At 41.2% G+C, this 57,671-nt stretch carries 48 protein-coding genes and 1 pseudogene; 24 read left to right on the forward strand and 25 right to left on the reverse strand.

All coding sequences use genetic code 11. The features are described from left to right. Nucleotides 1-248 precede the first annotated feature (248 nt). Both mutM and KHS79_RS25830 read left to right on the forward strand, forming a co-directional pair. The gene (gene mutM, locus KHS79_RS08185) at nucleotides 249-1,064 is read left to right on the forward strand and encodes a bifunctional DNA-formamidopyrimidine glycosylase/DNA-(apurinic or apyrimidinic site) lyase (protein WP_212718216.1); all 816 of its coding nucleotides are present in this window, start codon (nucleotides 249-251) and stop codon (nucleotides 1,062-1,064) included. Between the two features lie 396 nt (nucleotides 1,065-1,460). Further along, nucleotides 1,461-1,898, forward strand: a complete 438-nt coding sequence (locus tag KHS79_RS25830) for a hypothetical protein (protein WP_230400430.1) — start codon at nucleotides 1,461-1,463, stop codon at nucleotides 1,896-1,898. Nucleotides 1,899-2,095: 197 nt separating this feature from the next. On the opposite strand, the gene KHS79_RS08195 is transcribed toward KHS79_RS25830, so the two are convergent. From KHS79_RS08195 to KHS79_RS08235, 9 genes are all read right to left on the reverse strand, one after another. Next, nucleotides 2,096-2,347 carry a YfhL family 4Fe-4S dicluster ferredoxin gene (locus tag KHS79_RS08195; protein WP_027709199.1) on the reverse strand — a complete coding sequence of 84 codons (252 nt, stop codon included), beginning with the start codon at nucleotides 2,345-2,347 and terminating at the stop codon, nucleotides 2,096-2,098. A 72-nt stretch (nucleotides 2,348-2,419) separates the two neighbouring features. Further along, nucleotides 2,420-2,905 carry a pantetheine-phosphate adenylyltransferase gene (coaD, locus tag KHS79_RS08200; RefSeq protein WP_027709200.1) on the reverse strand — a complete coding sequence of 162 codons (486 nt, stop codon included), beginning with the start codon at nucleotides 2,903-2,905 and terminating at the stop codon, nucleotides 2,420-2,422. 249 nt (nucleotides 2,906-3,154) lie between these two features. Further along, nucleotides 3,155-4,810 (reverse strand): GMC family oxidoreductase, encoded by a 1,656-nt coding sequence (locus KHS79_RS08205; RefSeq protein ID WP_212718218.1) that lies wholly within the window; start codon nucleotides 4,808-4,810, stop codon nucleotides 3,155-3,157. 50 nt (nucleotides 4,811-4,860) lie between these two features. After that, nucleotides 4,861-5,421, reverse strand: coding sequence for a hypothetical protein (locus tag KHS79_RS08210; RefSeq protein ID WP_212718220.1), 561 nt, complete (start codon nucleotides 5,419-5,421; stop codon nucleotides 4,861-4,863). 24 nt (nucleotides 5,422-5,445) lie between these two features. Next, nucleotides 5,446-6,885 (reverse strand): coniferyl aldehyde dehydrogenase, encoded by a 1,440-nt coding sequence (locus KHS79_RS08215; RefSeq protein ID WP_212718222.1) that lies wholly within the window; start codon nucleotides 6,883-6,885, stop codon nucleotides 5,446-5,448. A 129-nt stretch (nucleotides 6,886-7,014) separates the two neighbouring features. Beyond that, nucleotides 7,015-7,380, reverse strand: a complete 366-nt coding sequence (locus KHS79_RS08220; RefSeq protein ID WP_038291761.1) for a DUF5362 domain-containing protein — start codon at nucleotides 7,378-7,380, stop codon at nucleotides 7,015-7,017. Between the two features lie 344 nt (nucleotides 7,381-7,724). Next, nucleotides 7,725-8,351 (reverse strand): 16S rRNA (guanine(966)-N(2))-methyltransferase RsmD, encoded by a 627-nt coding sequence (gene rsmD, locus KHS79_RS08225; RefSeq protein WP_212718224.1) that lies wholly within the window; start codon nucleotides 8,349-8,351, stop codon nucleotides 7,725-7,727. Further along, complete coding sequence (locus KHS79_RS08230; RefSeq protein WP_212718227.1) at nucleotides 8,320-9,870, reverse strand: M16 family metallopeptidase; 1,551 nt, start codon at nucleotides 9,868-9,870, stop codon at nucleotides 8,320-8,322. Before KHS79_RS08230 ends, rsmD begins: the two co-directional genes overlap by 32 nt. 2 nt (nucleotides 9,871-9,872) lie before the next feature. After that, on the reverse strand, nucleotides 9,873-11,264 hold the full coding sequence (locus tag KHS79_RS08235) for a M16 family metallopeptidase (RefSeq protein WP_212718229.1): 1,392 nt from the start codon (nucleotides 11,262-11,264) through the stop codon (nucleotides 9,873-9,875). Between the two features lie 242 nt (nucleotides 11,265-11,506). Here KHS79_RS08235 and ftsY point away from each other — a divergent pair, with 242 nt between their 5' ends. From ftsY to KHS79_RS08295, 12 genes are all read left to right on the forward strand, one after another. Next, nucleotides 11,507-12,913 carry a signal recognition particle-docking protein FtsY gene (gene ftsY / locus KHS79_RS08240; protein WP_212718231.1) on the forward strand — a complete coding sequence of 469 codons (1,407 nt, stop codon included), beginning with the start codon at nucleotides 11,507-11,509 and terminating at the stop codon, nucleotides 12,911-12,913. A 58-nt stretch (nucleotides 12,914-12,971) separates the two neighbouring features. Next, the gene (gene ftsE, locus KHS79_RS08245; RefSeq protein WP_212718232.1) at nucleotides 12,972-13,658 is read left to right on the forward strand and encodes a cell division ATP-binding protein FtsE; all 687 of its coding nucleotides are present in this window, start codon (nucleotides 12,972-12,974) and stop codon (nucleotides 13,656-13,658) included. After that, nucleotides 13,655-14,710, forward strand: coding sequence for a permease-like cell division protein FtsX (gene ftsX / locus KHS79_RS08250; protein ID WP_212718233.1), 1,056 nt, complete (start codon nucleotides 13,655-13,657; stop codon nucleotides 14,708-14,710). The genes ftsE and ftsX overlap by 4 nt, the downstream gene beginning before the upstream one ends. Nucleotides 14,711-14,887: 177 nt before the next feature. Then, nucleotides 14,888-15,742 (forward strand): RNA polymerase sigma factor RpoH, encoded by an 855-nt coding sequence (rpoH, locus tag KHS79_RS08255; RefSeq protein ID WP_027709208.1) that lies wholly within the window; start codon nucleotides 14,888-14,890, stop codon nucleotides 15,740-15,742. 282 nt (nucleotides 15,743-16,024) lie between these two features. Beyond that, entirely contained in the window at nucleotides 16,025-16,243 is a 219-nt protein-coding gene (locus KHS79_RS08260) for a hypothetical protein (RefSeq protein ID WP_212718234.1), read from the forward strand. A gap of 588 nt (nucleotides 16,244-16,831) precedes the next feature. Continuing rightward, nucleotides 16,832-18,340 carry a DUF3360 family protein gene (locus tag KHS79_RS08265; protein ID WP_027710166.1) on the forward strand — a complete coding sequence of 503 codons (1,509 nt, stop codon included), beginning with the start codon at nucleotides 16,832-16,834 and terminating at the stop codon, nucleotides 18,338-18,340. A 65-nt stretch (nucleotides 18,341-18,405) separates the two neighbouring features. After that, nucleotides 18,406-18,915 (forward strand): glycine cleavage system protein R, encoded by a 510-nt coding sequence (locus KHS79_RS08270; RefSeq protein ID WP_027710167.1) that lies wholly within the window; start codon nucleotides 18,406-18,408, stop codon nucleotides 18,913-18,915. 646 nt (nucleotides 18,916-19,561) lie between these two features. Next, a complete protein-coding gene (locus tag KHS79_RS08275; RefSeq protein WP_027710168.1) occupies nucleotides 19,562-20,170 on the forward strand; it encodes a PEP-CTERM sorting domain-containing protein in 609 nt (202 codons plus the stop codon). Between the two features lie 426 nt (nucleotides 20,171-20,596). Further along, nucleotides 20,597-20,989 carry a DUF423 domain-containing protein gene (locus tag KHS79_RS08280; protein WP_212718235.1) on the forward strand — a complete coding sequence of 131 codons (393 nt, stop codon included), beginning with the start codon at nucleotides 20,597-20,599 and terminating at the stop codon, nucleotides 20,987-20,989. 277 nt (nucleotides 20,990-21,266) lie between these two features. Further along, nucleotides 21,267-21,971, forward strand: a complete 705-nt coding sequence (gene trmB / locus KHS79_RS08285) for a tRNA (guanosine(46)-N7)-methyltransferase TrmB (protein WP_212718236.1) — start codon at nucleotides 21,267-21,269, stop codon at nucleotides 21,969-21,971. A 460-nt stretch (nucleotides 21,972-22,431) separates the two neighbouring features. Continuing rightward, nucleotides 22,432-25,281, forward strand: a complete 2,850-nt coding sequence (locus tag KHS79_RS08290) for a DUF2339 domain-containing protein (protein ID WP_212718237.1) — start codon at nucleotides 22,432-22,434, stop codon at nucleotides 25,279-25,281. 676 nt (nucleotides 25,282-25,957) lie between these two features. Beyond that, the gene (locus KHS79_RS08295) at nucleotides 25,958-26,233 is read left to right on the forward strand and encodes a hypothetical protein (RefSeq protein WP_212718239.1); all 276 of its coding nucleotides are present in this window, start codon (nucleotides 25,958-25,960) and stop codon (nucleotides 26,231-26,233) included. A gap of 183 nt (nucleotides 26,234-26,416) precedes the next feature. On the opposite strand, the gene KHS79_RS08300 is transcribed toward KHS79_RS08295, so the two are convergent. Together KHS79_RS08300 and KHS79_RS08305 are read right to left on the reverse strand one after the other, a co-directional pair. Beyond that, entirely contained in the window at nucleotides 26,417-27,004 is a 588-nt protein-coding gene (locus KHS79_RS08300) for a YceI family protein (protein WP_212718240.1), read from the reverse strand. A 33-nt stretch (nucleotides 27,005-27,037) separates the two neighbouring features. Further along, on the reverse strand, nucleotides 27,038-27,601 hold the full coding sequence (locus tag KHS79_RS08305; RefSeq protein ID WP_212718241.1) for a cytochrome b: 564 nt from the start codon (nucleotides 27,599-27,601) through the stop codon (nucleotides 27,038-27,040). A 454-nt stretch (nucleotides 27,602-28,055) separates the two neighbouring features. Between KHS79_RS08305 and KHS79_RS08310 the strand changes: the two genes are divergently transcribed. Continuing rightward, complete coding sequence (locus KHS79_RS08310) at nucleotides 28,056-28,700, forward strand: CatB-related O-acetyltransferase (RefSeq protein ID WP_212718242.1); 645 nt, start codon at nucleotides 28,056-28,058, stop codon at nucleotides 28,698-28,700. Between the two features lie 389 nt (nucleotides 28,701-29,089). Next, on the forward strand, nucleotides 29,090-29,539 hold the full coding sequence (locus tag KHS79_RS08315) for a hypothetical protein (RefSeq protein ID WP_212718243.1): 450 nt from the start codon (nucleotides 29,090-29,092) through the stop codon (nucleotides 29,537-29,539). Between the two features lie 44 nt (nucleotides 29,540-29,583). On the opposite strand, the gene KHS79_RS08320 is transcribed toward KHS79_RS08315, so the two are convergent. Together KHS79_RS08320 and KHS79_RS26345 are read right to left on the reverse strand one after the other, a co-directional pair. Then, entirely contained in the window at nucleotides 29,584-31,179 is a 1,596-nt protein-coding gene (locus KHS79_RS08320) for a hypothetical protein (protein WP_212718244.1), read from the reverse strand. A 581-nt stretch (nucleotides 31,180-31,760) separates the two neighbouring features. Then, nucleotides 31,761-32,147 (reverse strand): annotated as a pseudogene (locus KHS79_RS26345) (DUF2269 family protein). A 228-nt stretch (nucleotides 32,148-32,375) separates the two neighbouring features. On the opposite strand from KHS79_RS26345, the gene KHS79_RS08335 reads away from it, so the two are divergent. Then, a complete protein-coding gene (locus KHS79_RS08335) occupies nucleotides 32,376-33,074 on the forward strand; it encodes a DUF3592 domain-containing protein (RefSeq protein ID WP_212718247.1) in 699 nt (232 codons plus the stop codon). A 244-nt stretch (nucleotides 33,075-33,318) separates the two neighbouring features. Here KHS79_RS08335 and KHS79_RS08340 read toward each other — a convergent pair whose 3' ends face one another. Beyond that, on the reverse strand, nucleotides 33,319-33,720 hold the full coding sequence (locus tag KHS79_RS08340; protein WP_094785723.1) for a hypothetical protein: 402 nt from the start codon (nucleotides 33,718-33,720) through the stop codon (nucleotides 33,319-33,321). Nucleotides 33,721-34,061: 341 nt separating this feature from the next. Between KHS79_RS08340 and aroB the strand changes: the two genes are divergently transcribed. From aroB to KHS79_RS08360, 4 genes are all read left to right on the forward strand, one after another. Further along, on the forward strand, nucleotides 34,062-35,135 hold the full coding sequence (gene aroB, locus KHS79_RS08345; protein WP_212718248.1) for a 3-dehydroquinate synthase: 1,074 nt from the start codon (nucleotides 34,062-34,064) through the stop codon (nucleotides 35,133-35,135). A gap of 295 nt (nucleotides 35,136-35,430) precedes the next feature. Then, the gene (locus tag KHS79_RS08350) at nucleotides 35,431-37,182 is read left to right on the forward strand and encodes an AAA family ATPase (protein WP_212718249.1); all 1,752 of its coding nucleotides are present in this window, start codon (nucleotides 35,431-35,433) and stop codon (nucleotides 37,180-37,182) included. Between the two features lie 217 nt (nucleotides 37,183-37,399). Further along, a complete protein-coding gene (gltB, locus tag KHS79_RS08355; protein WP_212718250.1) occupies nucleotides 37,400-41,848 on the forward strand; it encodes a glutamate synthase large subunit in 4,449 nt (1,482 codons plus the stop codon). A gap of 20 nt (nucleotides 41,849-41,868) precedes the next feature. Then, entirely contained in the window at nucleotides 41,869-43,287 is a 1,419-nt protein-coding gene (locus KHS79_RS08360; RefSeq protein ID WP_212718251.1) for an FAD-dependent oxidoreductase, read from the forward strand. 70 nt (nucleotides 43,288-43,357) lie between these two features. Here KHS79_RS08360 and KHS79_RS08365 read toward each other — a convergent pair whose 3' ends face one another. After that, nucleotides 43,358-44,101 carry a sporulation protein gene (locus KHS79_RS08365; protein ID WP_094785728.1) on the reverse strand — a complete coding sequence of 248 codons (744 nt, stop codon included), beginning with the start codon at nucleotides 44,099-44,101 and terminating at the stop codon, nucleotides 43,358-43,360. Between the two features lie 137 nt (nucleotides 44,102-44,238). Here KHS79_RS08365 and hemE point away from each other — a divergent pair, with 137 nt between their 5' ends. Continuing rightward, nucleotides 44,239-45,309 carry a uroporphyrinogen decarboxylase gene (hemE, locus tag KHS79_RS08370; protein ID WP_212718252.1) on the forward strand — a complete coding sequence of 357 codons (1,071 nt, stop codon included), beginning with the start codon at nucleotides 44,239-44,241 and terminating at the stop codon, nucleotides 45,307-45,309. Nucleotides 45,310-45,414: 105 nt separating this feature from the next. Here hemE and KHS79_RS08375 read toward each other — a convergent pair whose 3' ends face one another. Beyond that, nucleotides 45,415-46,323, reverse strand: coding sequence for a DUF1194 domain-containing protein (locus KHS79_RS08375; RefSeq protein ID WP_212718254.1), 909 nt, complete (start codon nucleotides 46,321-46,323; stop codon nucleotides 45,415-45,417). Nucleotides 46,324-46,534: 211 nt separating this feature from the next. Here KHS79_RS08375 and KHS79_RS08380 point away from each other — a divergent pair, with 211 nt between their 5' ends. Next, entirely contained in the window at nucleotides 46,535-47,104 is a 570-nt protein-coding gene (locus tag KHS79_RS08380; RefSeq protein WP_212718256.1) for a hypothetical protein, read from the forward strand. Between the two features lie 136 nt (nucleotides 47,105-47,240). Here KHS79_RS08380 and KHS79_RS08385 read toward each other — a convergent pair whose 3' ends face one another. The 6 genes from KHS79_RS08385 to KHS79_RS08410 all read right to left on the reverse strand — a co-directional run bounded on the left by KHS79_RS08385 (nucleotide 47,241) and on the right by KHS79_RS08410 (nucleotide 51,649). Further along, entirely contained in the window at nucleotides 47,241-47,645 is a 405-nt protein-coding gene (locus KHS79_RS08385) for a tunnelling fold family protein (protein WP_212718257.1), read from the reverse strand. Nucleotides 47,646-47,805: 160 nt separating this feature from the next. Beyond that, on the reverse strand, nucleotides 47,806-49,152 hold the full coding sequence (locus KHS79_RS08390) for an ATP-binding protein (protein ID WP_212718258.1): 1,347 nt from the start codon (nucleotides 49,150-49,152) through the stop codon (nucleotides 47,806-47,808). Continuing rightward, complete coding sequence (locus KHS79_RS08395; RefSeq protein WP_212718259.1) at nucleotides 49,149-49,814, reverse strand: response regulator transcription factor; 666 nt, start codon at nucleotides 49,812-49,814, stop codon at nucleotides 49,149-49,151. The genes KHS79_RS08390 and KHS79_RS08395 overlap by 4 nt, the downstream gene beginning before the upstream one ends. A 2-nt stretch (nucleotides 49,815-49,816) precedes the next feature. Further along, on the reverse strand, nucleotides 49,817-50,134 hold the full coding sequence (locus KHS79_RS08400; protein ID WP_212718260.1) for a PepSY domain-containing protein: 318 nt from the start codon (nucleotides 50,132-50,134) through the stop codon (nucleotides 49,817-49,819). A 157-nt stretch (nucleotides 50,135-50,291) separates the two neighbouring features. Continuing rightward, nucleotides 50,292-50,594, reverse strand: coding sequence for a PepSY domain-containing protein (locus KHS79_RS08405; protein ID WP_212718261.1), 303 nt, complete (start codon nucleotides 50,592-50,594; stop codon nucleotides 50,292-50,294). A 185-nt stretch (nucleotides 50,595-50,779) separates the two neighbouring features. Next, entirely contained in the window at nucleotides 50,780-51,649 is an 870-nt protein-coding gene (locus KHS79_RS08410) for a nuclease-related domain-containing protein (protein ID WP_212718262.1), read from the reverse strand. A 388-nt stretch (nucleotides 51,650-52,037) separates the two neighbouring features. Between KHS79_RS08410 and KHS79_RS08415 the strand changes: the two genes are divergently transcribed. Continuing rightward, a complete protein-coding gene (locus KHS79_RS08415; protein ID WP_212718263.1) occupies nucleotides 52,038-55,238 on the forward strand; it encodes a coiled-coil domain-containing protein in 3,201 nt (1,066 codons plus the stop codon). Between the two features lie 12 nt (nucleotides 55,239-55,250). Here the strand turns inward: KHS79_RS08415 and KHS79_RS08420 are convergent, their stop codons facing one another. The 3 genes from KHS79_RS08420 to KHS79_RS08430 form a co-directional block, all read right to left on the reverse strand. Continuing rightward, complete coding sequence (locus KHS79_RS08420; protein WP_212718265.1) at nucleotides 55,251-56,090, reverse strand: 23S rRNA (adenine(2030)-N(6))-methyltransferase RlmJ; 840 nt, start codon at nucleotides 56,088-56,090, stop codon at nucleotides 55,251-55,253. Between the two features lie 189 nt (nucleotides 56,091-56,279). After that, nucleotides 56,280-56,708 carry a hypothetical protein gene (locus tag KHS79_RS08425; protein ID WP_094785763.1) on the reverse strand — a complete coding sequence of 143 codons (429 nt, stop codon included), beginning with the start codon at nucleotides 56,706-56,708 and terminating at the stop codon, nucleotides 56,280-56,282. Nucleotides 56,709-56,880: 172 nt separating this feature from the next. Next, nucleotides 56,881-57,369, reverse strand: a complete 489-nt coding sequence (locus KHS79_RS08430; RefSeq protein WP_027707820.1) for a hypothetical protein — start codon at nucleotides 57,367-57,369, stop codon at nucleotides 56,881-56,883. Nucleotides 57,370-57,671: the final 302 nt, after the last annotated feature.

The following is a 57,671-nucleotide window of genomic DNA, read 5'->3' on the forward strand; positions in this document are numbered from 1 at the left end:
AGTGATAGCTAATGGATGGTTATGTATACCCGCAGCAAACCCAAAATGATTTGTGAAGGGTATATTAATTATAGGGAGTGCTACCAGAAGACATCCATGAATAATAGATGGCATAATGACGAAGCTAAAATGAAATATAATTGATTGCTGATAGAGTATTGTTTATTTAATAGACTGCGCTATGAGTAAAAATATTCTCTGCGCAGGGGATGCATCGAATTTTTTATCTAGGGGCAGATTAATAAGTTATGCCCGAGTTACCAGAAGTTGAAACCACTTGTCGTGGTATAGCGCCTCATATCATAGGGCATACATTTCAGAATGTTATTATTCGTCAAGCCAAGCTGCGTTGGGCAATTCCTGAGGAACTATCGCAAGTACTACCTGGGATGGCTGTTAACAGTGTATCACGGCGGGGTAAATATATTTTGCTGGCAACAGATCATGGTTCAGTGATTATTCATTTAGGTATGTCTGGAAGCCTTCGAGTACTGCTTGCTTCTGTAGCGGCGGGAACCCATGATCACGTTGACTTTGTTTTTAGTGATGGCAAAGTTTTGCGTTATACCGATCCTAGGCGTTTTGGTGCAGTATTGTGGACAACATTAGCGCCTGAGCAGCATAAGCTATTAAAGTCTCTGGGGCCTGAACCACTGGCTGATGCTTTTGATACCGCTTATTTGTTTGAACGTTCTCGTACCAAGCAGTTAGCGGTGAAAAACTTTATCATGGATAGTCATGTTGTTGTCGGAGTTGGCAATATTTACGCGAATGAAGCCTTGTTTAAAGCGGGTATTCACCCCAATCGCGCGGCAAATAAAATAAGCAAGGTGCGTTATCAGCGTTTAGTTGATGAAATAAAACATACGTTAACCGCAGCTATTGACCAAGGTGGAACGACGCTAAAAGACTTTGTGGGTGGCGATGGAAAGCCTGGCTACTTCAAACAGGAGCTTATGGTTTATGGGCGAGCAGGCAAAAGTTGTGTTATATGTGGCACAGTGTTGCAGGAAATTCGTTTAGCTCAGCGAAGTACAGTGTATTGTAAACACTGTCAGCGTTAATTTTTGAGTTTACTTGGCGCATCGACCCTTTATCGTTGATTCTTGTTTGTAGTCGATAGTCTGATGAAGGAAAACAGTAGGTGTGCTTCACAGATATTAAATGTTGTTTAAGTTCTTTGTGGCATTTAATAAGCCTGGCATTTTACGATTCATGCTTTATACATAACATAACCAGGGGACAGTATTAGTGTATTTGGTATAACTAATACAGTATTCGTGGTTTTGTTGGAGTATTCATTCTGTAATTAGGGTTTCGCACGAAGTGGTCTGGTCAGCTATCTTATAAAAAGTACTGTCTGGCAAAGAACAGTGCTGACAGATTGGTGCGAACTGTTATAGTAAAAATATTATTGGCTTATTATATCTTATATCTGGCCAGCGATAAGGATAAGGTTTATGAAGTACACATTATATCGACTATTTGGGGTGGTCGCTTCTATCGCTGTCACTATGATGCCTGTAACCAGTCAAGCAAATGGTGATAGTCACGAAGCTGATGTCTATGGTGAGCAGCCTGTTTATCAACAGCAACCTGTTTCTCCAAGTTATCAACAACAGGCTTATTCACAGCAACAGCCTATGGATGATCAGCAGGTTAGAGCATCACGCCAGGCGCTAATGGAAGACCCAAGTGGGTTTGCGATGGCGGGTGATTTGCTAATAGCGCGTCCGCTGTTGTTAGGTGCAACTGTCCTAGGAACTGCCTTTTATGTTGTGAGTCTGCCTTTCTCATTACCTGGCGGTAATGCGGATCAAGCGGCTGAAACGCTGATTGGTATTCCTGCTCGTGCAACGTTTAAGCGCTGTTTGGGTTGTACCGTTTCAGGTGAGTAAGCCTGGTAGCTGTTTTAACCAATACCAAATGCTGGTAAATGTGTTTGTGCCTTACTAAGCAAGCCGGTTGAGTAAGTTCGGCCGGCGGGTATTGTGACTCTTAGCTTAGTATTATCACTGGAAGGAACAGCCTTTCAGGGTTTGCTGTGCCCTGAAAATAACCTAAGGCAGTATTTGTATGTAGTTTGGGATGCAGCTTATGCTGCACCGGTAATAATTTCATACTTGCGCATTAGCTCTTCTTTTGATTCCTCATGGTTGGGATCTTTCGGAATACAGTCCACAGGGCAAACTTGCTGACATTGTGGTTCATCGTAGTGACCTACACACTCCGTACAGAGCATTGGGTCTATTTCATAGATTTCCTCACCAGGAGAAATTGCGTTATTTGGGCACTCTGGCTCACAAACATCGCAGTTGATGCATTCATCAGTTATATATAATGCCATTGCAGTTACACCTCATGCAGGCTTATTGGCGCCGTTAACAGACGCTAAGCCTGCAAAGTACAGGTTATGACGCTAACTATTTGAGTTAAAATAATCTGTTAGTGCTGTTGCCACACTAGGGTGAACAAATTTGCTCACATCTCCACCTAAGGAAGCAATTTCTCTCACCAGTGTGGATGATATGTATGAGTATTGCTCAGCTGGCGTTAAGAATAAACTCTCAACTTGTGGGGCTAAAATGCGGTTCATATTGGCAAGTTGAAACTCGTACTCAAAGTCAGAGACGGCCCTGAGTCCACGAAGGATGATATTCCCTTTTTGTTGAATGACAAACTCAGCAAGTAAGTTGTCAAAGCCACATACAGTCACGTTTTTTATATGTGCTACTGACTCTTCAGCAAGCTTTACTCGAGTTTCCTGGTCGAATAGAGGCTTTTTCTGTGGGCTTTTAGCTACCGCTATAATAATGTGATCAAACAGACGAGCGGCTCTTTCCACAAGATCTGTATGGCCTTTCGTAATGGGATCAAACGTACCCGGATAAATCACGGTATTCATTCGGTTTCATCGCTTATCGGTGACTTTAACTGACACGCAAAGGAAACTGTCAGGAGACTGGATAGCATATTACAGTGTAAGACATTGATGACAGGGTGTTAGATGATTCCCTGTTAACCTTAAATCAACTTGAAAAATATGCTGATGAAGTGATGCAGTTTGCCAGAATATCCTTTGCTTTGGGGGCACTAATGGTAACGGAAAGGGACTGGCTCTACAAATTACTTTCAATCCGCTGAAATATTCCTGTTAAATACTTTGAGTTAGCGCAAAACCTTGTCTTTCTGACGCTTGAGTGGTCTTGTCATTGTCTATTAACGTTATGGGTTTACCTAGTTTCGCGCTCAAATGCGTCGCTTGCCTACAAGCCAGAGCATAAATTGAAAGTTGTGGGTTCGCGCCAATGCTGGTAGGAAAACAAGAACCATCGATAACGGATAGATTCTCCAGAAAGAAATGCTCTCCCCAGTGATTGACAACACCAGATTCAGGCTTGGCACTCATCCCACAGCCGCCCATAACATGAGCACTGCCTAATAGTGCTTGATGTGGTTGCCAATTTAGTTGATTGAGTTGTTGCAATGTGGCCTGCAGGCTTTTCTTAAGTTGGGCTCGGCTATGGGAGGGAATAACACTGCGAGCACCCGCGGCAAACTGGATACTGGCCATTGTGGTTAAGCTTTGTTTTACGCCATCCCATAGATATTGTGTAGTTGGATAATTGAGAACTGGGCTGCCATCAGCGTGCAGTTTGACCTGGCCTCCAGGGCTTTGTGGGTGAAAACCGTCACGATGGAGCGCAATGGTGCATTGCAAATAAGGGAGTTGTTGCATGAGTTGGCGATGCTGTTGCCCAAAGCCTTTTAGTAGACCTGTTGCCAGCATCGGCTGTAAAGGGGGAACCTCTAATTTGTAGCCAATTTGCTGATCTGCAGGCCATTGAAAATGATCTGAGTAAATGGACTGTGGTGCCCCATAGAAGCCTTCAACAGCTTCCTCAAAAAGTGCAAAGCTAGCACTTACTGGGTGTAGAAAAGTGCGCCGACCTATGCGTTGATGGGGGTCTGGAATGCTAGACCTTAGCAAAATAGCGGGTGAGCCGATAGCGCCTGCAGCAAGGACGACATGACGAGCGTGTAACTTAAAGCGGGATGATTGATGATCTCCATTAGCAGGGTGACATTCAACGCCTGTCACCTGATCGTCTTGCCATAAAATCTTATGCGCTTCACAGTTATAAATTAAGGAGGCGCCTCGCTCCAGTGCTTGTGGCAAGGTACTGACCAGCATAGACTGCTTAGCATTCGTCGGACAGCCTGTTCCACAGAAACCTAAGTTCCAGCAGCCGCGCACATTACGCGCAATGATATTTGATGAGTACCCAAGTCGTTGGCAGCCTGACTGCAAAATAGCATTATTACGGTTGGGCTGGCCTTGCCATGGTAAAATACCGAGGCGCTGCTCTACATAGTCAAACCAGGAATTCATTGTGGCGCTGTCTAATTCAGCTAAGCCAAACTGATCTTGCCAGTAGGTGAGGGTTTGTGGTGGTGTGCGAAAGCAAGATGTCCAATTAATGACGGTTGTACCACCTACAGCACGCCCCTGTAAAACGCTAATGGCGCCATCTTCAGTAGTGCGTGAGCCTCCTTCCTGATACAACGACTGGTAGGCTTGCTGCTCATTCATATTAAAGTCATTGGAAGACTGCAGTGGCCCGCTTTCAATAAGTGCAACACTTAGTCCTGCTTTACTTAAAATATCAGCCGTAAAGCCACCACCAGCGCCAGTACCAATAATAATGACATCAAAATCACGATTTTTAGGAGATGTTTTTAGTGCATCAAAAATAGCCCACTGCTTGGCCGCATCTGTTGTATAAATATCTTTAATCACACTACTCATACTCAAGCCTTATACATTATTATGCGATTTTCTTAGCTGCTGATGGGTTATTAAAAATTATTGGGGCGGGTAACAAGCTGTTCGGTAAATAATGGACCTGGGTAGTTTATGGCAGGCCAGTGTTCAGCAAGACTATACCAAACAATAAGCACAAGCTGGGAAATCGCGCTACTTGCTTGTTGTAATACAGACCAGCGACTGGTCTGCCAATTCCCCCAGAGCTGCTCTACATTTTCATAGTCAAATGTTTGCCAATTACCGTTAAATTTTCCAGTAAGTAATCCCTTGGTTGCAGGTGCAGTAAAAAGATCGATGACTTGTTGCAGTTGATGTTTAATACTATCTGTCAAATAGCCAAGCTTATCATCTAATGCTTTGAAAAAAGTCTCCATATCAGAATATGGCTGATATTTCCCTAAGCCAACAATAACCGGTGTTATACAAAGAAAAAAATCAATATCATGAGCGCGCAGTACTTTATAGTTGGGGGCAGGATTCGCCAGTTGTCTGCTAAAAAAAGGAATTAACGTACCTGCGGTTGCTAGGGTAAACGAGCCAATAATACCCAGTTTTAAAAAGTGGCGTCTTCCTTGATTGCTTTTATTCATCATTGTGGCTAATTAATACGACTATTTTCAACGTAGCAATAATTTGTATAACCAGTTTATCGCTTTATTTTTATAAGGAGGATAAATAAATTGAGTGCTATTGATACGCCCTTTTTTTAATATGCTTTTAGCTTGAGAAAAAGTTTGAAAACCTTCCTGGCCATGGTAATGCCCCATACCTGAGGGGCCAACACCACCAAAGGGTAAATCATCAACGGCGACATGTAATAGTGTTTCATTCAGACACACACCACCTGAATGCGTGTTGACTAATACTTTGTCATGCAAGTCCTGTTCATGGCTAAATAAATATAGCGCTAAAGGACGTGGTTGTTGGTTTACAAAGCTGATAGCCTGTTCAATCGTTGAGTAAGTTATGAGTGGCAAAATAGGCCCAAAAATTTCTTCCTGACAAATAAGCATACTTTCATTGGTATGGGTAACCAGGTGGATAGGGAAACGCCTTGTTGTTGCATCAGGGGCAAAATCACTGACATTAATTATTTTGGCACCTTTTTGCTGAGCATCCACCAGCCCTTGCTGTAAACGCTGGAACTGTCGGTCATTAATAATATGACTATAAGATGAGTTGTATGCAAAGTCGGGATACATTTGCTGAAAATGAGCCGTAAATGCATCAATAAATAAATTTAGCTGATTTTCGGGAAGTAGAATATAGTCAGGAGCTACACAAGTTTGTCCTGCATTGAGGGACTTACCAAAACAAATTCTTTTGGCGGCTTCATTAATTGGGTAGTCTGGTGCAATAATCGTAGGTGATTTGCCACCTAACTCCAACGTTACAGGTGTTAGGTTGTTGGCAGCGGCCTGCATTACTTTTTTACCTGTTTGTGTAGAGCCGGTAAAGAGTAAATGGTCAAAAGGCAGTTGAGAGAATTGAATGGCTATATCAGCGTTGCCAGTAATAACACTTATTAAATCTTCTGGAAAATTATCAGTAATAAGTTGTTTAAATAATTCTGCTGTATGAGGAGTATATTCAGACATCTTCACCATGGCCCGATTACCAGCAGATAAAGCGGCGACTAGCGGGCTGACAGCTAAAAAAAGTGGATAATTCCAAGGCACCATAATACCTGCCACACCAAGCGGCTGGTAGAGGATTTTGCAAGAAGCGGGTTGAAGCTGCCAGCTAACATGTCGGCGTTTGGGTTTCATCCAGCGTGGTAAACGCTTTAAGGTGTAATGGATAGCTTGCAGGCTGGGAATTATTTCTGCAATACGACTTTCATCAGATGAACGTAAACCAAAGTCATTATTTATCGCATCAATAATATTTTGTTGGTGATTAACTAGAAGGCGATGCAGTAATTGTAAAGTATGCTTTCTTTCAGTAAGAGAGGGATAAGGTGTTATTTGAAAAGCACTTTTTTGTAAGGAAAATACCTCAGTAAGCGTATTTTCCTGGGTCTCAGCTGTTACTGACAGAGAAGCTTGGCTGGTCATAATGTATTACCCTGCTTTTGCAGCATAAGTGTCAAACAATTGTTTGAGACTAGAGCTAAAGAGGATTCAGTGTCAAGCGTGGACTATGACCAGTAAGCCTTATATGCAGTATGTTTTATTAATAAATGATTACATTCCTTGCATTTGTGCCATATTCATAAAAATGCCCAGACCGCCAAAGACAACCGCTAGTGCCACAAATATTAGCCAAATCAGCATGAGTACGCCCATGATGATAAAATATACCTTAATTTTGTTTAGCGACTTTAACAGAGCTTCTTTGCTTTCATTGTGTTTGGCTTCTTCTATAGCTGAAGCGCTTTGATATAAAAGAACACCTTGCCAAATTGGTAACCACGCAATCACAATTCCAACGATACTCAGTGCGGTAACAACACCACCGACAATTGATAAAATCCCAATCAGCTTGAGCCAGCCCTTACATTGAAAAATAGGTAGGGTCATTTCACCTACTAGGGCTTTTTCATTATCCATTAGCATCCTCTCCTAAATGTTTACAAAAGTTTGTTGTGGTTGATGTGAAGTGTTCTGATTTTCCAAAGCCTGCCGTGCTGTGCTAATGGGGTATGACACATAGGTATAGCTTGTGTATTTTCTTACATATTATTCAATACAAATAATAGTAAGTGTCGAAGTGCCAGAAATACGGCGTTCCCGGGGCTACAGCGTAATCTTGTATGAAGTGTAGTTGATGCTTTACGTTAATTCATTGCCTGTATGGTAAATCTACGTGAACTTTTATTAATAACCTGCTTATGCTTAAGGAGAATTTAAAGGCTCTACTGAGAATTTTCGCTGTAGTTAAATATTATTTATTGTTAAGGCAGTTGGTAGAGACAGTACTGTACATTACCTGTCGTTTTGCTTTTGAGTAAAGACCAGTGCTGTACATCTTCATGTGCAGTATTAATAAGTTGGTCAAGGTCACAAGGTTCTGACTCAATATAAATAAGTGCACCAGATTTTAACCAAGGTTGAGTGAGTAGGGCTTGAATTGTTTTGGGAATCAAACCCTGATTAAAGGGCGGGTCTAAAAAGACTAAGTCATAGGTATGAGTGGGTGGTTTGGCTAACCACTGTAAACAGTCAACAGCATGGGTTTGTGCATTTTTACACTGTAATGTGGCTAAGTTAGTGGTGAGTAATTGATTAGCTTGTGGGGCAATCTCTAATAAATCAGCCCACGCGGCACCACGAGATAGTGCTTCAAAAGTTAGGGCACCCGTTCCACTAAAACAGTCCAGGCATGTTGCGCCATCAATATAAGGCGCAAGCCAGTTAAACACAGTTTCCCTTATCCGGTCAGTGGTGGGACGAAGCCCAGGTAAATCGGCAATGGGTAGTTTTCTGCTCCGCCACTGTCCGCCAATAATACGGAGCTGGCTGTGACAGTGGATAGAGCGTGCTTGCGGTTTACTGGTTGGCTTGCGTGAGCGGTGCTTCATGCTGGGGCTGTTTCTCTTGAGCTTTTTCTGTGTTATCCGGTTTAGCCTGTTGGCCAACAGTTATGGTTAACAATGGCTGTTTTTGAAAGTGTTGAGCAAAGGCTCGTTGTACATCTTCTCGGGTGACTGCCTGTACATCTTCCAAAAACTGTTGCATATGATCAAGTGGTAAATGGTAAAAGCCAATAGCACCTAATTGGCTGACGATATCCGCATTACTGGCTGTGGATAAAGGGTAACGACCAACAAGTTTTTGCTTAGCTTGATCAAGCTCCTGCTGTGAAGGGCCTTCAGCAATAAACTTCTGAAGTATTTCTTGGCTGAGTGATAGGGCCTCACTAGCTTGTGATTGTTTGGTTTGTAAGTTAATAAAAAAAGGCCCTGCTGCCTGCATTGGTATAAAAGCACTGCCTACCCCATAAACTAAGCCTCGATCTTCTCTAATTTCCTTCATTAGCCTGGAACCGAATCCGCCTCCTCCTAGAATTTCATTGCCGATATACAAAGCTGGGTAATCCTTGGCATCGCGAGAAACACCCAGTGTCCCCATTAAGATATGCGTTTGGCTGGAAGGAAACTCTATATGTTTCTGCTGAGTTTCCACGAGTGGTGTTGGTCTTGGTGTTTTAGGCGCTGCTTTGCCTTCTGGTAGCTTGTTTGCAAGCTGTTCAGCAATAGCCTTTGCTTGGGTTTGATCAATCGCTCCTACCATCGCAATCACGAGGTTTTTCGCAACATAGTACTGTTGATAAAAGCGTTGAATATCATCAGTAGTGAGCGTTTTAAGCGATGTTTGTGTGCCATGTTCTGGAATTCCATAAGGATGCTTGGCATACAATGCTTGGTAAAATGCCTGGCTTGCCTGTTTTCCTGGTTGTTGCTTGATGTATTGGAGGTTCGCCATCATCTGGTTTTTGATACGAACAAATGCATCTTCAGGAAAAGCAGGTGTTGCTATGACTTCACTGAATAAGTCAATGGCAGGTGTCAGCAAGCTGTCTTTAGTGAGTGTACGCAAAGAGGCTGTTGCCATATCTCGGTAACTGCCATTACTAAATTGTGCGCCAAGCTTTTCGAACCCTGCGGCAATTTGGGCTGCATTTTTATTGGTGGTGCCTTCTGCAAGCAAGCCATTGGTGATTTGGGCAAGTCCTGGCAGCTTTTCATCCCGTGAAGCCCCCGCTGCAAATACCAGCCTGATATCTAACATAGGCAAGGCATCGGTTTGCATGAAATAAACGCGGGCTCCATTTACAGTTTGCCATTGCTGAATAGCTAATTCACGACTTGCTGAATGGCTTTTTTTCTCAAGTTCAGCAATAGAACTAAAGCGCTTATTGAGTGGTGGTAATTCAACTGAGGCTGATTCATCTGCTGGGTGAGCAGACTGGGTAACACTTGACTGACTGTATTGTTTTGGTGCTGGACCCGTTTTGTATAACAGCGCAATGATGATGGGTAAAATGATTATGACCCCCCACCAAAATTTACGTTTATCCACAGTAAATGAAGTCGACATAATTAATCCTCAGTTGCAGAAGCGGACTGTTTTGAATTGAGGTGATGTTGAGGATCTAAAACAGCTACAGTTAAGCGGTCATAGGTGAAGTATTTTTGGGCTACAGCTTGAATTTGCTCTGGTGTGACAGCTTCCAGCTTGGTGATGTCTTTTTCTGCTAGCTTCCAGCTCAAGCCAATACTTTCCAATGAACCAATTAAGTTCGCTTGGGCAACGATAGAATCTTGTTGATAGACCAGGGTAGAGATAAGTTGAGCTTTTATTCGATCTAACTCTTCCGCTGAGGGTGGAGTCGATTTCAGTTTATCGAGTTGTTGCCATAATGCTTTTTCAAGAGAGCCTACAGTGTGTTTTTTTTGCAGGTTAGGCACTCCACTTAATGTGAATAATGTGTCGCCTCGGGTGAAGGCATTATAAGATGCACCTGCATAAGCGGCGATCTCACTGCCTCGGACCAACTCTGACTCAATACGTGCGCTATAGCCACCATCCAGCACTCCAGCAAGCATTCTTAGTGCGTAAGGCTCCCACTCTTCCTGGGCTGTAATAACAGCAGGTACATTAAACCCCATAATCAGTGTCGGCAGCTGTGCTGGTAGTTTGACCGTTAAGCGGCGCTCACCTGGTTCGTTAATTTCGCGTAAAGGGCGGGCCTCAGGCATGTTTTCCTGAGCTTTAACTGGACCAAAATACTGTTGTGCCAGTTTGCGTACTTGCTCGGGATCGACATCGCCGACAACGACAACGATAGCATTATTTGGACTGTACCAGCGGTTGTACCAGGTTTTCAGGTCATCAACGGTAATGTGCTTGAGATCATCTGGCCAGCCTATGACAGGGTTACCATAATTGCTTGCTTGATGTGCTATGGCTTTAAATCTTTCGTACATGAGGGCATTAGGTTTGTCGTCAGTGCGCAAGCGACGTTCTTCCATAACGACTTTGAGTTCTTTGGTAAACTCATCTTTATCAAGGAGCAAGTTTTGCATTCGCTCAGCTTCAAGCTCAAAGCTTAAGGCTAAACGGTCAGCACTCATTACTTGGTGATATGCGGTTGCCTCATAATTGGTAAATGCATTTTCTTCAGCGCCGAAACGCGCCATGATGTTTGAAAACTCTCCTGGCTTAAGGTTTTTAGTACCTTTAAACATCATGTGTTCCAAAACATGGGAGACACCTGTTTTACCACTATGCTCATAACTGCTACCTATTTTGTACCAAACCATCGAAACAACAACAGGAGCTCGGTGATCTTCTCGTACTATCAGTTTTAAGCCATTTGGCAGTGTGTATTCACTGGTTACAGGGGCGGGTGATGCGCCTACAGCAAAGTGGGTTAACAGTAGTAAGCTGCAACCTAAAATGATTCTTTGCCAGGGTTTATTGTTAATCATTCAGGTTTCCTTCATGTTATATCTTCACAGCAAGGCAACATTTCATACACCAAGCGGGCGAGAAGTGATAGGATAATACTTTATTTATAATGGGTTATTCGTTGTCGTGGTGCTAATACAAGCGCTAATATATTCAAAGCTTTCAGTGTATTACAGCTAAAGCATCAACTTGCCCAGCCTCGCCAGGCATTAATTCCAACTAATCCCGGTATTTCCAAGCTTAGGTATAGATTAAGACAATTATGTTTGGTTCACGTAAAGGGAACGGTAACTCTTCAGATACCGATGCATCCGAAAATCTAACTACTAATCAGTCAAAACCCAAAAAACGTTTTTGGCCTTTTGGCAAAAAGAAACAGTCTACAGCTGAAACTGTTATTCAAACGGTTGAGGTGGTTGAAGAGCAGAATGCCTCTCAAATAGAAAAAGAGGCTGTGGCTCAACCTGCATCAGTTGAGGTGCAAACTCCCCAGGCAGACGAAGTCATTGATCGCCAGGTGTCGCTTGTTTCTCAAGCTGAGACTGTCGTTGATAAAAGTGCAGAACAGCAACAACCGGTAGCTGAAAAACCACAAACTGATATAGCAGCCAAAGCTATACCGCAAGAAGAGCCTGTTAAAAGTGACGAGCCACAAGCTGAGCAACAAAGTATTACAGTAGCCGAATCTGAATCAATTGAGCAAAGTACTCAAGTAGCAGCTCAAGCAGAAGAGCAAACGAAGAAAGGTTTTTTTGCTCGAATGAAACGTGGCTTGTCTAAGACACGTAAAGGGTTTGTGCAAGGTGTTACTACCTTGTTTATTGGTAAAAAAGAAATTGATGATGACCTGTTGGAGGAGCTTGAAACCCAACTGCTGGTGTCTGATGTCGGTATCGAGGCGACTTCTGCCATCATCAATGGCTTGACAGAGCGCATTAAGTATAAAGAGCTGGATGATGCTGATGCACTGTTGGTGGCTTTGAAAACAGAACTGCGTAAGCAGCTGGAGCCAGCTAATGAACCGCTCGTGATCGATCAACAGCGCACACCGTTTGTGATTTTAGTGGTAGGGGTTAATGGTGTCGGTAAAACAACCACAATCGGTAAACTAGCCAAGAAGCTGCAACTAGAAGGCAAGAAGGTGATGCTAGCGGCAGGTGATACGTTCCGGGCTGCTGCGGTTGAGCAGTTGCAAGTCTGGGGGGAGCGTAATGAAATACCGGTTATAGCTCAGCATACTGGTGCTGATAGTGCATCCGTGATTTATGATGCCATTGAAGCTGCTCGAGCACGTAATATTGATGTACTGATAGCAGATACTGCTGGGCGATTGCACAACAAAAGTAACCTAATGGATGAGCTGACTAAAGTAAAACGAGTGATGGCTAAGTTGGATGCTTCTGCACCTCATGAAGTTTTGCTGGTTGTTGATGCGGGTACTGGACAAAACGCATTAAATCAGGCTCATGATTTTAATGCTGCGGTAGGTTTAACAGGCATGGCACTTACTAAGCTGGATGGCACCGCAAAAGGGGGTATAGTGTTTGCGATGGCTAAGCAGATGAAATTGCCAATCCGCTTTTTGGGCGTTGGTGAACAAATCGATGATTTGCGTCCATTTATAGCAGATGAATTTATTGAAGCATTGTTTTCTGATGAAAATAGGTAAGGCTCGATCATCCCCCTAGAAGGCTAGCAAGCAGTATGGCAAGCATAAGACGTGATCAATGAAGCAAAATAAGACAGTTATTCAGTTTGATAATGTCAGTAAACGTTATCCAACAGGTCAATCAGGTGTAGAAGGAATTAATCTTAAGATTCTGCTGGGTGAAATGGTGTTCTTAACGGGCCACTCTGGTGCGGGAAAGAGCACTCTTCTAAAGTTGATTACGGCGATTGAGCGTCCCTCAGCAGGACAGATTTGGGTGGGTGGGCAAAATCTAAAAACCCTGTGGCGCAGCCAGATACCCATTTTAAGGCGTAATATTGGTGTTGTCTTTCAAGAGCACCGTCTACTTTTTGATCGCTCTGTGTTTGATAATGTTGCATTACCACTGCAAATTGCTGGCTTTTCACCACGAGATATTCCACGACGGGTGAGGGCTGCACTAGATAAAGTGGGTCTTTTACACAAAGAAAAAGTATTACCTATTGCACTTTCAGGGGGGGAGCAGCAGCGAGTTGGGATTGCTCGGGCTGTTGTTAATAAACCCCCTTTACTGCTGGCTGATGAACCAACAGGGAATTTAGATCCAGAGCTGTCTGGGGAAATCATGCACTTGTTCGAGCAGTTCAACCAGGTGGGCGTCACTATTTTAATTGCCAGCCATGATTTAGCCCTTATCGGTCAACTCAAGCACCGAGTACTGACATTAAATGAGGGCCGTTTAGTGTCCGATGTGGGGGCACTATGAAGAACAACACTCGGGAAAACTATCGGCCAAAAAGTGGACAGCAGACAAAAGGCAGGGCTTCAGCAGCAAGACAAACTGCCAGTGTCAGCCAGGAGAGCCAACCTCGAAAAAGTGCTCACCGTACCCATCGCACCAGTGAGATCGGTTTATTTTTGCTACATCATCAGCAAATGATGTGGCAAAGCTTGCAGCGGTTGCTAAAGGCTCCAGTTGCAACATTTATGACGGCTTTGATGATAGCGGTAGCGCTGTCACTGCCAGCCATGCTTTATTTGCTGATTGAGAATGCACAAACGCTGAGCAGCCGTTGGGATGGTGCACCCCAAATTAGCCTTTTTTTCGAGCTGGAAGCACCAGCAGAAAGTGTTACTGAGGTGTTTGGCCAGTTACAGCAGGATCAGCGCTTCTCAAAAGTTGAGTTGATTACTGCAGAGCAGGCGTTGTCTGAGTTTGAGCAACAAGGTGGTTTTAAGGGCGTGCTGCAGCACCTATCTTCAAACCCATTGCCAGCCACTATCGTATTACAGCCTAAGCAAGTTGATGGTGCATATCACCAGCAAGCTATTGCAGAAACGCTAAAGCAAATAAAAGGTGTAGAGCAGGTACAATTTGATACAGCGTGGATTGCCCGATTGAATGCCATGCTCCAGCTTGGCCAACGAGCAGGTGCTATGTTAGCAGGTCTGTTTGCATTAGCCGTTATACTGGTTATTGCCAATACAGTACGTTTAGCGATAGAAAGTCGCCGAGAAGAAATTCTGGTGGTGAAGCTGGTAGGCGCTACTAATGCCTACGTGCGTCGTCCTTTTTTGTACATGGGGCTTTGGTTTGGTGTTCTCGGAGGGCTGCTAGCATTGGTACTTGTACATTGCTTGATTTGGTTGCTGACGGACCCTGTTGCAGATTTGTCCCAGCTATACGAAACTCATTTTGAGATCGCGGCAATGACGCTGGATGCCTCACTGCTACTGGTTTTGACAAGCGGGGTGCTAGGTTGGATTGGCGCTTTGTTTACTTGCCAGCGGCAGTTAAGAATGATTGAGCCACGATGACGCTTCACTCTACACTTAGTGTGTACAAAATCAGGATTTTAGCGGCATATAGGCTTGTTATGTGGCTAATATATACGAAATTTTGATAAAGGAACTATTTTACAGGTTCGCACTCTTAAATAAACGGTGATACACTCACTCGGCCAATATTATACAAAGAATGGAGAGCAGATATTAATGGGCACTGCATTACAACGCATTGATGTGTTGTCTCCTGGACATAACCTTGAATCTTATGTGCAGGCAGTCAACAGTATCGCTGTACTCACTGCAGAAGAAGAGCGTGAGTTAGCAGAGCGTTTGTATTATGAACAAGACTTGGATGCTGCACGCCAGCTGGTAATGTCTCACTTACGTTTCGTTGTCCATATCGCAAAAAGCTATTCTGGTTATGGATTGTCTCAAGCAGACCTTATTCAGGAAGGTAATGTCGGTTTAATGAAAGCGGTTAAGCGCTTTAATCCTGAAATGGGCGTTCGCCTGGTGTCATTTGCAGTACACTGGGTAAAAGCAGAGATGCACGAATTTATTCTACGCAACTGGCGTATAGTGAAAGTCGCTACCACTAAAGCGCAGCGTAAACTGTTCTTTAATCTGCGTAGCTCGAAAAAGCGGCTGGCTTGGTTCACCAATGAAGAAGTACAAGCCGTTGCTAAAGATTTAGGTGTTGAGCCAAAGACGGTGCGTGAGATGGAGTCACGCATGGCAAGCCAAGATACAGCATTTGATGCAGGTGTAGATGATGATAGTGATCAAGCCTATCAAGCGCCAGCATTCTACTTAGAAGATAATCGCTATGATCCAGCTCGCCAGCTTGAAGATGCGAACTGGACTGAAACATCAACCCAGAACCTTCAGAATGCGCTGGCTGGTTTGGATGAGCGCAGTCGAGATATTTTGCATCATCGCTGGTTAACCGATAACAAAGCCACATTGCATGAATTAGCGGCTAAGTACAGTGTATCTGCTGAGCGGATTCGCCAGTTGGAAAAGAATGCAATGAAAAAACTGAAAATGACGCTCCAGGCGTAGTATGTAAAGTAAACAGTAAAAATATTTTCTCATGTTTTGAAAGGCTGCACTATGCAGCCTTTTTTGTTTGATATTTTTCTCTATGATTGCGTGATAATTGTTCGGGTGGATGAGCAACTTGCTCTAAATAGTCTATTTGCGTCGAAAAAAACAAGACAGATGTGAACTATTAGGATTTTTTTTGGAAAACTTTTGGTTAAAAGGTACATCTATATAAGAGTGAATAACGGAAGCTATACCCGTAGTTGAAGGGTATAAAAACAAAAAGGGTTGGTGCTCAATATGTCTTGTTTATATTTTGCTGAAAATCAATACACAGAAGCCGACTGTCAACCTATTCCTGAAGGTGGATGGTTTTTAATCGCAGATGTACCTGGTGGCTCGGTAGAAATTTCCGGAAATAATCGAGCGCGCTTGGCTGAAATGGCGAATGAACTATTAGAAGCACATTGTATTTCTCAGCCTACAACTTCATATAATCAGTGTGAAATTGCTTACTAAACTTTTTGAAAGCCCTTCCCCGCAAGGAGGATGTTGTGAGCGTAGGAGTTTTGCGACACCCTCCAAACAGGGCTGGTGCAAAGATACATAGTTCTATTAATCCGTCAGCCTTCATTTAAATTCCAGTCATTAACAGGCATTAAAATACTGAGCAATCATTGTGTTTAAGATGGTTGTAGTATGATCCTTCTATCAATTACTCTTATCCCGCGCATTAACTTAAAGGCAGCTACTGCCAGTCCATAAAATAAGCTTAAGCATGAATTCCGAACTGAACTACACTATGTCTAGTTAAGCTTAATTGGCTTAAAGCGAACACTAGTCTTTGTGCTTTATATGCTTTAGATGACATGCATAGGCTATTGCAAAAGCGAATTTGTGCTTAAGACTAGTGTAGTGGGCATATCAAACAGAATATGTATAACTAATGATCATGGTCATTAGTTGCATACTAAAAACAACTTACACTTTGCGCCATAAAGTGTGGGGAATGCTTGCTCAACTGATGCTGGGTATCTGAAGTGGACAAACGCTTTCCACACTGATTAATAAGTAATGAGTAGTATGTAGTAGGAAGTATTTGCCATTATGCATAACAGTCATCCTCATGAAGCTGGTGAAGATACCAGTGATCTTAACGAAGAGAAAAGTTACCAGGAATTACATCGTCCCAGTAGTGAGTTTGCAAGCCGCTCTGACTATCTTGATCATGAGTTAACCATCATGAAACCGCGTCGTTGGAAGCTTAATCTTCCAGGACGTGATTTTCGGTTTGAGTGGGAAGATCTTGTACCTGCTTTAGCGGGAACTATCGGGATCACCGTAATGTACTCTGCAGTAATGTCTTCATATGCTGCAGGATATGGGCTTGATGCAAACTTTGTTATTGAAAACGTTCGCGTTGAGATGCTCGTCTCCGCTATCTTGTTTGTTATTTTAACTTCTGGCTTTTTAAACCCACGTGCTAATTTAGCGGGTAATCATGGTCCAATGATTCCTTTGATTGGCATGATAGCAATGGCTGGTGGGCATCCTTTGGCCCTTGCCATTTTGCTTGGTGGTTTTGGCTTAATTTTGAGTATTACTAAAGGCGGTTCACGACTGGTTAAGTTAACAGGACAGGGGGTGGCCGGTGGCCTACTCGCCTACCTGGGGTTAACGGGGACAGCTTCGCAGATTAACTCGCTTATCGAGTGGGCAGGCAAAATGAATGTTGGGTATGTGGCATTTGTGGTGCTGCTGGTCAACATTGTGCTTTATGCTTATTTGGCTCGGATTGGTAAGCGTTGGTTATCGATTCCCTTGTGCTCAGTTGCGGCAGTTATTATTGCGTTGGCACTTGGAGCGCCTTTTGAGTTTAAAACAGCGCCTGGCTTACCTAACCTGAATCCAATGTACTGGTGGGGATCAACAGAAACTGGCTGGAAATTAGGCCTACCAAATATGCAGCATTTCATTGCTTCCTTACCTTTTGCCATTCTTGCTGTTGCTATGTGGTCTCCTGATTTTCTGGGGCACCGTGTATTTCAGGAGCTTAACTACCCGAAAAAAGCCAAAAATGTGCTGATGGATGTTGATGATACTATGACAGCATGTTCTATCCGCCAGGTTGTGGGAACCGCATTTGGGGGAGGAAACATTACTTCCTCTTGGGGTACCTATATGATTCCTGCGGCGATAGCAAAGCGCCCAATTCCTGGTGGGGCCATTCTATTAGGTATTATGTGCGTCATCGTTGCTGTAGTGGGTTACCCTATGGATATCACAGTATGGCGACCAGTGATGAGTGTTGCTTTATTAGTGGGCGTATTTTTGCCACTACTTGAAGCGGGTATGCAAATGGTTAAGGATACAAAAGACACCCAGTCTGCAGGTATCTGTATCTTTGCCTCAGCAGTTGTAAATCCTGTTTTTGGCTGGTCACTAACAATGCTGTTAGATAATAATGGCTTAATTGGTGATAAAGACCGCTCTAAAGCACTTAGCTTTGTTGATAAAGTAGTAATTCCAGGCCTGGCATTTGGTATTTGTTTTGTTGCTATGGCAGCTGTTGGCATGTTGCCTGGGGTACCAGCTTTAGTACCTGCGTTTCGTTAATAATTAAAAATCGATATGCTGAGCCTTCATTGTAAATGCTCAGCATTAACGACGGGAAATAGGCTATGAAAAAACAATTCATTCTCACCTTAATGGGGCCTGAAAGTCCGGGGTTAATAAGATTATTAGCTGAAAAAACTCATGACCGACAGGGAGTGTGGTTAAAAAGTAAAATAAGTCATCTTGAAGGCCAATGTGCTGGGATTATTAAAATTGAAGTTGAAGAAGGCCTGGCAGAGTCACTACAAACTGAGTTAACCAATATTACTGATTTATATGCTGTTATTTCTGAGGTACAGCCATCTTCATCAGTGGAGGTCAAAACACTTCAACTGATCGTTGAGGCTGATGATCGGCCAGGCTTTATTAATGATATCTATAATATTTTAGAAAGCTATGGAGCTAGCATCAGCAATATGGAGTGTCACTCCTTTGCAGTAACTGAATTAGGCGGAAGTGTCTTAAAAGCAGATTTTGACTTAATTGTACCTACCGATCTTGATCAAGAATCCCTTGTGGCGGAGCTTGAAGCATTGAATGCTCAGGTAGTAGCAAATATTCCAGCTGAAAAGTAACACGCTCTTTTGAAAGTCGACAACAAACTACAGTAAGGTGGTTTGTTGTTTTTACCCCTTGCATATAGCTTTTACCTGCACTTATTCATCTTTTCTCTGTATACCTTTCACAAATGATTTCTAGGTTTTGTTGTCTTCGCTCCTCACCCCGATCACCTATTAATATCGGCTCATGGAACTTCTAATATAGTTTTATGGGGTATGGTTTCGTGGGTCTATAATTTCATGTGGCTATAGTTTCATGGAGTTTGGTCACTCGATGGTTGCACCTAAAAACCATTCTTATTGGGTATATCAATAAAGCTTTCGCGAATGGTATCAATCACATTTTTAATGTAATAAAGGTACCTCAAAAAATAGCGATTTTTGTGTAAGGGCAAAGAAGCACTGCACGGAAGACCGGTGTGTATAAGGAGTACATGAGGATCCGAGTACAGCGCTGACACAGCTATTTCGAAAAAAGTGCATTTTTTGAGGTGCCCATAAGGCTATTTTGCTAAAAAGTAAAACAGTAGACCTATAACATAAAGCTATTTAAATAAGCTGCAACTGATGTATGACTTAAAAATTGTCATTTGTTTTTATTGTGTGCATTATTGCACATACTTGCCTCACTAATAATAAAGAAAAAGATTAGGAGAAATGAATGATAAAAATAATAAGTCGCACACTATCTGCAGTCGCAGCTGTGGCGTGTATTACTTCAGCTCAAGCGGGGGTTATCACATTTGATGATTTAGACCCTGGAACATCTGCTACAGCTTTACCTGAAGGCTATGGTGGCTTTTCATGGTCAAGAAATGGCTCTGCTCCTATTGTTGCATATAGCCGGGAACATCTTGAATCTAATAGTGGATTTACAACAGGTGTTACATCGGGTTCGAATGCTATTTTTAACGCGTATGGCGTAGGCCCAGCTATTTTCGATTGGTTAGGTCAAGACTCTACCTTTGATTTTATTAGTGCTAATTTTACTTCAGGCTGGAATGATCAGGATATTATGTTTGCAGGCTGGCGTGATAATCAGCAAGTCTACATGAGTCAAAGGTTTAGTATTGGTACCGATGTGCCGCTAAATATTCGCTTAGACTGGCGCAACATTGATCGTCTGGTTATTTACAGTGAAAACCAAAATGACTACCAGTGGGTAATGGATGATTTTAGCTACAATGTACGTGTTCCAGAGCCTGCTACCGCGTTGTTATTTGGAGCTACGCTGCTAGGTATGTCTAGACTTCGCCGTAAAAATAGCTAATTTTTAGAGAGCCTGGTTACCGGGCTCTTTTTTTATTTGATAACACGTAAAAAGTTGTATCAGATAAAGCAGATCTACTCCTTTCTCTTATTAGTGTCGGATAAATTTCCAACTATAGCTTTTTTTGCCCTTAGTTTTTTTGTAATGATCTGTTTTATAGCGAAAAATATTATTTGGCATGACTTATGAAGGTCATAAAGTGGTTAATATATTTCTCATGACAGAATGATCTTTATAGCTTCGTTTAACCCCTTCTGGTTAACATGTGGCGCAAGGACAAGGATGTCATTTCTTTTTCCTTAATCTTTCATTTTTCCTAAAGAAACTTTTGTAACTAATAGGTTGATGCTGACGCTGGCTTTTTTGTATTAGCTCTTGATGTTAGGGTAAAAGGACCTGTCATCAATGAAGAGCTGAGCGTTGACAATGAATTATCGATGGTTACATGTGAGTGGAGTGAGTGGGTTATTAGCTGTGGCTTTTGGTGCTTTTGGGGCTCACAGTTTACAGCCTTCAATGACTTCTGAATTACAGGCTGTTTATGAAACAGCAGTCAATTACCACTTCTATCATACTTTTGCCCTATTGGCTGTTGCTTTGCTTGGAGCACATATAAAACACTCAATGATTAACTGGGTTGGATACTGTTTTTTAATGGGTGTATTGCTTTTTTCCGGTAGCCTTTACTTACTCAGTATCACAGGTATTCGCTGGCTTGGTATGGTCACGCCATTGGGTGGGATACTGTTATTGAATGGGTGGTTGTTATTGGTGGTATTAGCGCGAAAACACGCTCGTCTCAGGCTTAAGGCTGATTAGGGCCTGTTAACCCTATTTGAATATCACTGTTATGATGGTAAAAGCACTAACCTAAAGCAATGAGCAAAACCTGTAGTCAAGTCTGGCATTGACCTGGCTAATCCCTATAATTTGTACTTTATAGCCTTCACTGAGGGTTTATCAAAGTAAGCGCCAAGGTTATAGTGGGTGGCAGCTAATACGTATTCAATGTATATGGTCACTAAAAGGCTATTCAGGGATAACTTGTTAGTTTTGGCGAAACTGAGCGTTATTGTGTAGTAGTAGAGATAGAGTGATGACAGAGGATTCTGTACCAGGTAAAAAGCACCGGGTCATAAAAAGTTTTGTTATTCGCGCTGGGCGGATGACGGCTGGGCAGCAACGAGGTTGGGATGAAGTTTGGCCCAAAATGGGACTGGATTATACGCCTGACCAAATTGATCTTACCCAGCTATTTGGCCGAGAGGCACCTACTATCGTAGAGATTGGTTTCGGCATGGGACATTCGTTGTTAGAAATGGCGAAGCAGAGTCCTGAGAATAATTTTATCGGTATTGAAGTTCATCGGCCTGGGGTAGGTGCACTTCTTAATGAAGCAGATAAGCAAGGGTTAACGAATTTAAGAGTCTTTTGTCATGATGCAGTAGAAGTTTTATCACATTGCATTCCTGAATCTTCACTCTCACGAGTGCAGCTTTATTTTCCAGATCCTTGGCATAAAAAGCGTCATCATAAACGGCGTTTGGTACAGCCTGCCTTTGCTGAGCTTGTTCGCTCAAGACTTGTGCTCGAAGGGGTTTTCCATATGGCGACTGACTGGGAAAACTATGCAGAACATATGGCTGCTGTCTTAGAAAATGCCAACGGCTTTAAGAATACAGCAACTGAGTACTATCCATATATTGAACGTCCTGCTTTTCGCCCTCTCACCAAGTTCGAAAAGCGAGGTCATCGCTTAGGCCACGGAGTCTGGGATATGATTTATCAACGCTCAGAGTAGTACTGCTCTTGACGTCTATACCCTTCACGGATCATTTTTATGTGCGCTATACCACCAAGGATGGTGGGAATGCAGTTTATGCTATCGTTAGTCTTAACAGACCAGACTAGCCCTACTAAAAACCCTTCGTTTTGGGTATATATTACCTCTTTTCCATACTTTTATTGAGGGTTTTCATAAATCCTCAATGCTTGGTTGTTTCTACCTCATTTCATATTTCAAGCTGCTATAACAGCTAACGTATCAATAAAAAACGATGTGTGCTGACCATCTGCAAGCGTGAAATATGCTACATTTTACTTGCCACATACTTTTTCATCATCGAAGACATATGCTAAGACCGTTACACGACAGTAAGATCTTTATAAACGTGCTGTATAGCGTCCTCAGCTGAGAAGGTACCTTCAACATGACTATAAGTGCCTTATCACTATAAATAGTTAAAGCATGGGTAACTGCCATGGAGTTGTTAATAATACTTGTAGGATTAGTTCCCTTGGTTGTGATTGGCTTGGTTGTATGGAACTTTTTTTTACAGGGGGCTATTAGTGAGTTACGTTTTCAGTTAAAGCGTTCAAGTGAGCAAATCACTGCACTGAATAGACAGATAACAGAATTAACTCAGCAACTTTCTTCTTTGTTTTCCGCTACTAATAAGTCTTCACCCCCATCTTTAATGGATGTAGCCGCGCCAAATACGGAGGTGAATGATGTTCTTGAAAAAGCTTCAGCTCCGTCAGCAGTAACAGAAGTTACTGCTCATGTCTCTTCTTCAGCTATATCGGAGCAAGAACAATTAGCAACAGCACATGAACAGGCTGCTGTTGCACAGCATCACGCGGAAGAAGAAAGAGAGACTTTAAGCCAGCAAAAACACTTTAATGATCAAGCGTGGGCTACAAACGAAACGTCAGTAAGCGTTGATGATACGTATCAACCAGATGCTATTTCCCGACTGATGACTTTTATCATTAACTACTTTACGACAGGTAATGTGGTTGTGAGAGTGGGTGTAATTGTCTTGCTGTTTGGTGTTGCTTTTTTATTGAAGTATGTAGCTGAGCAAGACCTGATTTCTATAGAGCTAAGGCTATTGGCGGTATGTGCGCTTGGTGCTGGCTTACTCATTTTTGGCTGGAAGTTGCGTCATACGAGAAGGGTTTATGGCCTAATTGTTCAAGGTGGGGGCATAGGTATCATATACCTTACATTGTTTGCCGCCTTTAGCTACTACCAGCTCCTTAGCTCACTTGTTACTTTTGTATTAATGTTGTCACTTATTGGAGTAACTGCATACCTGGCAATTTTGCAAGATGCACGCAGTATGGCCATATTAGCGTTAGTTGCAGGCTTTTTAGCACCTGTGCTGATATCAACAGGACAAGGCAACTATATTCATCTTTTTAGTTTTTATTTAATGCTAAATATAGGAATAGCCTTGATCGCTTGGTTCAAGGCTTGGCGGTTGCTTAATGTATTAGGTTTTATATTCACAGTTATTATTGCATCTGCTTGGGGAGTGGCGCGCTATCATTCCAGTTTCTTTGTGGTGGTGGAATTTTTCATTATTGCATTCTTAGTCTTGTACACACTCATTGGTCTACTGTATGCGCGCAGAATAAAAATGCAGTTGGCTCAATATATACAGCAAGGGGGGTGGATTAATTCAGGTCTTTATGTGGATAGTACAATGGTGTTGGGTTCTCCTATTGTAGCGTTTACCTGGCAAACGTTGTTAACGCTGCATAAACCCTATGTTCTCGCCTTTAGTGCGCTTATTTTAGGTGGTTGTTATTTTGGCTTAGCACGTGTAATTAAAAGAACAACAGTACTGACTTTGCCTTTGCTAGGACAAGTTTACTATGCCTTGGGCCTGTTATTTTGCAGTATATCTTTACCTTTAGCGCTGGATGGGCAATGGAGTAGTGCAGCATGGGCAATTGAGGGTGCTGGTTTAATATGGCTGGCATTACGCCAGCTGAACCGCAGGCTTATGTGGTTTGGGATTCTGTTACAGCTATTATCAGCAGTCATTTTCCTATTTGATATTACGCCAAACTATACTCTGGTTGCTGCACTTCCCTCAAACTGGCTTGCTACTTCGTTGATTTCCTTAGCCGCATTTTTCAGTGCCTATTGGTCTTTTAAGTTAGCACCAGTAAATTGGCGTAGTTCGGCGTGGCTGGAAACCATTGGTTGGTTATGGGGGCTGTGCTGGTGGTATGGCGGAGCGATTGAGCATTTTGATATGTTTGTGGCCGATCGCTGGTTTTTTACCGTTTTACTCGTCTTTGCTGTGATTACCAGTGTTGTATTACAAGGGATTGATGAATGGTATGACTGGCCTTTACTACAGTCTCATATATGGCTGTTCATTACATTCATCGCAATAACCTTAATGGGCTTTATGTTGACGAAGGAAAGTCCAATCAGTGATGGTGGTTATTGGTTATGGCCCTTAACCTTTATGTGGTTGGTGCAGCAGCTGTGGCGAGGTGACTGGATGCCTTGGGTAATTCCCTTGAGAGGAATTAACCATGCTGTTTGTGCCTGGTTACTAGCGGTGCTTTTCAGCTGGGGGGGCTATGAGTTTGCACAGTTATGGTTTAACGCTCGTAGTGCTTGGGTTTTTAGTGCATTGATGCTAGGTCCATTGTTGATATTTGCAGGTATACAATTTCATCATACATGGCCTGTTACAGCACATCAGCGTGCATATTGGCGATTAACTGCAGTGCCGCTGTTAGCGGTCATGCTGTTATGGCAGTTAATTTCACTGGGACATTCAGGTAGCAGCCAGCCATTAGTATATATTCCGTTGTTGAATCCTATTGATCTTGTGTGGATAGGCAGTTGGCTGCTTACTATTCGTTGGTGGATTCGCTGCCGTCGTAGCCAGTTATTACCTAGAGTTGAGTATCAAATCCTGTATGGTTTGCTGGGCATTGTTGCTTTTATATGGGTTAATTTCATCATTGCCAGAGTGCTTCACCACTGGGTTGGAATTTACTATGACTTTTCAACATTGTTTTCTACAGCGCTAGTTCAAGCGGTGTACTCTATATTTTGGGCGGCAACAGGTGCCGCATTAATGTTTTGCAGTACAAGGATTCAATGGCGTTGGCTGTGGGTTTGCGCAGTAGTACTATTGTCTATTGTGGTGATAAAACTCTTTCTTATTGATTTATCATCAACTGGCACGCTTGCTAGAATTGCTGCATTTTTAGTTGTTGGGGGACTGTTATTAGGTATAGGTTATATTTCGCCAATACCTCCTGCGGAGAATAAAGAGACTGCAGACCCAAGTTGATTGCAAGGTATTAATCACAGGGTGAGAATAAATGCTGTTAAGTGCTGGATGTTTTCGTCTGTAAAAAAAGTGAAGATGCACAGGCATTTAGATAATTTTTTGAACTTGTGTTTTGTTTTAGGCTTTCATTTTTCGTGAATACCAAGTAATTATTGCTTCCTTGCTATTACTTTCCTGTTATTTATACCCATAATGAATCATTTTTAGGTGTCAAAATAAAGTGGTATATACTCACCGCGAAGGGTTATTTAGGCGAGGCCACCGAGCGATGAAGCCTCAGGAGTTTAGATAAACTAAATGACTGGGGTGGCAGTTAAATGCTCCTGCATAAACTGCATTCCCACCATCCTTGGTGGTCAAGAGCGATGGTAACAAAGCCTAAAAATCATTCGCGAAGAGTATATATACATCAGTTGATGGATGATCGTTAGAAGTATTAGAATTAAATTCGTATAGCAGTAAACTATTAAGTGTAGTATATAAATTATTTTGATATAATTTCTCGTTTAGCAATAGCTTGAACTGTGTTTTTATGTTGACATGCTCTTATTTTATGTTAATCAAATTGGGTTAATAAGATCATTCAGTTAATAATAATCATCTTAGAACGATTCTCTTTGGAGATGTTGTAAGTAAAAACACTATAGTAAAAAACGAGAATAACAGGGATTCAAGGATGGAGAATCTAAAGAAAATTTCTCAGATGCATTTAGATAAAATGACAGTGAGTGGTTTGATTCGTTTTCGACAGTTCTGTGAATTATTAGAAGAGAGTAATGGAGAACTCAATGAATTACGAGGGACATTATCTAAAAATGATTTAGATTGTATCATTAAAGTAGGAAAAAAACACAATTTGATACGTTATATGCCCAGCCAAATGTATGATGCTCGGTATCGCAGAGTAAAGCTAACAGCAAAAGGTAAAAAACTTTTCAAACTAGTCACATAGATACAGTATGAGAGCGCATTTTTGTAAGTTCAATCATGTTACTTTTAATTGACCTCTTTTTAGGGGGATATGAAAAGTAAACGTAAAAAAAGTGCAATAGATAGTATACCCTCAGCGTTAATCTGAGGGTATACACTTCATTGAGTGGTATCTACAGTGACTGTAATAAAAGGCTTGAAATTACTATGACTTGCGAATGCCTTCGATAGATAAGTACATTTCTACTTCTTGTGATGCTGGACCAAGGTCTTTGCTAATATTGAAATCTTTTAAGGCAAACTTCGTTGTTCCTTCAAAACCTGCACGATAGCCACCCCAAGGATCTTTTCCTTCACCAATCTTATTAACGTCAATGGTAATTTCTTTGGTCACACCATTTAGGGTAAGATCGCCAATAAGTTTTGCTGAACCATTACCATTATCGGTGATTTTTTTGCTTTTGAATGTTGCTGTCGGGTGCTTACTAACATTCAAAAAGTCTTTACTGCGTAAGTGCTTGTCTCGCTCTGCATGGTTAGAGTCAACGCTTGCTGTTTTAATGATGACGTTAACTTCTGAATCGGCTGGTTTTTTATCATCGTAGCTGAATGTTCCCTCGAATTCATTAAAACGACCTAGCAGCCAACTATAGCCAAGATGCTGTATTTTAAATTGGATAAAGGCATGTGAACCTTTAGTGTCAATAACATAGTCTGCTGCTGATGTAATAGAAGCAAGAGACATCGAAACAGGTAATAATGCAATGGCTAGACTTTTACGTAGAATGCTCATGAGCTCTCCTTTTTTGCATGGTTTTGTGTTGTTTTACGGGGATGGTTTACTTAACCCCAGAATTCGTTTTAGTGTATTATCTTTATCAATAATGTGATGTTTAAATGCAGCAAGTGCATGAAGGCCAGCGAGTATAATGACAGAAAGTGCTAGGTAGTAGTGGATTTCCCCTGCGAGATCTTCCTGATTTTCAATGTCCGTTATAGTTGCAGGGATATTAAACCAGTTAAAAACCTCAATGGGCCTACCATCAGCTGTTGAGATTAAATATCCACTTATCATGATGCAAAAAAGCAACACATATAAAAGAATATGCACATTATGAGCCGCAACTCGCTCAAATTTACTTAGTGTTAGTAATGGGGCTGGTGGAGGGTTAAACAGACGTACTAATACACGTAAGATAAGTACGGTAAATAAGATTACGCCTAGGCTTTTGTGGATGTGTGGACCAAGTTGATACCAAGGATCATAATAGCTTAAAGTTCTCATCCATAAGCCAAGGATAAAAAGACCAATAACTGAAATAGCAACTAGCCAGTGCAAACTGATAGAGATCCAGCCGTATTCATCTTTAGTATTTTTCAGTTTAGGCATTGCTGCTTACCTTTTTTCATCAGTCAAACCACATTACTCTATTGTAGCCATAAGCTTTATATTTTTGTGCTAAGCAGTTTAGTATGTTTGCTTAGTTCGGTGGTTATACATTGTTTATATAGCCATAATGAAGGATTTCTAGGTGTGGCCGTCAAGTGATCTAGCCTCAGACTTTAGACAACTTTCTTACATGTGGCTGTAGTTCATATACTTTCTTTCAATAACCCAATATCTGTCATGGTTGTTTGGATCGCCTTAAATGATAAAGGTTCCCATCCTCATTTAGAAGTATATTAGATGGTAGCAATGACATAAAGCTAAACAGCTCGTTATACTGAGTTGACTGGTTAGTATTAGTTTGATTAATCCTTTATACCCCTCATGAATCATTTTTAGAGTTTGTTGTCGGCGCTAATAACCCTTCGTTTTGGGTATATATAAGAGTAATAAAGGGATGAGTAAGTTGAGTGAGCAAAAACACTGGTCAAAAATTGAACTTTTACATGAAGCCGTGAAAAATCCTAACATTCATGTTAAAGGAACTCATAGCTATTACAGTGATGCGTGGAGTGGTAGCTTTGAAGCATCAGTTGTACGTTATCTGTATGGTGATGAATACAGCTTAAATACATGGGAATCGCTATGGGAGGTTGATAAGCTGTATATCGGTGATTATGTCTGTATAGGAGCTGAAGCTGTTATTTTAATGGGAGGAAACCATAATCACCAAATTAACTGGTTTTGTTTTTACCCGTTTATTGAACAAGTGAAAGAATCGTATGAAGGAAAAGGCGATACAGTTATTCATGATGGGGTATGGATTGGTATGCGGGCCATGATTATGCCTGGCATTCAAATAGGTGAAGGTGCAGTGATTGCTGCCAATGCGGTAGTGACAAAGGATGTTGCACCTTACACAATTGTCGCTGGTAACCCTGCAAAAGTGGTTAAAACACTGTTTCCTGAGGATGTTATTGAAAGGCTTCTTCTTCTAAATATTTACAAGTGGCCTGAGCGAAAATTTAATGCGTTGAAAAAGTATATCTGTGCAGGTGATATTAACAGCCTTGAAAGTGCGTCAGAAAACTATAGTCAGTAACTTTCTCCTGCCACAAATATTTTGACTTTATACCTTTCACGAATGTTTTCTAGGTTTTGTTATCTTCTCTCCTCACCCCAATCACCTATTAATATAGGCTCATGGGGCTTCGTCACTTGATGACCACACCTAAAAACCATTCGTATTGGGTATATCCATCTTGTAATTAGCTTGTCTAGCTAAAATCCAAAGACAATGTATTCATACCTTCTTATGAGTTACTTATTCTGACCTTATGAAATTAAAGTTGTAAAAGTGAGAGGCTTGTCAAAAAGCGTAAGCAATATTTTTGTTCGTGAAAGGGTCTAATGTACTTTATTACTGGGAAAATTCACCCAAAATGACGTGACTTTAAAAGTCAACATACAGTTAACATAAGGAGAGAAGGTATGCCAATTAATCAGGATGCTGTAAATAGCCTAATAGATAACTCAATACCTTCCGAGACAAGTAATCGAGTTTATTTTGTTGAGCCTGCAAACTTAATGACGGCAATTGACTTTTTTAAGCGTATAACAGGGCAAGGTGTTCCAAGTTTAACCAGTATGAATGTTGCCGCGGGGGGATTTTTCTTTCATACCCATAGTGAGAATATTGATGGTAGTCGTGTAAATGTGACTTTGCGTGGTGGGTCAAGCAGTATCGTGCCTATTTCTCGAACACTGTGTACGCCATCTGGAGATGAAACAAGCATCTATAATTTGCCTGGATGCACCACACTTGATATTACCAATCCTGAAGCGCTTTCTAATGTACCACGGTTCAGTGGTAATGCAACACGTGTTGAGTTTAAGTTCACTCAGCGAGAAGAGGTGGTTATCGCTGGGTTCGGTAACTGATATTTGAAGAGCTACCTAAACTTCAGGTAGCATTATTCTCTGATTTAACTTTTTTTCCTATTATTTTTTTTCATTCGAAAGATCATAGTTAGTCCCACTAGCATGAATAGTAATGCTCTAGGCTCAGGAACAAAAATCGCGCTGAATTCTCTAGTGCGTGTGCCGAAGGAGTCAGAATAACTAAATTTACCTATGGCTTCAAACTCTAAGTAGTTTCCCTCAAATAGATCAACGGCGTCATTAAGTGCACCTGCCATGACATCTACATTGAATGCAAAGTTAAACATTTGTCCTGGAGATAATATAAAATTAAGATTATCATTTATAAAGCTTGCTAATAAATCGTCAAAGAATATATCTTCATCAAATATTGATATAGCAATATCATTGACCATTATATCAATAAAACCATCATTTATAATTCCGATATCGAATTGCAAAGAGCGATCATTTAAAAAAATGCTATCGGGTATTTTAAGTAAACGCCCTTTATTGGTAACTTTAGCATTTAATATAGAAAGTCGGCCTGACTCAACTGGCTCAAATACAGGTCTTAATACACTATCAATAGCGCTCATCCCTGAAGATGCAAGAACTTTTGCTTTAAAAAAATCAGTTCCTTCTATTCCAGCTGTAAGTTGAGGGTCATCACGAACTTCGACTATGAACTCTTCAGCGAAACCAACACTCACAAAATCAGGCATTTCAACTCGTCGTACGTATGATGCATCAAAACTAGATGTATCTCCACTACCATCCCATTGGACATCCGCGCCTATGGTGAAGCTTTTGTCCGCAAAATTACCTGTAAAAGAAAAGTCTATAGACTTGATCTTTTCTTCCTCTAATGTGAAGGATGATGCTGTTCCATTGATTTCTCCTGAAAATACTGGATCGTCATTAACTTTAAATGTAGTAATACGATTAGCTTTGGCATTAATATTTACTGACTGTGTTCCGGCCACTACGTTTTCGATTGAGCCAGACCCTTGTAACATGGCTTCTAAATTAGCTCCTCCTTTGAAGAAAGATTCAGTATATCTACAGTGGCCAGCGTCTATTGGACAACCAAATTCTCCAGCATTGATATATGAGTGAGACAAAGAGTAAGTCTTATTGAATTTAGCATGACTGCCTGTAGGACTTGCATATCCGTTGAGACTTCGCCACTCATCAGGAATGGGGTGTTCGTTAGTGATCGCTCCTCCAGGTGCTGGAAACTCGACACTATCAACATCTGAATCAAATTTTTTACCTAAACTCTGATCTAAAAGACTATCCTCCCAAGCTTCAAAAGTCTCTCCCATAAATTCACCTCGAAAGGTTAACGTGTACGCAGGATTTGCACCATCAGTTGCAGTCATAGTACGTCTGCCGGTGGCAAATTGCTGATCACCACCGAACTCAGAACAACCGAAAAGTGGGACGCAGATTATAATGGGATCATCAATATTTTTAGCTTTGAATCCAGCGTCTACAGAGGATGGTATAGTACCTGTATATAACCAGTCCGAAGAAATAAATAGTGATGAAGGCGCGAAAAACTTATTGCCTTCGAGAACTGGTAAAGAGTAAGAGGATGTTGCTGGCATTAGTATTACAAACATACTAATTGTTTTCTTAAAAAAATGTGACTTCATAATTATCATTATCTCCTAATTAGACTTTTAGTATATTCCTAGTAAAAGCTGGACAGGCCACTAGTGTCTGAGGATTTTTTAAATAAATGCTGATAAAAAATTAGTTGGTTAATTGAGACAGTTGTGTAAAAGTTAGTAGGCGTAAATTTGTCCGCAATATCTGTTCCAATTAAAAAAATTATTGTGTTAAAGAGGTGTAGGAGTCTTTTTCTGTGAAAGGAACTAGTTGGTAGGGAAATATCGATATTATCTGTAATGGATGGTGACTATTATGAGATTTTTATTTAAATTATTTTTTTGAATGGTTATGCTAAGCTTGAAATTTGAATAAAACTACAAATGGTGAAGTCTTTTGAGTGAAAGTTTTGCTCGTATATAGAGTATTGAACGTATAAAAAACAAACAATCATTTTTTGGTGCAGCATTATTTATGGAGTATTTGTCAATTAATTTTTACGGTAGGCAAGTGAGTTACCTTATTAGTTGTAGTAGCTGAATTTGGTCAGTACTTATTTGTTGTATGGATGTTGATTTCAGTGGTATAAAGTAAAAAATGTGTTTACTTGACTTTAATATAATTATCAGATTTTTGGTTTTAAGACTATTAAGTAGAAAATAACAATAACCCTAATAAACGCAGACCAGCCTAGACTGTACCAGTATGTCATAAGTTTACGGTAAGCTAGTGGTAGAGGAGAGTGCTGTTTTAATGCTGTTGCAGTTAGATTCGCTATCCTTATTTGAATATAGACAACAGGTAACCAGCAAACTCCTGCTACTACATATAAAACAAGGCTAGTAAGGACTCAGGGTGTTGTATAAGGGATTCCAACACTGGCTAACATCATTATACCCGTGACAGGTTGTATGATAACGGCCGGAGTAGTGAAGAGCCAGTCTGCTAAGAAAACATTTTTACTGGTCATTGCTATGGTATTGAGATTTTCACTACGATCAGCTTGCCACATCTAAAATACTGTACCATTCACAGTGTATCCCTTTGGTAAAGTGTTCAAGAAGTAGTGAAATAACGCTTTGGACTTTCGTTACCAATTGTTGCTCTGTGATTGTATTTTATATTTCATTCCAGTGTGCTGTCTATAATATAGGTATTGTTGCGAGTGTTGTGCATTTAGGCAAATGCTATGTCTTATCTTGCTCCCACTTTTTAAGTGCTTATATCATTGGAGATGTCTGTGAAAGTTATTGCTGTCGTAAAATATTTATTCTTATTAATTGGTCTTGCAATGCTTGTGGGAGCATTTTTTGCGTACCAAAATACTCAAAGTTTTGTTGCTGAAGCAATAAAAGCTGATGGTGTTGTCGTCGATATGGTTAGCTCAAGATCAAGTGACTCAATAACGTATAGACCGGTTATTGAATTTAAAACTAAAGAAGGTGATTTGGTAGAGTTCACATCTTCCACAGGGAGTAACCCTCCAAGTTATTCAAGAGGAGAGACTGTTGATGTATTATATCAAGAATCAATGCCTGGTAATGCAAAAATAAATAGTTTTTTCTCTCTATGGGGATTGGCTGTTATTGTGGGAGGAATGGGAGCTGTTTTTTTCTTGATTGGGTTTTTGATCATTCTTTTTGGTAGCCTAAAAAATAGAAAAAGAAAGTACTTACTAGAGAGAGGAATGCCTGTTAAAGCAATGTTTCAAAGTGTTGAAGTGAATAGATCTGTCAGTGTTAATGGTCGGCATCCATATCAAATTTATGCGCAGTGGAAAAATACAGTAACAAATGAGCTTCATTTGTTTAAGAGTGAAAATATCTGGTTTAATCCTTCTGACCATATTTTTCAAGAAGAAATAACAGTATTCATCGAAAAAGATAATCCAAAGAAATATTATGTTGATATTTCATTTCTCCCTAAGCTAGCCAACTAATTTGAAGCTTGTTAATAATTAATTGTGTACGATGGTTTTAAGTTGAAGCGACCGATAATTAAGGATTTTATGCAGGGAAAAGCATATGAGTTGCTCCTTAAAAACCACTTTTAATACATCTTTCCCTGCAGAGTCTGCATAACTCTTATCGAGCACGATGTGACTATTTCCTATGCAAGTGCTTTGTACCTATAGTTAATGTTATCAAACAGTAATAGCGTCGATGATAAAGAGTAGCTTTTATTTACTGGGTTTTAAATGATCTGAGAAATAAACCAAGGCCACCAATTGCAAGCACTAAAATGGTAATTAACTCAAAAGCAGTCATAGAACGCATAGTAAAATGTATAGAGGAAATAACACCAAAAATAAGCGCGGTGAGTGAACCTAGTGTGAGTAGCCAGCCAATAAAATTTTTAGCATTATAGAACAGCATACCAATACCAAAAATAAAGGGTACCATTACCATACCACTGGTAATGTTAAATTGACCGCCAAATAAATTAGCACCATATAGACGCATACCCATATTAAACGATGAGTTAACCATAATGGCATTAAATAACATGTAGAAGCCAGCACACATCATGATCAGCCCAATTAAAAACTGTCCAACCCCGCCGTTCGTTCCACCTGCTCCTCTCATCCATATCACCACTCAAGTGTTGTTTGATATAACTATAACTCATTATCAAGAAGGTACTGTTATCGTTTCGCATTGAGAGATGGAAAGAAGCTATACTGTGGACGTTTGGTCGGTTAGATGGGCTTGTGTTAAAAGAAAAGCCGCATCTAGCAGCTTAAGCGGCATTTTCGTAATGACCTAGAACAACTACACCGTTAGACTAAGAGAAATAACTTACATAAAAATGACTATTAAGTGTCATGTATGTGACAGCTGATACCAGTCACTTTTAATGAAAGTGTATGATGCATTCTTAAGATAACTGACTTAGTGTGTGTATTAAAACAGGGTGGAATGAATCTATGCAAACCTTGCAAGTAGCGTTAGGTGAACGGAGTTATCCTATACATATTGGCCCAGGTCTATTGGGGCAGCCTGATTTATTATCCCCCTACATTCGTGGTCGACAAGTGATGCTAGTGACCAACGAAACTGTTGCCCCTCTTTATTTAAACAAAGTCAAAGCTTCGTTGAGTGCATTTCAAGTTGATACTGCCGTATTACCAGATGGAGAGTCCTATAAAACGCTGGATACCGTTAATTTAATCTTTGATCAGCTACTTGAAAAGCGACATAACCGAACTACCACACTCATTGCCTTAGGTGGTGGTGTTATTGGTGATATGGTTGGCTTTGCAGCAGCAACATATCAGCGTGGAGTAGACTTTATCCAAATTCCCACCACTTTATTGTCACAGGTTGATTCTTCCGTAGGTGGCAAGACAGGAGTTAATCATGTTCTTGGCAAAAACATGATTGGAGCATTTCATCAGCCGCGCTGTGTACTGGCTGATACTGCAACGCTCAAAACGCTACCTACACGTGAACTTTCAGCTGGCATTGCAGAAGTTATTAAATACGGGTTGATTTGTGATCAGTCATTTTATGCTTGGCTGCAAATGCATACCAAAGACTTATTAGCTTGTGATGATACTGCACTAGGTTATGCTATTAAACGCTCTTGTTTGGCGAAGGCTGAAGTGGTGGCTGAGGATGAACGAGAGGGTGGAATAAGAGCCATACTGAACTTGGGACACACATTTGGGCATGCCATTGAAACTCATGAAGGATATGGTAACTGGTTACATGGTGAAGCGGTTGCTGTAGGCATGTTGATGGCGGTGGATTTATCGATACGTCTTGGCTGGTTAGAAGCTCAAGAGCTTGAGGTTTTGAGGCGCTTGTTAGTGCAAGCTAAACTACCTGTTGTGTCACCATCCGATATGACGCCAGATGACTTTTTAAAACATATGGCTGTGGATAAAAAAGTGGTGGATGGTACATTACGTTTGGTGCTTTTAGACGCAATAGGGAAGGCTAAAGTGACATCTGATTTTCATCATGATGCGCTTATTGCGACATTAAAAAGTATATAGTCGCTACATTTATTAGCGTTTTTATAATTGCTGATATTTACCACCATTATTAGATGCCATGGATAGGCTTTCGGCACCAATATTAATAGATAGCCTTTTAGCGACAAGCTATAAGTTCTTCACCTTCCTTATTTAATCTGGCTATTAGCGTCTATTATGAGGGTATGCTCATTGAAAATTTTGTTTCAGTGTATATGACTTGCTTAATAATTAATCAAGCTTAGACCCGTTATAGCCCCGAAAGGAAGGGGGTTACTAATAGAAGGGATACCCATCGGTAAATGATAGGCAAAGGATGGCATTATCTGTTGATGGTAGACTAATGACAAACCCAGCTAAAGCCAGCAGTGACCAGCTTGCGAAGAGTGATTTTCTTCGTATTTATGGTATGGCTCGGAATCCTTTTGTTGACCAAGGGGAGTTAGGGTTGTTTTTTTCTGGTGCTGGACGTGGAGAAGTATTGAAGCAAATTCAACACTTACTCACGTTTACACATTTATTGTTGCTTGTTACGGGTAAGGAAGGTTCGGGCAAAACACATCTTTGTAAAGTCCTCTTGCAAGAAATAGCTGGCGATAACCCCTTAATCGTCAGTGGCACAGTGGGGATGGGGATTACAGAATTTCTTAATGAGGTAACACGACACTATACGCCCAGAAAGTCATTGCCTGTGACTCGTGTGGATTATGAGGCTTTATTAAAAAATTTACTTGCTGAGTTTGCACGGCCACAAAAGTTAATTCTACTGATCGATAACGCCCATAAATTAGACCCTCAATTGATTTCATTATTAGTGTCCTGGGCTTCAGTTGCAGAAAAAGAAAACTACCCTGTTCATATCGTATTATTTTCACTTCCCCAACTACAAAAAACATTGCAAGCCCACCCTAACCTTAACAGCCAGGATCTGTTGCATGAGATTCAGCTTGAGGAACTTAGCAGAGAAGATACTAAAAAATATGTGAACCACTGTTTAGAAAGTACGGGACTAAGCAACCTGTTTGAACTAAACAGTGAAGATTTGGACAAAATTTATAACTTATCGGATGGTGATTTTAGTAAAGTAAATTTTTATGCACATGAGGTGCTGTTTGGCAGTATGAGTACACGACAAGATAGTAATAAATATGGCATTCCAACCAAGCACCTTATTGCTGCTTCTGCAGTTGCTTTATTCCTGTTATTGCTTGTGATTATTCAACAGTTTATGTCTGTTGATGAAAGAGTTGTATCTGATGAACAGGCTGTTGTAGTGATTAACGATGAAGAGGTTAAGCCTGCTGTAGACATTCCGCGCTGGGACTCATCTACAGCGCAACCGCCATCAACAGAAAAGTCACCCGAAAATGGAGAAGTGCCCACAACTGTTATGGATATTGAGTTACCTACGGTTGCGGTAACTGAGAATAAGTCGCCTGCAACAGCAAAACAGAAGGTTAATGACCCTCAAGAACAAGGCAGTGTTCAACCAAATGAGCGTAAAGTATCTGCAGATACTCCAGCTAAAAAGGATGTCGCCGGTAATGAGAAAGCGACATCTGCCAACAATACAGAAGACACACTTTCAGGCACGGTTGTCCGTGATCAGAGTAATTCTCCAGCTTCACCTGAAACGCCAATAAAAGAGGTTAAAGCTGAAAAGCCACCTGTGACTGAAGTAAAGCCGGCTAAGAAAACTGAAACAATAAAACCAAAACCGACGAGTAAACCCCAAACAACAAAAACTACACCGGTTGCTAAAAAGTACTCTGGAGATGGTGCTTGGTTTTTAGCCCAATCAAACAAGTACTATGTATTGCAGGTTTTGGGTACCAGCTCAGAAGCAGCCGCACGTACCTTCATTCAGCGTCACAAAAATAACCCACAGCTCAAGTACTTTAAAACTCGCCATAAAGGACAGCCTTGGTTTGTAGTGGCTTATGGTCGTTATTCAAGTCATGAACGGGCAACCGCTGCAATCAAAAAGCTATCCCCCTCTCTACAACAACAAAGCCCTTGGCCTCGAAGCCTTCAAAATATCCAGCAAGAGATTCGTAAATATAACTAAGCGCTGTAACCTTCCTGTGGTCACTCACGTAAAATTACAATCAGTGTCGTGCTTTAGTTTGTCCTTTATTATATGGTAGAGACATAAATTTGTGTCTATGTGACATGACGGGTAAACTGTTTTCCCCCTTTTTGTTGGCAGTGATCAATTACAACTAAAGCAAAAGCCGCTAACATACTGTTTTTTTTGAAGAAATTCCTCGTTGAGAGTGTACCTTATGCGAGTTCTTTACCATCCTGAGCAGTTCAAGGATAACTGTGGCTTCGGCCTGATTGCCCATAAAGAAGGGCAGAAGAGCCACCACTTACTGCAAACCGCCATTCAGGCGTTAACATGTATGACCCATCGGGGCGGAATCGCTGCTGATGGAAAAACAGGTGACGGTTGCGGCTTATTGATTCAAAAGCCCGACAGTTTTTTACGAACCGTTGCCCAGGAGCTATTCCAAGCAGAGCTGGCTACCCATTATGCGGTGGGTATGGTCTTTCTTAGTGCAGATGAAGCGAAAGCAGAAGTTGCACGACAAGCATTGAATGATCAGCTGGCGGATCAAGCATTAGAGGTAGTTGGTTGGCGGAAAGTGCCTATCAATCCTGAGTGCTTAGGGCCAATAGCTCTGGATCAGATGCCTCAGTTTGAGCAAGTCTTTGTAAACTGCCCTGAAAACCTTACGGAAGAACAGTTTGCAGCCAAGTTATTTATGGCAAGACGTCGAGCTCGCTTAAGTGTGACAGATGATGATGAGTTTTATATCTGTAGCTTGTCTCATACGGTTGTAACTTACAAAGGTTTGATGATGCCTGTTGATTTACCCAGGTTTTATCCGGACTTGGGTGATCCTCGGTTCGAAACAGCTATTTGTGTCTTCCATCAGCGTTTTTCCACCAACACTATGCCCCGTTGGCACTTGGCGCAACCATTCCGCTTTTTAGCGCACAATGGTGAAATAAATACCATTACTGGTAACAGGAACTGGGCTGAGGCACGTACCAGCAAGTTTAAGTGTGATTTGTTGCCAGAAATGGAAACAGTGAAACCACTGGTAAATCGGACGGGTTCCGACTCTTCCAGCCTAGATAATATGTTGGAAGTGTTAGTAACGGGTGGCGTCGATATTTACCGTGCTATTCGAATGCTGGTACCACCAGCTTGGCAAAATGTAGACACCATGGACCCTGATTTGCGGGCATTCTATGAATACAACTCCATGCATATGGAGCCTTGGGATGGTCCTGCAGGCTTGGTTATTACAGATGGTGTTCGTGCTATTTGTGCGTTAGACCGGAATGGCTTGCGACCTTCACGCTGGGTCATGACGAAGAATGGCTACATTACTGTTTCTTCGGAAGTAGGTGTTTGGTCCTATCAGCCGGAAGATGTGGTTGCCAAAGGCCGGGTTGGTCCTGGTGAAATGTTAGCTATCGATACAGAAACCCATGACATTTACACTGCACATGATATTGATGGGTATCTGAAAACCAAGCAGCCTTATAAAAAGTGGTTGAAGCAGCACGCGCATCGTATTCAGTCAAAATACATAGAACATACTTACCGAATCGACCACTTTGATAAAGAAGCGCTTAAATCTCATATGAAAATGTATCAGATTACGTTTGAAGAACGTGATCAGGTACTTCGCCCATTAGCTGAAAATGCCCAAGAGGCAGTAGGCTCGATGGGGGATGATACGCCAATGGCTGTCCTCTCTCAGCGGGTACGTCCGCTTTATGACTATTTCCGTCAGCAGTTTGCTCAAGTGACCAACCCTCCCATTGACCCCTTACGGGAGTCAATAGTTATGTCGCTGGAAACATGCTTAGGTGCGGAAAAGAACCCCTTTGAACAGACCCCCGAACATGCTGCACGGGTTATTCTTAGTTCCCCTATTTTATCTCCGGCTAAATTCCTTAATTTAACCAGAGATGATGGACACGGATTAGGGGTTGTTAAAATCAACTTAAATTATGATCAATCAGAAGACTTGGCACAGGCACTAACCCGTATTTGTGATGAAGCTGAAGTAGCTGTCAGAGCGGGTAGTGTGGTGGTTTATCTGACAGATAGAGATATTGAAAAAGGTAAACTACCGATTCATGCCGCAATGGCAACAGGTGCTGTACACCATCGACTGATTGATACTGGCCTTCGTACCAGCACCAATATCCTGGTAGAAACAGGTACTGCTCGTGATGCCCATCATTTTGCGGTGCTCATTGGGTTTGGAGCTACAGCTATTTACCCATATCTAAGTTATGAAGTGATTTGGGACCTGATTCAAACTCAGGAAGTTATGATTGACCCCATTGAGGCAAATAAAAACTTCCGCAGAGGGATTAAAAAAGGCCTGTTGAAGATTATGTCTAAAATGGGGATTTCTACCATTGCTTCATACCGTGGCGCTCAGTTATTCGAGGCTATTGGCTTAAGTGATGAGGTGGTTGATCTCTGTTTTAAAGGTGTTGCTAGCCGTATTGCTGGAGCGCGATTTACTGACTTTCAACAAGAGCAGTCATTGCTGGCAAAACAGGCGTGGCGAATCAGTCAACCTATCCAGCAAGGCGGTTTACTGAAGTATGTGCATAACAGCGAATATCACTGTTTTAACCCCGATGTTGTGCAAACGTTACAAACTGCGGTTCGCAGTGGTCACTATGAAGATTATCTGCAATACGCTGATCACGTTAATCAACGCTCAGCAGCAACACTAAGAGACCTGCTAAGTTTGCAGCTGCCAGAGCAAGGCATTGCTGTTGACCAGGTGGAATCAATCAGTGAGATCGTTAAGCGATTTGATAGTGCCGCCATGTCACTTGGTGCCTTATCACCTGAAGCACATGAAGCCCTGGCTGAAGCAATGAACCGTTTAGGAGCACGTTCAAACTCGGGTGAAGGGGGAGAAGACCCGGTTCGCTTTGGTACAAATAAGGTTTCCAAAATTAAGCAAATTGCTTCTGGACGCTTTGGGGTGACACCACACTATCTGGTGAATGCTGAAGTCTTGCAGATAAAGGTGGCACAAGGAGCCAAGCCTGGGGAAGGCGGGCAGCTACCAGGCAGTAAAGTGAATAAACTGATTGCCCGATTACGCTATTCAGTACCTGGAGTCACGCTAATATCGCCTCCACCTCACCATGATATTTACTCGATTGAAGACTTAGCGCAGCTGATTTTTGACCTTAAGCAGGTCAATCCTGAGGCACTGGTTTCAGTGAAGCTGGTGTCTGAGCCTGGTGTCGGGACAATCGCTGCTGGGGTGGCTAAGGCGTATGCCGATTTAATTACCATTTCCGGTTATGACGGCGGTACTGCAGCCAGTCCTCTCACGTCCATTCGCTATGCTGGTTCCCCTTGGGAGCTAGGTTTAAGTGAAGCCCATCAGGCACTACGTTTAAATGACTTGCGTGGCAAAGTTCGTCTGCAGACAGATGGTGGTTTAAAAACCGGTCTGGATGTCATTAAAGCCGCTATCTTAGGAGCTGAAAGCTTTGGTTTTGGTACCACACCTATGGTAGCAATGGGCTGTAAGTATCTGCGGATTTGTCACTTAAATAACTGTGCAACAGGTGTTGCCACCCAAAATCAGCAACTACGTGACCAGTACTTTATTGGTACCGTCGAAATGATCATGAACTTCTTTACTTTTGTCGCAACGGAAGTTCGAGAATGGCTGGCCAAGTTGGGTGTGTCACGTTTAGAGGATGTCATAGGACGTACAGATTTATTAAAACGTTTACCTGGTACTACGGAAAAACAGCAGCGCCTGGACTTATCACCTTTAGTTGAGCAGCAACATATTCCTTTGGATAAGCCACAAATTTGTCAGAGTGTTCGTAATGAGCCTTTTGATAAAGGCCAGCTGGCAGAGCAAATGGTTAAAGACATTTTGCCTGCCATTGAAAGTCGCCAAGGTGGAGACTTTCGCTACCAAGTCGGTAACTGTGATCGTTCAATTGGTGCTCGCCTTTCTGGGGAGATTGCCAAACGCCATGGTAATCAGGGGATGTCTGATAGTCCGGTCAATGTTTACCTGAAAGGTTCAGCAGGTCAGAGCTTTGGTGTCTGGAATGCCGGAGGTCTAAACATGTACTTAGAAGGTGATGCCAACGACTATGTGGGTAAAGGCATGACGGGTGGGAAGTTAGTCATTTCACCCCCGGAAAATAGCCAGTTTGCATCTCAAGAGACAGCCATAATTGGTAATACCTGTTGCTATGGTGCTACGGGAGGCAAGCTATTTGCTTCTGGTACTGCTGGAGAACGCTTAGGGGTTCGTAACTCTGGCGCTCATATCGTGGTTGAAGGTACCGGTGATCACTGTTGTGAGTATATGACTGGTGGTGTGGTTACTGTCTTAGGTAATACCGGACATAACTTTGGTGCTGGCATGACCGGTGGGTTTGCCTTTGTGCTGGATCAGGACCGGCACTTTGTTGATCGTTACAACCATGAGCTGGTGGAAATACAGCGGATTGATACAGAGACCATGGAGCAGTATCAGACCTATCTACACAGCATTATTGCAGAGTATGTGACGGAGACTGGCAGCGTTTGGGGCGCTCATCTGTTAGAAGAAATGTACGACTATATTGGTAAGTTCTGGTTGGTCAAACCTAAAGCAGCCAGTCTGAACATGTTGTTGGCTAGCATTCGTACCCGCCCTGAGTAGTCGATGAATGAGGTATTATCATGGTTGATCGTTTACAGAATAATTTTCAATTTATCGATGTTGGCAGGGTAGATCCAAGGAAAAAGGATATTGATGTTCGTAAAGCGCAGTTTGTCGAGATCTATGATCCTTTTACACCCAAGCAAACTGCTGAACAGAGTCACCGTTGTTTGGAGTGTGGTAACCCCTATTGTGAGTGGAAGTGCCCTGTTCATAACTACATTCCTAATTGGTTAAAGCTGGCGGCTGAGGGCAATATCCTTGAGGCCGTTGAGCTGTCACACCAAACCAACTCTTTACCGGAAGTTTGTGGTCGAGTTTGTCCACAAGATCGCCTGTGTGAAGGAGCTTGTACCCTAAATGATGGGTTTGGCGCCGTGACGATTGGTTCTGTGGAGAAGTATATTACCGACACAGCATTTGCTATGGGCTGGCGACCCGATTTATCACATGTGGTGATGACTGATAAAAAAGTAGCTGTGGTCGGAGCGGGTCCAGCAGGGCTTGCCTGTGCTGATGTATTGATTCGTAATGGTATAACCCCTGTGGTTTTTGATCGTAACCCAGAAATTGGGGGGTTACTGACCTTTGGGATTCCTGAGTTTAAGTTAGAAAAGGAAGTAATAAAGCGCCGTAGAGAGGTTTTCACCCAAATGGGGGTGGAGTTCCATTTGAATACGGAGGTAGGCAAAGACATTACCATAGAGACTCTCCTTGAGGATTATGATGCGGTATTTCTAGGGATGGGCACCTATGCCTACATGAAAGGGGGCTTTCCTGGAGAAGATTTGCAGGGTGTTTATGAAGCACTGCCTTATTTGGTTTCAAATACTAAGCGCTGTATGGGTCTCAATACCGATAACCTTAACTTCATTGATATGCGTGATCAGCGGCTTGTCGTCTTAGGAGGTGGTGATACTGCCATGGACTGCAACCGGACGGCTATCAGGCAAGGAGCTAAATCGGTAGTTTGTGCTTACCGCCGAGATGAAGAAAACATGCCAGGCTCACGTCGCGAAGTGGCAAATGCTAAAGAAGAAGGCGTTCAGTTTTTATTTAACCGTCAGCCAGTGGCGATCGTGGGAGAAGATCAGGTTGAAGGTGTTAAGTTTGTGACCACTCGTTTGGGTGAGCCGGATGAGAATGGGCGTCGGGTTCCAGAGACGGTTCCTGGTAGTGAAGAAGTCGTGCCTGCTGATGCCGTGATTATTGCCTTTGGCTTTCGGCCTAGTCCAGCGCCGTGGTTTGCTGATTTAGGCATTGAAACTGATACTTCTGGTCGTGTGCTTGCGCCAGAAAAAAGTGAATATCCTTTCCAGACATCTAACCCTAAAGTGTTTGCGGGTGGTGACATGGTGCGAGGTTCTGACTTAGTGGTGACAGCCATCTGGGAGGGGCGTCAGGCTGCAGAAGGAATAATGGATTACTTGGATATTTAAGTGGTTTTGTTGCAGGGCAAAACTGTAGTTCAAACTCAAAAACGGGCTTTTGCCCGTTTTTTGGGGAGGGTCAAGCTGCAAGCGTATGCTTGATATGCGCAATAAGCTGGTTTATATCAATTGCATCATGTTCCAGGGTAAAAGCAGATAGCTCATCTTTATAATGTCGGTCAATTTCCAGCATTACATGTGTGCGACTGGCCTCAGGTACAAATGAAACTTCTACTTCTTTAAAGTTAAATAGGCCGGGGTCATTTGGCTTAAAGTCCAGCTCTTGATAGCAGCCACTGCTGGAGGCAAAGTCGGGTGCTTTAACAAAACCTTTTTCCACATCTACATAACTCAGTGTTAAACCACAGGCTGTCATTGCCTCAATAAACGTCGACATCACAGCGGTTGGGGCTATATCTATGTAGTCTCGGTCAGATGGGTCAAGTGCCAAGTCAATATTTAAACCTGTTTGTATCCATACTTTTGAGGTTTTCGTTGGACAGTTGAGTTGGGTGATCGGTGTTTCATAATGCAGCTGATAGGTAAATGGGATGATTTTTTCTTCACCCGGTAAAATGGTAAAGCTTTCTGCCATCTTCCAGGATTGAATTATATGGTGGGCAATATACTCACCTTCATCGGTTTCAGCTTCAGCCAAAGTGACTAACGCATGCTCTAAACCAGCAATTTGTTGTTCGGTATCCCCCCCAGCTATATACACCTCTCCCGTGAGTGTTTCTCCAGGTTCATAAATTGATTGGGTAAGGCGTGTGTCAACGGTAGCACTACCAACGCCAATCGAGGCAAGAATCTTTTTAAACATATTTACTGCATCTACCTACAACGAACACAAGACCCGAACTATAGCAAAGGGCTTGCTAGCTGTCTCGACAATCGCTTTGGTGTAAACTTGCCTCCCAGAATCTTACTGATGAGCCGTGATACAAGGTAATAAACGCTATGGCTGAACTAAAAAATGATCGCTTTCTTCGTGCGTTGTTAAAAGAGCCTGTTGATCGCACCCCTGTGTGGTTAATGCGACAAGCTGGACGTTATTTACCTGAGTATCGAGCAACACGTAGTCAGGCTGGTGACTTTATGGCACTTTGTCAAAACCCTGAGCTGGCATGTGAAGTGACATTACAGCCACTAGAGCGTTATCCACTGGATGCCGCTATTTTATTTTCAGATATTTTAACGATCCCTGATGCTATGGGGTTAGGGCTCTATTTTGAGCAAGGTGAAGGACCTAAATTTAGAAAGCCCCTGCAAACAGCTGCTGATGTTGAGGCACTACCCGATATCAAGATTGAGTCGGATTTGTCGTATGTACTTGATGCTGTCAAAACAATTCGTAATGCATTAAATGGGCGCGTTCCCCTGATTGGCTTTTCTGGTAGTCCTTGGACTTTAGCCACTTATATGGTTGAAGGAGGCAGTACCAAAGACTTTCGCCATATTAAAGCGATGCTTTATACACAGCCTGAGGTGACGCATCTGTTATTGGATAAATTGGCAAAGGCCGTTACAGATTACTTAAATGCACAAATTTTAGCAGGAGCACAAGCTGTTCAGATATTTGATACCTGGGGTGGTGTGCTAAGCGATGCCGCTTATGATGAATTTTCGTTACGCTATATGAATAAGATAGTGGCTGGATTGATCAAAGAGCATAATGGACGACAAGTACCGTCAATTGTATTCACCAAAAATGGTGGTCTTTGGTTAGAGCGAATTGCCAAGAGTGGGGCGAATTGTGTCGGTTTAGACTGGACAATAAATATTGGACAAGCCAGGCAGCGAATAGGCGATCATGTTGCATTGCAAGGTAATATGGATCCCAGCGTTCTGTATGCCAACCCAGAAAGAATTAAACAGGAAGTTGCCTCTATTTTAGCTGATTTTGGCAGTGGTTCTGGCCATGTCTTTAACTTAGGGCATGGCATTCATCAATATGTAGAACCTGATCGAGTGACTGCGTTTGTGGATGCAGTTCATGAGCTTTCAGAAAAATATCACACAATTAAATAGTTTAATTTGGGTGATGCTTCCTTGCATCAAGTGCTTTATCACTATTTAAAAATTGGTGATAGGCATGAGCTGTATATATCTATAAATGTTTCGTGAAGGGTATATTTAAGCTGAAAGCTTTTTAGGGTTCCTCAATAATAACCCTGCCATGGCTGTTAATAGGATAAGCAGGGTTGATGGTTCAGGTGTTGGCGTTGGAGTGGGAGGCTCTTCTGGTTCAATTTCGGCCAAAATTTTACTTACGACAAAGTCAGTAAAACTATCATCAAACTGGGTGGGTAAGACGAAAGCATCTGGACCTGTAATCAGGTTTTCCATTAGATACTCTTCTAACGTAGTTGGAAAGCCAGGAGGTAATCCACCCAATAGTGCTTCAAGTTCTGCTAAATATTCTGCAGCTGAGGCAGGATCAAAAATAGCTAGCGCATTAATAAATGCACCTGCGGCAGCAGCATCATCCCGTGCACCATGAATAGCAGCATCAAACGCAGCCAAACATGCTTCTACTTCAAGTGCCGTAGGTGGGTCGCTGATGGGGCAGGGTAAACCTGGACGAAACACATTTTGTACACCATCAGTAGAAACGTCGATAACCAGTTTTGTGCCTTCAAAGTCATTGCTAAGCATTGAAGCGAGTGCAACATCCACACCGCTAGCAATATTGGTACCGACGACATCTTCATCAGGAATCGCATCAATTGCGGTTGCAAATGCTTCTGCATCTGCTGCATTTTGCAGGTGAAACCAAGGTGTAGCTTGAGCACCAGTTAACGCAAAAGGAAATGCAGCAACTGCAATACCGTTTGTAAGCGCGCTAATGGCTGCTTGCACGCTTGCATCACGAAATGCATTAGCATAACCATCACGCTGTAAAACAAATTCACCAGCATCAATACTGCTCGATATATCAATCACAAGAGATAACTCAGTGTCCACTAGTACGGCATGAGCATTATTAAACCAAGTAAAAGGTAAGAGGGCTGCAGCCATTATGCTTGATTTTAAAAATCGCATGATAATTCCTCGGAAAAAATGACAGCAGCCTTACCGCAAAATTTATTCCTACTGTAAAAAAACTGTTAAAAAACATTTGGTTACTTTTTTGTGAAATAATTATTTGTAAATTGTTTAGACATGAAATGTTTTCAGTATTATGGTGAGTACAGCTCAGTTTAAGCACAGTAGAGATGGATATAATTAATTGAACGGTTAAGAGACTTGTATAATGAAGTATTTATTCGAAAAAAAAGCAGGTTTATTATTCGCAGCTTACTTATTCAGTAGCGTTGAGTGGGTCTTTGCTCAAGAAGGTGTGAATCTTGATGCTGAAGAAGAAAATGCGAATGCTTCACCTAGCTTATGGCAAACAATGAAAAGCTCTGCAGAGACAATGTCGAGTGAACTAGAAAAGAAAGCGGCTGATGGTCTCGAATATACTAAACAAACACTGGGAGAATATAGCGAGTTTAAGACAGAAAAAGCAAAAGAAGTTGTTAGTGTTTTTAATGACAATATCAAGGTAATAGAAGAGGCAGGCTTTAGCGTTGATGATCTATATGTTAGTTTGAGTCTGGTACCTGTAGTAACTGCTAAGTTCAAGCAAGTCAAGCAATTATCGGATAACGAGCTGAGTAAATTGTTAGAAAAATATCATGATAAGCCATTGTTAATCTATATTTTACGTACTCTCCACAAAGCGTATGGGATGAGCTTTTCTAATTACCAGGTTGCTGATGTAAGCGTGCGGGCTTCAATTCCTCCTTCCACAACAATCCATCTAAGACGTGTAGATTAATCAAGGAAATGTTCAATATAAGGAGTTAGCTCCATAGGACAGATAGCGCTCAATATTCTTATGCCAGATGACAATTATAAATATGGTATGAAAAATAAGAGGCTATCTGTTGGTTGTAATTATGAGTCTGTACAATTTATCTTTGTTGCTGACTGTCTATAACCAGTGTTGCAGGAAAGCCTTGCAGAGTTTTGCGTTGTAAAGTCAGCTTCAATACCCTTGGTTTTACTGTAAGAATAAGGTCTGTATAAATAATATCTAACAGCTGTTCTAAATGTGTTGTTGCGTCTCTAAATGAAGTTAAATAATCGTGAAGTGAAAAGAGTTCGAGTAAAAGCTGATTAGGTTGATACTCAATCGATAATAACGCAGTATACTTCTCTTTGTCTCGTGCACTCATACTTGATACTTGAATATCTGATAACAAGATATTAGGAGTATTGTCCAGCTCACAAAGAACTGTATCGAGTAGTTTTCGATTCATAAAGGTGGCGTTATCATTATAGTAAGGCAGTAATGTCCTTATGCTTTTATATTTCATAATTTACTCACCACTTGTTGTTTTGGATATAGATTTTTTTGTTTATTTTCTGGTTCAAAAATGATGATTTTATTCCCTTAATCAGTACCCTAAACCATAGTGATAATTTCTTGTAATTTTCCAATAAAAATCAGCTTTTTTTATTAATATAAGCATTGTTTTAGGAGTAAGTTGTCGGCGATTGTGGCAAATTAATACTGACTGATAGTCCTCCAAGAGAAGGATGATGTCCTTTAAAGTTTATTGTTCCTTTATAGTATTTAACTATATTTTCGACAATATTTAAGCCTAAACCATGTCCTTCAACTTGCTCATCCAACCGCTTTCCTCGCTTAATGATCATGTGCAGTTGAGCGTCATCTATACCAGGACCATCATCATCAATAGTTATTGTGAATGTATTTTCTTGTGTGGATATGTTTAATAATACCGTTGATTTTGACCATTTACAGGCATTGTCCAGTAAGTTACCTAATAATTCCAGCGCATCTTCTCGGTTAATATGCAGGCGATTTGGCCACTGATGAGGTTGCCACTCAATACGAGTTTGTTTGTGTTGATAAATAGTGTCCAAGCTGTGTATGAGATCCATCAGGTCATTTTGAGGGTCGAATAGAGCACCTGGTAGTATATTGCCAGCCAGTCTGGCTTTTGTAAGAGTTTGTTCAGTAAGCGCGCGAATGGTATTGGTTTGCTTAAGTAGTTGGGACTTTACAGGATGATCGTTTAACTCAGTTTGAGCGAGTTGCTGGATCACCGCCAGAGGTGTTTTTAGTGAGTGCCCGAGATCACCAGTTGCATTACGACTACGACTTAATAGCGCTGCAGTATTTTCCAAGAGTTGGTTAATCGTTTCAACCAGAGGAATTAACTCCTTTGGGGTTTGACTGGTTGATAATGTAGTAAGCTCGCCATTTTTTAATGATTGAATAGATGTAGCAAGAGAGACTAATGGCTTGAGACTTTTTTTTAGGAGCCATTGTTGTAGTAGAATTAAGACGATTAACACAGTAATAAGCCCTGCAACTAAACTAAGGGTTACTACTTGAAAATGGTGCGTGAGCACACTTACATCTTCAGCCACAGTGATAGTAAACTGCAGTCCTTTTTGTGAAAATCCCTGACTTAAAAGAATAAGTTGTTGGTCATCTGGCCCGGTAATTTCTCGTCGCAATCGTTTACCTGCAGCTAACTGGGGTTGAGGGATAGATGAAAAATCCCAAAGAGAACGGGATTGTACTCTTTGATTGTGGGTGCTGATAATAAAGTAGTGCCCAGAATAAATATGTGAGTAGTAGAGGTTAAGTTTATCCTCATCGAGAACAATTTTTTGCTGTTGAATCTCAAGTGTGGATACAAGTGATTCAATTTCACTGTTAAGCCGAGTATTAAAAAAAGTTTTATAGGTATTATTAAGTGTTAAATATGTGAGCAGGGTTATGATAATCGATAATAAGATAACGGAGCCAGCTAGTCCCCATGTAAGTGTACGGCTGATAGATTTCATGAAGCATTTCCACGAAAAATATAACCCTGCCCACGACGAGTTTCTATGGCTTCTTTGCCTATTTTTCGACGTAAATGAGCAATATAAACTTCCAAGACATTACTGTCTTTATCATCATCGTAAGCGTAAAGCTGTTCAGTCAGTCGTTGTTTACTGAGGACTTTATTGGGGTTTAACATGAAAAAACGCAAAAGCCTAAATTCCATTGCCGTTAAATTATAGGTTTTACCTTGAAAGTTAAGCTGTTGCCTTTCTTCATCAAGACTGATGTGACCGTGTTGAAGGGAACTACTGTTTTGACCATGATAGCGGCTAATAACAGCATTTAGACGGGCTAGTAATTCTTCCTGATAAAATGGCTTAGCCAAGTAATCATCTGCACCTGCTTTTAATCCTTCAACGCGCTCATACCACTCGCCTCGCGCGGTGAGGATGATGACAGGCACTTTGTTTCCTTTATTACGCCATTCTCGGAGGACTGTTAAACCATTAATATCGGGTAACCCTAAGTCTAAAATAATTGCAGCATAGTCTTCCTCTTGCCCGAGATGTAATGCATCCACACCGTTTTCACAGCTATCAACAACGAAGCCTGCTTGTTGCAGAGATTTTGCTGTACTCTCCAACAGGGTTTGTTGATCGTCAACCAGCAAAATACGCATGCTTAATCATCCTCTTCGACTTCCGTGATTTCACCTGTCTGTGCATTAAGCTCAATCTCCCAGATGATGCCTTGTTCATCAAGAATCTTAAACTCATATTCGTAGAAACCATCATCATACTCTAATTCAGCATCAAGTAGTTTTCCTGGATGCTGTTGGCGTGCAATAGCTAATAATTGATTAAACGGTAAGATGATGCCTCTTTTTTGTAAATCTTGGGCTTGTTCTGGGGATAGGTTTTCATCGCTGTGAACAGAAATGGTTAAGCATAGACAAGTGAAGCATAAGCTGAGTTTGACTGCTGCTGTAGTAAACTTCATTTTGACTCCATGCTGCCCAATTTATAGTGTATACCCTGGCGTATTATAGTTATTAATATTTTACTTTTTAGCAATAGATTGAAGGAGCTTAAATAATAAACAGAGAGAAGGCTGGGTTAGCCTTTCTCATAATACGCTGATGATTTTGGGTATATTGTTAATCATCAAGTTCCATTTTAGTCACTGTACCAGTTTGAGCATTCACTTCTAACTCCCAATAGGCTTTTTGTGCGTCGATAATCGTAAACTCATATTCGTAACGGCTATTGTCTTGTTCTAATTCAGAGCGAATGATTTCTCCTGGCTTGGTTTTTAAAGCTTGAGCCTGTAACACCGCTAAGGGTTTGATGATGCCTTGCTCTTCAAGTTGCTTAGCTTGGGCTGGACTAAGGTCCGTGTCAGCCAAAACGTGACTGCAGGCAAGTACTGATACTAAGCTGGCAATTAGTGTTGTTTTCATCGTTAAACTCCATCGTGGGTAGTTGATGGGTTTAGTATATCTATCCTAGCTTAACTCAAGCTGAACTGGGCTTTTAAGGTTCATTTAAGGTTTCTGTCGACAGATCAAAAGTTAGTATTACTATACCCACAGCGAAGGCAACAAACCCTAAAATTGATTCGCGAAGGGTATATAAGGACTGATTGTTAAACACTATAAAATTGCTGGCAGCTATAGCAGTATTGTTTTCCTTTAAAACGCCGAACGTGCTTTAGACAAAAGCGGGCAACAGTTTCACTAATATCTGTATTACATTTTGCGCACTGGTATTGATTGGTAGAGACCGCTTTAACTTCATTGATTGGGGCAATACCCAGCCGCTGAAAGTAATCTGTCTTTACTGGGGAGTGGTACGATACTAATGCTTCTGCAAATTGCTTAAGTTTTTTACTGCTGATTGTATCTTTGCTTGTCGGAAGGGAAGCCTGCTGGGTATCGATAAATTCAGCAACCTGGTCAGCATGAATAATGTGGTCAACATCAAGTTGAGGGCGTTGTGGACGACGAATGAATGAGCTTGAGGGTACAAGTACACCGTCAAGAAATATTGGAGACAACGATTTGAACAGTTTGCGTGCTCGTATACCCTTATTGCTAATAAAGTTACAGAGGGCAGCTTTTTGTTTTGCATTTTGAGCAAGCGGGGATTCAATGACTTTATAGCCTCTTGAGGATACTACTTGAAAAGTACCATCATTGGTAACCGTTAAGCCTGGATGAAAGCTTTTGGATTTGAAGAAAAAGCATTGTAAATGGCGGTTAATCAGGAGATGGCTTGGCTGTATAAGGTAACTGCCTTGCCAAAGACGAAGTTGGTGGATGACAGCCCAATCTTTGTTATCGCTAAAGTGGTGATCAATAAAGTAAGCACTATTTTTCTCTACTTGGTAGTCATGCTTTAAAGATTTAAGCCATATCTGTACTTGTCTTGATTGTATGTTATTCAGCCCTAAGCTGTGGATATACTCTAGCTGCTGTATGTGCTCATGGATAGAATCTGCTGCTTTGATAATCATGCTACTGCCACTTTACTTAACTAAACCTGCTTGGGTACTCTGCGAGAGCTGTTTATCTAGTCTTTTAATCTGGCATCTCACCTCATAAAATTATACGCCTTGTAAATTATTTTGATAGAGCTACAGTACACGGTCGAGTGGAATGATCATTTGCTGTTATGTTTAAGATGATTGCTGATATATTTAATTGATTTAGTTAGCAATTTTGCTGGTCAAAATGAATACAACTTTAGTCTTGTACGCATTTTGTTTTATATTGTCTTTCTAAAGTAGTTTCTAAAACTTTATTTATATACCCTTCGTTGAGAATATAGGTGCATATTCTCGATACCAAAGGTGAAGTGAAAGTGCAGGTCTTGTTTAGTAGTAATGGTGTAGGTTGCGTTGCATGGCACGAATAGTTCCCTGGTTTCAAGGTGCTGATGTAGGTTGTTATACAGATTGCGTGAATGAAAATAGCCGTGATCATGTATTATCTATTATTAACTACTGGCGTAAGTTGGCACTTTTTTCTGGTTCCGAGTTAGATCAGAAAATACTACATAATGGCTCATTACAAGCGATTACGCTTGATATGCTGTTAAGTTCAGATTTTAAACTTCCTTGGTTATTAAAGGAACAATGCCTGCATCAATCACAGCGCGGCTACACGCTGCTTTTATTGCCCTATGAAAAGAGTTATCTATTTAACAAGGTATCTGAAATATTTTCCTGTGCGGATACTTCTTTAGACAGATTTATACGTCGAGAACATGGTATGTTTGATGGCATAAACTGTTATGCCAGCTGTCAATTAACAGGAAATGGCCAATTAGCTTCGCCATATCTACAGGTAAGTACACAGCCTTGGGCTTGTGGTCAATTACGTTCGATTTTAGTTAATGAGTTTCAGTGGGATGCATTTGAGAAAGCTGACCAAGATCTCCTTGATGGATTATCAACATGGTATGATCAAGCGAGTGGAGTATTAGATAATACACATCTATTGAGCCTGGTGAGGCTTTTGCAGCAATGGGCTGGGGTGGCGCCAACGGGTAAATATGTTGTATATCTAGTCCCTAAAGTACAGTTGCCGCGGTTGAGCAGAGCGTATGCTTACTCTTCAACTAATAAGCCGATTTCTATCGCTTATGATCCGCAACTTGCTACGCTAACGGAAATATACACTCATGTAAGAAAGCGTTATAACCACCAGCCTTTCTTGGATTATTTTGGCCAAGTAGATTCAGCGCCTTATAGCGCAGTGCGATTAGAAGAAAAAGCCGGGAATGAACACACGGAAGTATTGGGTGAAATTTTACGGAATCGTGCAAGAGGACTAAGAAAAAGCAGCCATATTGATGACCCAGCTTTACAGCCAATATTAACAAGAGTGCTTGATGGTAAACTGAAAGAAAATCTATTTTGTATCAGTTCTGTGATAAATACAGAGGGCTTTTCACTATGGCAGGATGCTGTTGCAGATATTTTGGTTCGAAAGGCAAAGGTATTGAGTGAGTTTGCAAGCGCACGTAATACTATCACACATACAAAACAAGTTGTATTTAATGGTCAAACATACTCAATTGCTGGTTTTGATAGACGTATTTTAAGCAATCATACACTGATGACAGCCAATTTACCCAGCTTAGATGAGGTAAAGTTACACTGGTTAAAACAATTACTGCCTGGCAAAATAAGCAGAGAAAATGGAGTAGGTGAATTACCAGAATTTTATGGTATTAAGGGTATTTCTGCGTGTGAACTGTTAGTGGATGCAGCCGAACTAGGATATGACCTTGAAGCAGTTGATAGCTTCAAAACCTCAAAAATAAATTTTTTACAAAAAAATAGTGAGTGTCAGTCGCTTAGTCATAATATTCATAGCCTATTTAAGTTATACGAAAAATTAGGGCAAGAAACGCTCCATTATGAAACAAAAAATAATAATGATTTAAGCCAGAAACAAGAACAGTATCAGTCTGTTGTAAAGTCACTACAACAGATAACTAAAGAGTTGGAAGAATGCTTTAGTTACATTCGTTGGTTAAAGCAACAACTTATCATTACTGAGCAGCAGGCACCTAGCTATTTATCGCGTATATATAACCCGAAAACGTGGAAAGACTACCGAGACAAGTTGGATGAGTTACAACAGCAGCTTTTAAATAGTGAAAAGCAAGCAACAGACCTAGAAAAACAAAAGCGTCTTGTGCAGTTACGTTATGATGCTCTGGCACCAGAAATGTCAAAAATTAATATTAAGCTTGAAACTCAAAAGCTTCAGAAAAAACAGCTTAAAGAAGATTACATAGCTCTTTTTGCAACTTTGGCAGGATGTGAGCTGGACTGTAACTTAGAAGTGCTGCCAGACCCTCGTGATATTCAAGAGAGTTTATGTCAACAGTATAATACTAAACAGACAGCGCTTTATTTGGCAGCACTACAATTGCATGCTGCTTGGATTAATGAGCTTGTGGAACATGAGTTAGTTGCTAACAATCTTTTACTTATCAATGCGATTAAAAAAGGTTATGCAGAAGAAATTCAACCGGAAGTATTTACTGCGGTATGGCAGCTGTTAGGTGTATTAAATCCTGTGTTAGTTACGCCACATAATAATATAGACAGTTTATTGTTGTATTTAAGGCGTGGAGAAATAGATTGGTTGTTGGTTAATCATGGTGAGTCATTTTCTCCTGCAGTTGCTGCATCAGCAATATGGTGTTCTAGAAGTATTGTGCTGTTAGGTAATCCTTTTGAGGCCACACCAATGCAAGCAATACCTGCTGAGTTACATCACGTGTTGGGATTGAATACAGTAGGCGCAGATTATGTATGTTGGTCACCTCAAAGTGTAAGTGCTTATAGTATCGCAAATCGATACTCTAGAGAGAATAAACAGGTTGTGTATAAAAATTACAGTGATGAATACTGTTTGAGTATGCCACTGCAGCGTGTAGGGTATTTTTTAGAGGAGCTTCAGTGTTTTTGGCGAGAAAGCTTGCCATCATGGTTTAAGTTACAGTGCCTTAGTCAGTCTGAAAAAGCAAAACCTTTTGGGCAAAGTATGTGGATTCATTTAGAAGATCATTTTGACGAAAGGAAATACTTTGCTTTACAACAAAAACTCGTTTTGCAGTTTGTAGTGGCACACTATTTAGAAGAGCAACAATTACCGGATATGTATATCGTTTGCCAGGGGCAAAATGAGGTTGAGATACTGCAAAAATGGATTGCTGAGCCTTTACTTTGGCAGCAGTATCTTTCTCGACAAGAAATAAGCCTTTCAACAGAAAAGTTAGATGAGTGGGCTAAGCAGTATATATGTAGTTTGCAGACTGCCCATCAATGTCAATCAGAGTTTCTTGTTCTGTTGATTCCTATTAATGGGCTATTTGAGGACTGGTTACAGGAATATCCAAATTTTCTGCTTTCCTTGGTAGGGCAAACAAGTCAGGCGATTTACTTTTTGGGACCTCATCATCTGGCTGAAAAAAATGATCAGCTTTGTTTGCTACAACAGCAGCTGGCTGTGCGCAAACTACCTCCTGCGTTTTATGATGAGGTATTGGATGATTATCCTGATGAAGCTAAACAGATGGCTTAAAAGACGTTTGTGTTACTCAGGAACTAAATAACGATGTATTGTCCGGTTATACTGCGGGCTTAGCTTTTCTTGTAGAAATGGTAATAGTGTTGCCAGCTGGGAGTCAAGCTGCCAAGGTGGGTTGATAATAAAAAGCCCACTTCCTGTCATTCCGTGTTCAGTGCTATCAGGAGATATACAGTGCTCAACCTGCAGAATATTGCGGACCTTGCTATTTCTGAGTTGTTGTTCCATATAATTGACTCGACCGCGTTGTACAACAGGATACCAGAGTAAAAAAGTACCCGTATTGAAACGTTTGTACCCTTCAATGAGCTGTTTAGTAGCTGTCTGATAGTCTGTTTTTACTTCATAAGATGGGTCAATTAATACTATACCTCTTTTGATGTGTGGTGGAAGAGCACTTTTTAACGCTGCAAAACCATCACTTTGCTCAATGCGAACATGTTGTATTTTTTTAAAAAGTGTTTTGAGTTTTTCATGATCTTTAGGATGAAGTTCATAAAGACGCATATAGTCCTGATCACGTAAGTATTGCTTTACCAGTAAAGGAGAGCCAGGGTAGGTTTTTAGCTGCTTACCAGAATTGAGCGCGTGGATAGTGGTAAGATAAGGCTGTAACTCTGTAGGAAATGTTGTGAGTTGCCAAAGTTGACTAATACCATTCTGGAATTCTTGGTTCTGTTGAGCTTTAGACTGTGAGAGTGAATAACTTCCTGCACCTGAGTGGGTATCCAGATAGAAAAAGGGTTTATCTTTTTTGATTAAGTGTTCCAAACAAAGGCTTAACACTGAATGTTTTAAAACATCAGCAAAGTTTCCAGCATGAAACGCGTGTCGGTAGCTAAGCACTATAGAGCCCTACATAAGTCAGTGATGAAGGCATTATATACTGTTTATCGCTGAGATTTGAGAGTGCTGTAATACTATTGTGCTTACTAGAAAATCCAGGCCGCACCACATATAGCAGCTTGGCTGCTAGGGAATATAAGTTACATCCAAAGGTAAAACAGATAGTCTGAAAGTGTAATTACTGTCGTATTATTGCTTGGCTTCTGCTTCTTTAGCGGGTTCAGGTGCTGGTGGTGTTATTTGTGAGAGTGCTTCAAGTATTTGGTAAGCCAGATTTTTATTCTTTGGTAATGCTATTTGCATATCGTTAAAGTCTTCAATAGATTCCGGAATAAGGATGTCCTTAGCTAGCGTATTTTTTCCAAATAGTATCGTCAGTTTTTTGCCTGCTTGCTCTGATGCAGTTTTGGTCATATTTTGATTTGCTTGTTCTTTCAATGTGAGGTTTAAAAAGAGTTGTTTTTTAATGCCTATTCGTAATGCAGCATCCTGAACATCTGCCTGTGTAACTTTGACTGTTTCATCGCCAAATTTAAAGATGAGAGGCGTTTGAGCTAGTGCGCTTACTGAACAAGCAAGACAAATTATTAACGCAGCAAAGTATTTGACAATTCCCATTTTATTACCTCAGTTGCGATCACGGTAAGTCAGATACCTGTGACTACACATATAGAGGATAGTTTATATATAAACTATGTTGTGTTAATGGTTTGTGTAGAACTTCTCACTCTATACCCATACACCTTATAACATCGAACCTTAGACAAATAATGTATCAATGCACTTTGGGCTATGCCGTCATATGTGGTCTGTGGTGGTACCGGTGTATCTTTAACCAGCCTTGAAAGAGTTCAAACAATAGTATCAGTATTAAAGGAGCAGTAAGAAAGATTCCAAGTGACTTTTGATAGGGTAAAGAAGTAACAAGCAGCTCATTGTTCAAATAACTAACGGCAGGCTGATACTTATCGAAGATGACATCTAAATAGTCACCTTCAATGACTTGCTGGTAAGGGGAGAAAGATAATTGAGTATCTCTTATATAACGTCTGCCGTTAACATGATATTGATATTGAACCCAATATCGAGTGTGAAGATGTTCTACTTGGTTGTTACAGTTATAGTAACAAGGTTGGCTAAGCTGGTCTGTATATAGTTTGCTGATTTGGCCATAGATATGCTCGCCTTTGGTTAAGACTGAGTTTATCTGATAATAGTTTTGCAATGAGATGAAACCAATGATAAACAGCACTAATGAGATGAATTTAAGCTGAAACATTGCTGAACCCTCTCCTTTGCTGATGAAGAACAGATGTAGGCTGTTGGGTCACATTCCCTGTATTGGCATCATAATCATAATATAGTAACCATGACTATCCTGTTATGCTGGCTGATTTACTTTACATATTTAGTTAAGTGATTAATTTCTTTGCTTATTGTCAGTGTAGACGATGCCTCTTTATTGTGAAAACAGTTCATGATTATTAGTAGGTTTTTTCAAAATTTATATGCACACTCTATAAGAATAAATTTTTTAGAATTTTTCTTGCTATGAGGGTTGTTTGAGTATGTAGGGTTTGG

This window comes from Zooshikella ganghwensis (assembly GCF_018263875.1).
In the GTDB taxonomy this organism is placed as follows: Bacteria; Pseudomonadota; Gammaproteobacteria; order Pseudomonadales; family Zooshikellaceae; genus Zooshikella; species Zooshikella ganghwensis.

What these genes read in the sequence shown, in the direction of transcription:
- KHS79_RS08260 (WP_212718234.1), top strand. Translation starts at nt 16,025, where the DNA reads ATGTCTTGTTTATATTTTGCTGAAAATCAATACACAGAAGCCGACTGT.
- KHS79_RS08390 (WP_212718258.1), bottom strand. Translation starts at nt 49,152, where the DNA reads ATGAAATCTATCAGCCGTACACTTACATGGGGACTAGCTGGCTCCGTT.
- KHS79_RS08210 (WP_212718220.1), bottom strand. Translation starts at nt 5,421, where the DNA reads ATGATGAATAAAAGCAATCAAGGAAGACGCCACTTTTTAAAACTGGGT.
- KHS79_RS08230 (WP_212718227.1), bottom strand. Translation starts at nt 9,870, where the DNA reads ATGTCGACTTCATTTACTGTGGATAAACGTAAATTTTGGTGGGGGGTC.
- KHS79_RS08350 (WP_212718249.1), top strand. Translation starts at nt 35,431, where the DNA reads ATGGCATTATCTGTTGATGGTAGACTAATGACAAACCCAGCTAAAGCC.
- KHS79_RS08275 (WP_027710168.1), top strand. Translation starts at nt 19,562, where the DNA reads ATGATAAAAATAATAAGTCGCACACTATCTGCAGTCGCAGCTGTGGCG.
- rpoH (WP_027709208.1), top strand. Translation starts at nt 14,888, where the DNA reads ATGGGCACTGCATTACAACGCATTGATGTGTTGTCTCCTGGACATAAC.
- KHS79_RS08320 (WP_212718244.1), bottom strand. Translation starts at nt 31,179, where the DNA reads ATGAAGTCACATTTTTTTAAGAAAACAATTAGTATGTTTGTAATACTA.
- KHS79_RS08235 (WP_212718229.1), bottom strand. Translation starts at nt 11,264, where the DNA reads ATGATTAACAATAAACCCTGGCAAAGAATCATTTTAGGTTGCAGCTTA.
- KHS79_RS08220 (WP_038291761.1), bottom strand. Translation starts at nt 7,380, where the DNA reads ATGGATAATGAAAAAGCCCTAGTAGGTGAAATGACCCTACCTATTTTT.
- KHS79_RS08380 (WP_212718256.1), top strand. Translation starts at nt 46,535, where the DNA reads ATGAAGTATTTATTCGAAAAAAAAGCAGGTTTATTATTCGCAGCTTAC.
- KHS79_RS08405 (WP_212718261.1), bottom strand. Translation starts at nt 50,594, where the DNA reads ATGAAAACAACACTAATTGCCAGCTTAGTATCAGTACTTGCCTGCAGT.
- KHS79_RS08300 (WP_212718240.1), bottom strand. Translation starts at nt 27,004, where the DNA reads ATGAGCATTCTACGTAAAAGTCTAGCCATTGCATTATTACCTGTTTCG.
- KHS79_RS08205 (WP_212718218.1), bottom strand. Translation starts at nt 4,810, where the DNA reads ATGAGTAGTGTGATTAAAGATATTTATACAACAGATGCGGCCAAGCAG.
- KHS79_RS08265 (WP_027710166.1), top strand. Translation starts at nt 16,832, where the DNA reads ATGCATAACAGTCATCCTCATGAAGCTGGTGAAGATACCAGTGATCTT.
- KHS79_RS08395 (WP_212718259.1), bottom strand. Translation starts at nt 49,814, where the DNA reads ATGCGTATTTTGCTGGTTGACGATCAACAAACCCTGTTGGAGAGTACA.
- ftsY (WP_212718231.1), top strand. Translation starts at nt 11,507, where the DNA reads ATGTTTGGTTCACGTAAAGGGAACGGTAACTCTTCAGATACCGATGCA.
- coaD (WP_027709200.1), bottom strand. Translation starts at nt 2,905, where the DNA reads ATGAATACCGTGATTTATCCGGGTACGTTTGATCCCATTACGAAAGGC.
- trmB (WP_212718236.1), top strand. Translation starts at nt 21,267, where the DNA reads ATGACAGAGGATTCTGTACCAGGTAAAAAGCACCGGGTCATAAAAAGT.
- KHS79_RS25830 (WP_230400430.1), top strand. Translation starts at nt 1,461, where the DNA reads ATGAAGTACACATTATATCGACTATTTGGGGTGGTCGCTTCTATCGCT.
- KHS79_RS08280 (WP_212718235.1), top strand. Translation starts at nt 20,597, where the DNA reads ATGAATTATCGATGGTTACATGTGAGTGGAGTGAGTGGGTTATTAGCT.
- KHS79_RS08270 (WP_027710167.1), top strand. Translation starts at nt 18,406, where the DNA reads ATGAAAAAACAATTCATTCTCACCTTAATGGGGCCTGAAAGTCCGGGG.
- gltB (WP_212718250.1), top strand. Translation starts at nt 37,400, where the DNA reads ATGCGAGTTCTTTACCATCCTGAGCAGTTCAAGGATAACTGTGGCTTC.
- KHS79_RS08340 (WP_094785723.1), bottom strand. Translation starts at nt 33,720, where the DNA reads ATGAGAGGAGCAGGTGGAACGAACGGCGGGGTTGGACAGTTTTTAATT.
- KHS79_RS08410 (WP_212718262.1), bottom strand. Translation starts at nt 51,649, where the DNA reads ATGATTATCAAAGCAGCAGATTCTATCCATGAGCACATACAGCAGCTA.
- KHS79_RS08425 (WP_094785763.1), bottom strand. Translation starts at nt 56,708, where the DNA reads ATGGGAATTGTCAAATACTTTGCTGCGTTAATAATTTGTCTTGCTTGT.
- KHS79_RS08215 (WP_212718222.1), bottom strand. Translation starts at nt 6,885, where the DNA reads ATGACCAGCCAAGCTTCTCTGTCAGTAACAGCTGAGACCCAGGAAAAT.
- KHS79_RS08375 (WP_212718254.1), bottom strand. Translation starts at nt 46,323, where the DNA reads ATGCGATTTTTAAAATCAAGCATAATGGCTGCAGCCCTCTTACCTTTT.
- KHS79_RS08385 (WP_212718257.1), bottom strand. Translation starts at nt 47,645, where the DNA reads ATGAAATATAAAAGCATAAGGACATTACTGCCTTACTATAATGATAAC.
- ftsE (WP_212718232.1), top strand. Translation starts at nt 12,972, where the DNA reads ATGAAGCAAAATAAGACAGTTATTCAGTTTGATAATGTCAGTAAACGT.
- KHS79_RS08195 (WP_027709199.1), bottom strand. Translation starts at nt 2,347, where the DNA reads ATGGCATTATATATAACTGATGAATGCATCAACTGCGATGTTTGTGAG.
- KHS79_RS08305 (WP_212718241.1), bottom strand. Translation starts at nt 27,601, where the DNA reads ATGCCTAAACTGAAAAATACTAAAGATGAATACGGCTGGATCTCTATC.
- ftsX (WP_212718233.1), top strand. Translation starts at nt 13,655, where the DNA reads ATGAAGAACAACACTCGGGAAAACTATCGGCCAAAAAGTGGACAGCAG.
- KHS79_RS08430 (WP_027707820.1), bottom strand. Translation starts at nt 57,369, where the DNA reads ATGTTTCAGCTTAAATTCATCTCATTAGTGCTGTTTATCATTGGTTTC.
- KHS79_RS08365 (WP_094785728.1), bottom strand. Translation starts at nt 44,101, where the DNA reads ATGTTTAAAAAGATTCTTGCCTCGATTGGCGTTGGTAGTGCTACCGTT.
- KHS79_RS08295 (WP_212718239.1), top strand. Translation starts at nt 25,958, where the DNA reads ATGGAGAATCTAAAGAAAATTTCTCAGATGCATTTAGATAAAATGACA.
- KHS79_RS08290 (WP_212718237.1), top strand. Translation starts at nt 22,432, where the DNA reads ATGGAGTTGTTAATAATACTTGTAGGATTAGTTCCCTTGGTTGTGATT.
- KHS79_RS08400 (WP_212718260.1), bottom strand. Translation starts at nt 50,134, where the DNA reads ATGAAGTTTACTACAGCAGCAGTCAAACTCAGCTTATGCTTCACTTGT.
- hemE (WP_212718252.1), top strand. Translation starts at nt 44,239, where the DNA reads ATGGCTGAACTAAAAAATGATCGCTTTCTTCGTGCGTTGTTAAAAGAG.
- KHS79_RS08315 (WP_212718243.1), top strand. Translation starts at nt 29,090, where the DNA reads ATGCCAATTAATCAGGATGCTGTAAATAGCCTAATAGATAACTCAATA.
- rsmD (WP_212718224.1), bottom strand. Translation starts at nt 8,351, where the DNA reads ATGAAGCACCGCTCACGCAAGCCAACCAGTAAACCGCAAGCACGCTCT.
- aroB (WP_212718248.1), top strand. Translation starts at nt 34,062, where the DNA reads ATGCAAACCTTGCAAGTAGCGTTAGGTGAACGGAGTTATCCTATACAT.
- KHS79_RS08415 (WP_212718263.1), top strand. Translation starts at nt 52,038, where the DNA reads ATGGCACGAATAGTTCCCTGGTTTCAAGGTGCTGATGTAGGTTGTTAT.
- KHS79_RS08360 (WP_212718251.1), top strand. Translation starts at nt 41,869, where the DNA reads ATGGTTGATCGTTTACAGAATAATTTTCAATTTATCGATGTTGGCAGG.
- KHS79_RS08310 (WP_212718242.1), top strand. Translation starts at nt 28,056, where the DNA reads ATGAGTAAGTTGAGTGAGCAAAAACACTGGTCAAAAATTGAACTTTTA.
- mutM (WP_212718216.1), top strand. Translation starts at nt 249, where the DNA reads ATGCCCGAGTTACCAGAAGTTGAAACCACTTGTCGTGGTATAGCGCCT.